46 protein-coding genes, 1 tRNA gene and 1 pseudogene (1 of these 48 running past the window's edge) are annotated in these 57,671 nt (G+C 66.3%); 15 read left to right on the forward strand and 33 right to left on the reverse strand.

Features of this window, described 5'->3' with window-relative positions:
* The 4 genes from ACM0PK_RS03900 to ACM0PK_RS03915 form a co-directional block, all read right to left on the reverse strand.
* The coding region (locus tag ACM0PK_RS03900; protein WP_495498511.1) for an SPM autocatalytic domain-containing protein at positions 1-3,477 on the reverse strand (3,477 nt) is incomplete at its 3' end.
* A 484-nt stretch (positions 3,478-3,961) separates the two neighbouring features.
* On the reverse strand, positions 3,962-4,180 hold the full coding sequence (locus ACM0PK_RS03905) for a hypothetical protein (protein ID WP_049405652.1): 219 nt from the start codon (positions 4,178-4,180) through the stop codon (positions 3,962-3,964).
* 124 nt (positions 4,181-4,304) lie between these two features.
* A tRNA-Gly gene (locus ACM0PK_RS03910) sits at positions 4,305-4,378 on the reverse strand.
* A 116-nt stretch (positions 4,379-4,494) separates the two neighbouring features.
* Complete coding sequence (locus ACM0PK_RS03915; RefSeq protein WP_053501089.1) at positions 4,495-6,348, reverse strand: autotransporter domain-containing esterase; 1,854 nt, start codon at positions 6,346-6,348, stop codon at positions 4,495-4,497.
* Positions 6,349-6,555: 207 nt separating this feature from the next.
* On the opposite strand from ACM0PK_RS03915, the gene thiS reads away from it, so the two are divergent.
* The 4 genes from thiS to ACM0PK_RS03935 all read left to right on the forward strand — a co-directional run bounded on the left by thiS (position 6,556) and on the right by ACM0PK_RS03935 (position 10,277).
* Positions 6,556-6,756: a sulfur carrier protein ThiS gene (gene thiS / locus ACM0PK_RS03920; protein WP_005418796.1), complete on the forward strand. Its 201-nt coding sequence runs from the start codon at positions 6,556-6,558 to the stop codon at positions 6,754-6,756.
* Positions 6,757-6,873: 117 nt separating this feature from the next.
* On the forward strand, positions 6,874-7,668 hold the full coding sequence (locus tag ACM0PK_RS03925) for a thiazole synthase (RefSeq protein ID WP_414608059.1): 795 nt from the start codon (positions 6,874-6,876) through the stop codon (positions 7,666-7,668).
* Positions 7,668-8,402, forward strand: coding sequence for a tRNA (guanosine(46)-N7)-methyltransferase TrmB (gene trmB / locus ACM0PK_RS03930; RefSeq protein WP_053501092.1), 735 nt, complete (start codon positions 7,668-7,670; stop codon positions 8,400-8,402). The genes ACM0PK_RS03925 and trmB overlap by 1 nt, the downstream gene beginning before the upstream one ends.
* 27 nt (positions 8,403-8,429) lie before the next feature.
* Positions 8,430-10,277 carry an SLC13 family permease gene (locus ACM0PK_RS03935; protein ID WP_414608058.1) on the forward strand — a complete coding sequence of 616 codons (1,848 nt, stop codon included), beginning with the start codon at positions 8,430-8,432 and terminating at the stop codon, positions 10,275-10,277.
* Between the two features lie 377 nt (positions 10,278-10,654).
* Here ACM0PK_RS03935 and ACM0PK_RS03940 read toward each other — a convergent pair whose 3' ends face one another.
* Positions 10,655-10,990 carry a Rieske (2Fe-2S) protein gene (locus ACM0PK_RS03940; RefSeq protein WP_414608057.1) on the reverse strand — a complete coding sequence of 112 codons (336 nt, stop codon included), beginning with the start codon at positions 10,988-10,990 and terminating at the stop codon, positions 10,655-10,657.
* Positions 10,991-11,168: 178 nt separating this feature from the next.
* Here ACM0PK_RS03940 and ACM0PK_RS03945 point away from each other — a divergent pair, with 178 nt between their 5' ends.
* From ACM0PK_RS03945 to ACM0PK_RS03960, 4 genes are all read left to right on the forward strand, one after another.
* The gene (locus ACM0PK_RS03945) at positions 11,169-11,450 is read left to right on the forward strand and encodes a hypothetical protein (RefSeq protein ID WP_005410817.1); all 282 of its coding nucleotides are present in this window, start codon (positions 11,169-11,171) and stop codon (positions 11,448-11,450) included.
* 75 nt (positions 11,451-11,525) lie between these two features.
* A complete protein-coding gene (locus ACM0PK_RS03950) occupies positions 11,526-12,242 on the forward strand; it encodes a fumarylacetoacetate hydrolase family protein (protein WP_005418807.1) in 717 nt (238 codons plus the stop codon).
* 54 nt (positions 12,243-12,296) lie between these two features.
* The gene (gene mscL, locus ACM0PK_RS03955) at positions 12,297-12,701 is read left to right on the forward strand and encodes a large-conductance mechanosensitive channel protein MscL (protein WP_072167632.1); all 405 of its coding nucleotides are present in this window, start codon (positions 12,297-12,299) and stop codon (positions 12,699-12,701) included.
* A 244-nt stretch (positions 12,702-12,945) separates the two neighbouring features.
* Positions 12,946-14,367: a M28 family peptidase gene (locus ACM0PK_RS03960; RefSeq protein ID WP_065179503.1), complete on the forward strand. Its 1,422-nt coding sequence runs from the start codon at positions 12,946-12,948 to the stop codon at positions 14,365-14,367.
* An 85-nt stretch (positions 14,368-14,452) separates the two neighbouring features.
* Here ACM0PK_RS03960 and ACM0PK_RS03965 read toward each other — a convergent pair whose 3' ends face one another.
* The 10 genes from ACM0PK_RS03965 to ACM0PK_RS04010 form a co-directional block, all read right to left on the reverse strand.
* The gene (locus tag ACM0PK_RS03965) at positions 14,453-15,946 is read right to left on the reverse strand and encodes an alanine/glycine:cation symporter family protein (RefSeq protein WP_414607384.1); all 1,494 of its coding nucleotides are present in this window, start codon (positions 15,944-15,946) and stop codon (positions 14,453-14,455) included.
* Positions 15,947-15,956: 10 nt separating this feature from the next.
* On the reverse strand, positions 15,957-16,943 hold the full coding sequence (locus tag ACM0PK_RS03970) for a hypothetical protein (RefSeq protein WP_414607385.1): 987 nt from the start codon (positions 16,941-16,943) through the stop codon (positions 15,957-15,959).
* Positions 16,944-17,125: 182 nt separating this feature from the next.
* Entirely contained in the window at positions 17,126-17,959 is an 834-nt protein-coding gene (locus ACM0PK_RS03975) for a TrmH family RNA methyltransferase (protein ID WP_334271961.1), read from the reverse strand.
* Positions 17,960-19,468, reverse strand: a complete 1,509-nt coding sequence (locus ACM0PK_RS03980; RefSeq protein WP_005418815.1) for an alanine/glycine:cation symporter family protein — start codon at positions 19,466-19,468, stop codon at positions 17,960-17,962.
* Between the two features lie 180 nt (positions 19,469-19,648).
* Positions 19,649-20,233 (reverse strand): GNAT family N-acetyltransferase, encoded by a 585-nt coding sequence (locus ACM0PK_RS03985; RefSeq protein ID WP_414607386.1) that lies wholly within the window; start codon positions 20,231-20,233, stop codon positions 19,649-19,651.
* The gene (locus ACM0PK_RS03990) at positions 20,226-23,351 is read right to left on the reverse strand and encodes an efflux RND transporter permease subunit (protein ID WP_005418827.1); all 3,126 of its coding nucleotides are present in this window, start codon (positions 23,349-23,351) and stop codon (positions 20,226-20,228) included. The genes ACM0PK_RS03985 and ACM0PK_RS03990 overlap by 8 nt, the downstream gene beginning before the upstream one ends.
* Positions 23,348-24,454 (reverse strand): efflux RND transporter periplasmic adaptor subunit, encoded by a 1,107-nt coding sequence (locus ACM0PK_RS03995; protein ID WP_414607387.1) that lies wholly within the window; start codon positions 24,452-24,454, stop codon positions 23,348-23,350. The genes ACM0PK_RS03990 and ACM0PK_RS03995 overlap by 4 nt, the downstream gene beginning before the upstream one ends.
* Positions 24,455-24,728: 274 nt before the next feature.
* Positions 24,729-26,792 (reverse strand): TonB-dependent copper receptor, encoded by a 2,064-nt coding sequence (locus tag ACM0PK_RS04000; protein ID WP_414607388.1) that lies wholly within the window; start codon positions 26,790-26,792, stop codon positions 24,729-24,731.
* A 72-nt stretch (positions 26,793-26,864) separates the two neighbouring features.
* Positions 26,865-27,284 carry a DUF2946 family protein gene (locus ACM0PK_RS04005; RefSeq protein ID WP_005418850.1) on the reverse strand — a complete coding sequence of 140 codons (420 nt, stop codon included), beginning with the start codon at positions 27,282-27,284 and terminating at the stop codon, positions 26,865-26,867.
* Between the two features lie 622 nt (positions 27,285-27,906).
* Entirely contained in the window at positions 27,907-28,890 is a 984-nt protein-coding gene (locus ACM0PK_RS04010) for a LysR family transcriptional regulator (protein WP_061479313.1), read from the reverse strand.
* Positions 28,891-29,099: 209 nt separating this feature from the next.
* Between ACM0PK_RS04010 and cysK the strand changes: the two genes are divergently transcribed.
* Both cysK and ACM0PK_RS04020 read left to right on the forward strand, forming a co-directional pair.
* A complete protein-coding gene (gene cysK / locus ACM0PK_RS04015; RefSeq protein ID WP_061479314.1) occupies positions 29,100-30,059 on the forward strand; it encodes a cysteine synthase A in 960 nt (319 codons plus the stop codon).
* A 210-nt stretch (positions 30,060-30,269) separates the two neighbouring features.
* A complete protein-coding gene (locus tag ACM0PK_RS04020) occupies positions 30,270-30,869 on the forward strand; it encodes an O-acetyl-ADP-ribose deacetylase (protein ID WP_414607389.1) in 600 nt (199 codons plus the stop codon).
* Between the two features lie 91 nt (positions 30,870-30,960).
* Here ACM0PK_RS04020 and ACM0PK_RS04025 read toward each other — a convergent pair whose 3' ends face one another.
* From ACM0PK_RS04025 to gap, 8 genes are all read right to left on the reverse strand, one after another.
* On the reverse strand, positions 30,961-32,106 hold the full coding sequence (locus tag ACM0PK_RS04025) for a ribosomal L7Ae/L30e/S12e/Gadd45 family protein (RefSeq protein WP_072168482.1): 1,146 nt from the start codon (positions 32,104-32,106) through the stop codon (positions 30,961-30,963).
* 129 nt (positions 32,107-32,235) lie between these two features.
* Positions 32,236-33,240 carry a class I fructose-bisphosphate aldolase gene (locus ACM0PK_RS04030; RefSeq protein ID WP_019660018.1) on the reverse strand — a complete coding sequence of 335 codons (1,005 nt, stop codon included), beginning with the start codon at positions 33,238-33,240 and terminating at the stop codon, positions 32,236-32,238.
* Positions 33,241-33,437: 197 nt separating this feature from the next.
* On the reverse strand, positions 33,438-34,904 hold the full coding sequence (pyk, locus tag ACM0PK_RS04035; RefSeq protein WP_005418863.1) for a pyruvate kinase: 1,467 nt from the start codon (positions 34,902-34,904) through the stop codon (positions 33,438-33,440).
* Between the two features lie 178 nt (positions 34,905-35,082).
* The gene (locus ACM0PK_RS04040; protein ID WP_414607390.1) at positions 35,083-35,736 is read right to left on the reverse strand and encodes an HAD hydrolase-like protein; all 654 of its coding nucleotides are present in this window, start codon (positions 35,734-35,736) and stop codon (positions 35,083-35,085) included.
* Positions 35,733-36,908 carry a phosphoglycerate kinase gene (locus tag ACM0PK_RS04045; protein WP_072168480.1) on the reverse strand — a complete coding sequence of 392 codons (1,176 nt, stop codon included), beginning with the start codon at positions 36,906-36,908 and terminating at the stop codon, positions 35,733-35,735. Before ACM0PK_RS04045 ends, ACM0PK_RS04040 begins: the two co-directional genes overlap by 4 nt.
* A 651-nt stretch (positions 36,909-37,559) precedes the next feature.
* Complete coding sequence (locus ACM0PK_RS04050) at positions 37,560-38,936, reverse strand: DUF3999 domain-containing protein (RefSeq protein ID WP_180884824.1); 1,377 nt, start codon at positions 38,934-38,936, stop codon at positions 37,560-37,562.
* Positions 38,933-41,611, reverse strand: a complete 2,679-nt coding sequence (locus ACM0PK_RS04055; protein WP_414607391.1) for a DUF2339 domain-containing protein — start codon at positions 41,609-41,611, stop codon at positions 38,933-38,935. The genes ACM0PK_RS04050 and ACM0PK_RS04055 overlap by 4 nt, the downstream gene beginning before the upstream one ends.
* Positions 41,612-41,736: 125 nt before the next feature.
* Positions 41,737-42,741 carry a type I glyceraldehyde-3-phosphate dehydrogenase gene (gene gap, locus ACM0PK_RS04060; RefSeq protein WP_005418885.1) on the reverse strand — a complete coding sequence of 335 codons (1,005 nt, stop codon included), beginning with the start codon at positions 42,739-42,741 and terminating at the stop codon, positions 41,737-41,739.
* Between the two features lie 192 nt (positions 42,742-42,933).
* On the opposite strand from gap, the gene ACM0PK_RS04065 reads away from it, so the two are divergent.
* From ACM0PK_RS04065 to ACM0PK_RS04075, 3 genes are all read left to right on the forward strand, one after another.
* A complete protein-coding gene (locus tag ACM0PK_RS04065; protein WP_049410595.1) occupies positions 42,934-43,563 on the forward strand; it encodes an OmpW/AlkL family protein in 630 nt (209 codons plus the stop codon).
* A gap of 562 nt (positions 43,564-44,125) precedes the next feature.
* Positions 44,126-44,944, forward strand: a complete 819-nt coding sequence (locus tag ACM0PK_RS04070) for a S1/P1 nuclease (RefSeq protein WP_262221985.1) — start codon at positions 44,126-44,128, stop codon at positions 44,942-44,944.
* Between the two features lie 11 nt (positions 44,945-44,955).
* Positions 44,956-45,756 carry an MBL fold metallo-hydrolase gene (locus ACM0PK_RS04075; protein ID WP_065179072.1) on the forward strand — a complete coding sequence of 267 codons (801 nt, stop codon included), beginning with the start codon at positions 44,956-44,958 and terminating at the stop codon, positions 45,754-45,756.
* A gap of 53 nt (positions 45,757-45,809) precedes the next feature.
* Here ACM0PK_RS04075 and ACM0PK_RS04080 read toward each other — a convergent pair whose 3' ends face one another.
* Genes ACM0PK_RS04080 through ACM0PK_RS04090 form a run of 3 tightly spaced genes read right to left on the reverse strand, consistent with a single transcriptional unit; the run spans position 45,810 to position 47,930 of the window.
* Positions 45,810-46,373, reverse strand: coding sequence for a hypothetical protein (locus ACM0PK_RS04080; protein ID WP_072168476.1), 564 nt, complete (start codon positions 46,371-46,373; stop codon positions 45,810-45,812).
* The gene (locus tag ACM0PK_RS04085) at positions 46,370-47,572 is read right to left on the reverse strand and encodes a M56 family metallopeptidase (protein WP_069139290.1); all 1,203 of its coding nucleotides are present in this window, start codon (positions 47,570-47,572) and stop codon (positions 46,370-46,372) included. Before ACM0PK_RS04085 ends, ACM0PK_RS04080 begins: the two co-directional genes overlap by 4 nt.
* A complete protein-coding gene (locus ACM0PK_RS04090) occupies positions 47,565-47,930 on the reverse strand; it encodes a BlaI/MecI/CopY family transcriptional regulator (RefSeq protein WP_414607392.1) in 366 nt (121 codons plus the stop codon). The genes ACM0PK_RS04085 and ACM0PK_RS04090 overlap by 8 nt, the downstream gene beginning before the upstream one ends.
* Positions 47,931-48,048: 118 nt before the next feature.
* Here ACM0PK_RS04090 and ACM0PK_RS04095 point away from each other — a divergent pair, with 118 nt between their 5' ends.
* Positions 48,049-48,606, forward strand: coding sequence for a flavin reductase family protein (locus tag ACM0PK_RS04095; RefSeq protein WP_065179076.1), 558 nt, complete (start codon positions 48,049-48,051; stop codon positions 48,604-48,606).
* A gap of 34 nt (positions 48,607-48,640) precedes the next feature.
* A complete protein-coding gene (locus tag ACM0PK_RS04100) occupies positions 48,641-50,593 on the forward strand; it encodes an acetyl-CoA hydrolase/transferase C-terminal domain-containing protein (protein ID WP_414607393.1) in 1,953 nt (650 codons plus the stop codon).
* A gap of 87 nt (positions 50,594-50,680) precedes the next feature.
* Here ACM0PK_RS04100 and ACM0PK_RS04105 read toward each other — a convergent pair whose 3' ends face one another.
* The 7 genes and pseudogenes from ACM0PK_RS04105 to ACM0PK_RS04135 all read right to left on the reverse strand — a co-directional run.
* Positions 50,681-50,986 (reverse strand): HigA family addiction module antitoxin, encoded by a 306-nt coding sequence (locus ACM0PK_RS04105; RefSeq protein WP_414607394.1) that lies wholly within the window; start codon positions 50,984-50,986, stop codon positions 50,681-50,683.
* Positions 50,987-51,012: 26 nt separating this feature from the next.
* Positions 51,013-51,276 (reverse strand): annotated as a pseudogene (locus ACM0PK_RS04110) (type II toxin-antitoxin system RelE/ParE family toxin); the annotation flags it as partial.
* 309 nt (positions 51,277-51,585) lie between these two features.
* Positions 51,586-53,583 (reverse strand): transketolase, encoded by a 1,998-nt coding sequence (tkt, locus tag ACM0PK_RS04115; protein WP_414607395.1) that lies wholly within the window; start codon positions 53,581-53,583, stop codon positions 51,586-51,588.
* Between the two features lie 126 nt (positions 53,584-53,709).
* Positions 53,710-54,132: a hypothetical protein gene (locus ACM0PK_RS04120; RefSeq protein ID WP_227837915.1), complete on the reverse strand. Its 423-nt coding sequence runs from the start codon at positions 54,130-54,132 to the stop codon at positions 53,710-53,712.
* A 77-nt stretch (positions 54,133-54,209) separates the two neighbouring features.
* On the reverse strand, positions 54,210-55,529 hold the full coding sequence (locus ACM0PK_RS04125; RefSeq protein ID WP_065185312.1) for a dicarboxylate/amino acid:cation symporter: 1,320 nt from the start codon (positions 55,527-55,529) through the stop codon (positions 54,210-54,212).
* Between the two features lie 57 nt (positions 55,530-55,586).
* Positions 55,587-57,302, reverse strand: a complete 1,716-nt coding sequence (locus tag ACM0PK_RS04130; protein WP_414607396.1) for a BatD family protein — start codon at positions 57,300-57,302, stop codon at positions 55,587-55,589.
* Positions 57,299-57,671: the final stretch of a tetratricopeptide repeat protein gene (locus tag ACM0PK_RS04135; protein ID WP_414607397.1), read on the reverse strand. Its footprint extends 1,466 nt past the window's final position; only the last 373 of its 1,839 coding nucleotides appear in the window; the start codon falls outside the window, past its right edge; its stop codon occupies positions 57,299-57,301. Before ACM0PK_RS04135 ends, ACM0PK_RS04130 begins: the two co-directional genes overlap by 4 nt.

The following is a 57,671-nucleotide window of genomic DNA, read 5'->3' on the forward strand; positions in this document are numbered from 1 at the left end:
AATAGCCGATGGCGTGAGTGCTGCGGCGGACCCACTCTGTGCCATTGCCGCAATCAGACTATTCAACTCGACGTTACCCACAGTCCGGCCATCTGCAAAACTCAGGACCTCGATCTGTGCACCGATGGAGCCAAACCAACCGCTGAAAGTAACCGAGTCGGCCTCTTCAGCGAAGCTCAGCTGAAGATCATTGCCCTGCCTGAGGAAGCGTGCATCACCTGATCGCAGCCCCTCTCCAAGCACCAGCGTATCAACCGAGTCGCTGGCGTACTGGCCGGTCTCCACGATCGTGTCATGACCATCGCCCTTGTTGAACAGGTAGGTATCGCTCCTGATGCTACCGATCAACGTGTCGTTACCGATACCACCGGCCAGGATGTTGCGGTCGGAGGTTGCCACCACGCTCAGCGTGTCATTGCCGGCGCCACCGTGCAGCTCGTTGCTGCCCAGTCCACCGTCAATGACATCGTCGCCTTCTCCGCCCAGGATCAGGTCGTCACCCTGCCATCCTGTAAACGCACCACCAGTGTCACCGACATAGCTCGTCAACCGAGCTCGGATGTTGGCTGCCGTCCACTGGGTACCATCGGCAAATACCAGCTTCTCGATGCTGGCCGACGTGTTCTCGCCCAGTGAACTGGTCAGCCAGTCCTTCAGCCGCACCGTGTCACTGCCGCCGCCAAAGCTCAGCACCACATCACGTCCTTCGCGCAGAACCCGCACATCGGTGGCGGACAGGCCTTCGCCCAGCACCAGCGTATCAACCGAGTCGCTGGCGTACTGGCTGGTTTCCACGATCGTGTCGTGACCATCGCCCTTGTTGAACAGGTAGGTATCGCTCTTGCTGCTGCCGATCAACGTATCGTTGCCGACGCCACCGGCCAGAATGTTCTTGTCGGCAAGGAAGTGAACCTTCAGCGTGTCATTACCCGCTTCACCGTAAAGCTCATTGGTACCGCCGCCACCATCGATCAGGTCATTGCCAGCGCCACCGCGAATCAAATCGTTGCCCAACCAACCATCAATGACGTCATCACCATCCGACCCCAGCGTAGTCACCTGCGCCCTGATGAGTTCGGGGGACCATTCAGTTCCGTCTGCAAAGAGGAATCGCTCAATTCCAGCATAGCGCGCCTCCTGCAGGCTTTCGGTCAACCAATCCTTCAACCGAACTGAGTCCTCTCCTTCTCCGAACAAGAGAAGGATATCGCGCCCCTCACGCAGAACCTTGAGATCCTGAACCCTCAGACCAACGCCAAAAACGAGTGTGTCAATCGAAACGACACTGTATTGGGCTGTTTCCACGATCGTGTCGTGGCCATCCCCCTTATTGAACAGGTAGGTATCACTCTTCGCGCTGCCAATCAGAACATCATCGCCAGCACCGCCGGCCAGGAAATTCTTGTCAGCTCCAAAGTGGACACTCAACGTGTCATTTCCACCCCCCCCATACAGGGTGTTGCTACCTTTCCCGCCTTCGATCAAGTCATTCCCTGCTCCGCCCCGAATTTCGTCATTACCATCGCCGCCATCAAGCACATCGTCTCCCGACGTGCCTAGAATGACGTCGTCGGCGGCACCTCCCACAGCAGCAATACCATTCAGCACACCGAGGAGCCGGTTTGCAACCGCGGTGAATTCATCCGCATCGGGCGCGCGCGCGCCCATCTCCTCGAGTACATCCACCCAGTTCCAATCCAGTGGCATGTATGCGGCAAGGCTGCGGAGATCAAGCAAATCCTCCACCGCCGCCGCGGAACCTTCCACCCGCAGCTTATCCATCAGGCGCTTAACCGCCGCGCCCGTGTCGACGACCACTTCAAGATCTTCATTGAGTCCAAACCTGAGATCCTGGGCATAGTCGCGCAAGCGCGTGTCGAGCATGATGGCCGTATACAAGCCCATCTTCAGTGCCTCATAGCTTTTCAGCAGATGAGTAGTCTGAGGCTGCGAGAGATCGACATCAAAACGCCATTCCCCATCAATCTTAACCGGCTGCCACGACCTGTTCTTTGTGAACAGCCCTTCGTCACGCACCTCAAAGAACAGTTCACCATTGAACTTCTCAAGAATAGAGAGAATCTGTGAGATGTCTGCGGTCCCCCAATCCAAAAGAAGGCCCTTGACGGTCAACCTTGGACGATCGACACCGGCCTGCTGATATTCGAGGCTTGACTTCATGCTTGACGTGCTGGACCAAGCCAGCAGCACCTCGTCCAACGCATGCAGAGCCTGGCTGCGAGAATAGGTGGAATCGATCTTGTTGATGAGATCAAAGATGCCCGGGTTGAGACTGACGGCCTCCCGCAGATCGCGCACCATGCCAGACCCTTGAAGATTGGCTACCCGCTGTGAAAGATCGCTCAGTGGTACCTTTTCCAAAAAGTCGCGATGAAAATTATTGGACGCCAGCAACAGATCCGCGGTAATCCCCGAGGTACCATCGATACGCTCGAAACTGCCATAGCTGTCAACTGTGTTGCCGTTTCCAAGACTCTGGTTCTGCGTTGAAGTAGCGTCAACCGAAATACTGCGGATGCCGAGATCCCGCAATGAGAACAGCTCATTCACCTGACTTACACCATCCTGGTTTAAGTCCCGCCAAACCTGAAGCAATGCGAAGGCCTCGTCGGATTCATCCACTCGGCCATCACCATTCTGATCCAGCGTCGCCAGCGCACGCAGCCCTGCAGATCGCGATGAACTCTGTCCCGGTGCGAGCCCAGCTCCCGGCGTGTGATCACCGAAAAGCTCAGAACCATCGTCAATCGTGCCATTTCCATTGCGATCAAGCACCAGCATGCCGTCGTCTGCACTGATCCAACCCGTACCCTCACGCACCGCGTTGCCTTCGTGGTCAAACAGCACACGACCATTCGCCGCAACGGTCTCGATACCATCGCCATCGAGATCCAGGACCAGTGGATCAACCGGGCGGGTCCAGCCCTTGGCATCCTGGAAATTCTCACCCGTCGCATCCCGATATTGGTCATTGATCTCGCGATCGCGATGACGCAGGAAGCCGTACGCGTCGCCAAGCAACCCGTGCGACCCGAGGCCCCCAAGCTCCGGATCGAAAAGATCATCCATCGTGAAATCTTCGTAAAGCGGGATGTCGTAACTGCCGAGCATCTTCCCGTCCAAAGTCAGATCGACCTGGGCGGAAGGAATCGGCGGAGCAAACGGATCCGTCGGGTGAGGCCTGAACTCGCCATTGGGAGTCAACTTCAAGCCGATCTCAGCGCCACTTGGCGTCCGTAGCCCCAGCGTTACAGCCTGCCCAGAGACGACAAATCCGCTATCGGTCGAGTAGGCATAGTCAGAGGATGCCCCTACTGACCCTCGGCCGTGGCTCACGGAGGCAGATGCCCCTTCCACATCGAATGTGGCCTTCCCCCCTAGCTCCCCGTGCTTGTAGGTCAAGGTAATCGAGCTACCGTCGTACTCGAAATTGAAGCCATTGATCTTTGACGCCATTGCCTATCTTCCTTTAGCGGTTGTTACGTCCTGATTGACTCGTCGTGGATTTCCAACACCAGCATCCACTTTGCTTGATAGCGTGCAGAGGTCGGCACCGTTCGGATCGCACGATCCAACCTTCCGACTTCAGTCTAAGAGGCTGCAGTTGCAGCCGCGCCCCCCCGTCCATGCTCGCGGTTAACCAACGATCGGCGAGCGTGGCAGAGCCGAAAATTGGTGTCAACGACGGCAGCATGTCGGCGAGCCGCGCACATGTATACCCGGAGAAATTCTTCCGGGATGACCCGGCAATCAAGCAATCAGAGCATCAATCAAGAAGCCCCAGCACGATCGGGACTCATATGCGGGGGGGCGAGCGATTGGGACAAAATTCCAACAGCCGACCAGTTCCTGCTTCAGAGTACTCGCAGGACATGGCGATTCAGATTGATATTCGGATGGAGACCCATTCAGCGCTGTCCACGTACCGCGCGATGCCAGCTCAGAACCCGCGCGCGGATTCACCCAGCGCTGCGATGCAGGCCATCTGCGTGACCGATCCGGCCGAGGTCCCCTCATAGATCTGCCACAGAAGCTGCGCGGCCTTCGGCCCACCGGCGCGACCCAGTGCGCGCACTGCCTCCAGCTGGCGGGAGGTGCCGGCGCCAGAGTTCCTGTAGATCTCATGAAGGCTGCCGACGACGTCGTCCTTCGTTTCCATGCGCTGCGTTCCGTGTAGGAAATGCGGCAACGCTAACCGGGCGCGTATGGCCGTGGATATGAAACTAATCAGAAATGAAGAAGGCCGCTGATGAGCGGCCTTCTGTCTACACGCGTGGCGTGATTGGAGCGGGCGATGGGAATCGAACCCACGTCAGTAGCTTGGGAAGCTACAGCTCTACCATTGAGCTACGCCCGCAGTGCGCGGTGAAAGTCTATGCGGTTGGGCCGGTGTTGCGCAATGGCGGCCACCGCATCCGCGAGGGGTCAGAGCCCTTTCCTTGCGGAAAGGGATCCGACCCCGGCGGTTGCTGCTTAGAACGTGCCGCTGAAGTTGGCGAACAGGGTGGCGTCCTGCGCGCGCTTCTGGCCGGTCGACGCGCTCAGGCCGAAGTTGCTCTGCAGCCCGAACAGTTCGGTGCGGGCACCCAGCACGACGGTGGCGTAGTTCTTGTCGAACTTCAGGCCTGGCACGCGGTAGCTGCCCAGTTCAGGCAGGGTCTGCAGCCAGGCGCTGGCCTGCTTGGTGTCCTCGAACTCGTGGTCGTAGGTCACCTGCGCGTACGGCTTGAGGGTGCCGCCATCGAAGCGGGCCTGCCAGCCGATGCGGCCGACGGTCGAATCGACATTCTGGCGGTCGTAGCCCAGTGCGGTTGCCAGCGTGCCGGCCGCGGCGCTTTCGGTGTAACCGTCGATCTTCACCTTCTGCCAGATCACCGAAGCGATCGGGCCGTGACGGAAGCCGCCTTCGGTGCCGAACTCGTAACCGGCGTTCAGGGCGGCGGTCAGGTTGCTGCCGTCCGGCGAACCACCATGCTCACGGGTGGCCGGGCCCAGCTGGACCTTGCGGTTCACGTCATAGGACAGCCAGGTGTAGCTGACCTGACCGTTCACCCAGATGCGGTCGCCGTACCAGCCAGCGAACAGACCGGCCGAGGTGTCCTTCTGGGTGAAGTCGCCGCGGTTGTTGCCGAAGTCGGCGTTGAGGCGACCGAAACCAGCGAAGCCGCCGAACACCATGCCGTCGCGTGCCCAGTCGATACCGAACAGGCCGGCCGGGGCCAGCCCGTCGTACAGGTCGGCGTGGTCGTAGCGCTGCAGGTCACCCCGCACGCCCCCCCACCAGGACAGGCCGTCAGCCGGACGGCCGCCCAGGTGCATGCTGACCTGGTCGGCGCGCGAGCGGCCGATGGTCTGCGCCGAGTGACTCAGCACCTGCTGCAGGCGCGGCGCTTCCAGCACCGACACGGCGTACTGGCCCAGCAGCTGATGGCCGGCGGTGGTCGGGTGCACGCCATCGGCGAACAGGTAGGTGTTGGCCGCATCCGGGCTGACGTAGCTGGTCGGGTTGCAGGTCAGGATGCTCTGCGTCGAGTTGGCCGGATCGATCTTGCAGGCGGTGCTGGTGACGTTGGTGAAGCCGTACATGCCCGGGTTGGCGGTCACTTCACGCAGGATGCTGAAGGTATCGAGCGGAATGAACTCGATGCCCGCCTGCTTCAGGCCACCGTACAGGGCCTTGTTGTAGCCGGCCGACAGTGCGGTGGCGGCGGCGGCATTGGGGCCGCGGAACTGTGGGGTGATGCCCACATCCGGCAGGTTCGGTACCAGCACGTACTGGGCGCCGGCCTGCTTCAGCGCACCCACCAGCGCGATCTGGTCGGTGACCGCTGCGCCGATGATGCCCTGCACCTGGGCCTGCGACGCGCCACCTGCCGCCGCGCGGGTGGCCGCGAACAGATCATTGGCGCCTCCCCATACGGTGTACAGGGCGTTGCCGTCAGCCTTGCCACCGTTCGCGGCAAGGTAGCGGGTTGCTTGCGACTTCAGCGACGGAATCACGCCCAGGCCACCGGCCTCGTCCACCGACACGCGGGCACCGCCGACTGCGTAGTTGTCACCGCTCTGGCCGTTGCCGTTGGCGGCGCCATTGAGGCCATAGTAGTTGGCGACCTGCTGCGACCACACCCAACCCGGGTTGGTGGTGAACTGGCCGGTGACCGGACGCACATCGGCCGGCAGCAGCGGGCGGAAATAGCCGGCATCGGTCAGGCTGTCGCCGAAGAACACGGCCTTGGAATACGGGGATTCGCCTGCCATGGCCGGAACCGCGGCCAGCGCGATCGCGGCCGCCATCAGGGAGCGGATCGGGCGTTTGCTGAGCAGCATGTAAGAAACTCCTGTGGGGATATCGTTGAGGACCCGGCGGACGTACGCCGGCGCACGGTGAATGGTTTCACTGCGCCGCGTTTTGCTCACGCTGCGCCGCCGCATGGATTGTCGCCCGGCAGCATCGGACAACGCTGTGCCGGGGCTGGCGGCCGAGGCAATTTGCAAGTGTTCCGATCCGCGAAGGCCATAGGCGACAATGCGGCGATGAACATCCAGCTCAACGGCGAACCCCGTACCCTGCCCGCCTCGGCGACCCTCCACGATCTGCTGCAGGCCGAGCAGTTGCTGCAACGCCGGGTCGCGGTCGAGGTCAACGGCGAGATCGTCAGCCGCAGCCGCCATGGCGAGCACGTCCTGGCCGAGGGCGACGTGGTGGAGATCGTGCACGCGCTGGGTGGGGGTTGAGGCTGCGCGGGTCTTCAGGGGTCAGATCCCTTTGCCGGTGGCAAAGGGATCTGACCCCACGCTCGACCCCGCCCTCTACGTGACCCCATCTTCAGGCGGATAAGCGATAATCGCGCCATGAACGTTCATGTCTACCCCGATTCGCTGGTGATCGCCGGCAAGACCTATGGCTCGCGGCTGCTGACCGGCACCGGCAAGTTCAAGGACCTGGAAGAAACCCGCCTGGCGACCGAGGCCGCTGGTGCCCAGATCGTGACCGTGGCCATCCGCCGCACCAACATCGGGCAGAACCCGGGCGAGCCGAACCTGCTGGACGTGCTGCCGCCGGAGCGCTTCACCATCCTGCCCAACACCGCCGGCTGCTACACCGCCGAGGACGCGGTGCGTACGTGCCGCCTGGCCCGTGAGCTGCTGGACGGCCACAACCTGACCAAGCTGGAAGTGCTGGGCGACCAGAAGACCCTGTACCCGGACGTGATGCAGACTCTCAAGGCCGCCGAGCAGCTGATCAAGGACGGTTTCGAGGTGATGGTCTATACCTCCGACGACCCGATCCTGGCCAAGCGCCTGGAAGAGATCGGCTGCGCTGCGGTGATGCCGCTGGCCGCGCCGATCGGTTCGGGCCTGGGCATCCAGAACAAGTACAACCTGCTGCAGATCATCGAAGACGCCAAGGTGCCGATCATCGTTGATGCCGGCGTGGGTACCGCGTCGGACGCGGCGATCGCGATGGAGCTGGGCTGCGACGGCGTGCTGATGAACACGGCCATTGCCGGTGCGCGCAGCCCGGTGCTGATGGCCAGCGCGATGCGCAAGGCGGTCGAGGCCGGCCGCGAGGCCTTCCTGGCCGGGCGCATCCCGCGCAAGCGCTACGCCAGCGCCTCCTCGCCGGTGGACGGGCTGATCGGCTGATGACCAATCCTTTTGACAGCGCCGGTTCCAAGGCCCCGCCCAAGCCCTTCACCGTGAGCGAGGGCCGCCGCGAGGTGCGCAGCTTCGTGTTGCGCCAGGGCCGTTTCACTCCCGCCCAGCAGCGCGCATTCGACGAACGCTGGCCGCGCTTCGGCATCGATTACAACGGCCAGCCGCGTGACCTGGACGCCACCTTCGGCCGCCCGGCACACAAGGTGCTGGAGATCGGCTTCGGCAATGGTGCCGCGCTGCGCTTCGCGGCCCAGCACGACCCATCGCGCGACTACATCGGCATCGAGGTGCACGCCCCGGGCGTGGGCCGGCTGCTGAACGCGCTGGCCGAGGACAATGCCGACCACGTGCGCCTGTACCACCACGACGCGGTGGAAGTGCTGCAGAACGAGATCGCCGACGGCGCGCTCGATGAAGTGCGCATCTACTTCCCGGACCCATGGCACAAGAAGCGCCACAACAAGCGCCGCCTGCTGCAGCCGGCATTCGCCGAACTGCTGGTGCGCAAGCTGCGCCCGGGGGGCCGCCTGCACTGCGCGACCGACTGGGAAGACTACGCCGAGCAGATGTGGGACGTGCTCGACGCCACCGCCGGCCTGGTCAACCGCGCCGGCCCGCGGGGCAGCGTGCCGCGCCCGGACTGGCGCCCGCAGACGCACTTCGAGACCCGCGGCCAGAAGCTCGGCCACGGCGTCTGGGACCTGTTGTACGACCGCACCTGACGATCGCCTGAGGACGCCGCGCCCCACATGGATACCGCGCTGACGCTGACCAACGACATGAAGGTCGTGCTCGGGCTGGTCGGCTTCACGATGGCGATGTTCCTGTTCGAGCGCATCCGCGCCGACGTGGTCGCGCTGGTGGTGCTGGTGGTGCTTGGTGTCACCGGCCTGATCGCGCCGGAGGAGATCTTCGGCGGTTTCTCCGGTAACGCGGTGATGAGCATCATCGCCACCACCATCCTCGGTGCGGGCCTGGACCGCACCGGGGCGCTGAACCGGCTGGCGGCCTGGCTGCTGCGGCGCGGCCACGGCGTCGAGCAACGGCTGCTGATGATGACCACCGCCATCGCCGGCCTGAACTCGTCCTTCATGCAGAACCCGTCGGTGATGGCGTTGTATCTGCCGGTCGCCTCGCGACTGGCGGCGCGCACCGGGCTGACGATGCAGCGCCTGCTGCTGCCGATCTCGGCGGCGATCGTGATGGGCGGCGCGCTGACCATGGTCGGCAATTCGCCGCTGATCCTGCTGAACGATCTGCTGGCCTCGGCCAACAACAACCTACCTTCCGGCCTGGCCACCATCGAGCCGCTGCGCATGTTCGCGCCGCTGCCCATCGGTGTGGCGTTGCTGATCGCTTCGTTGCTGTACTTCCGCTACTACGGCGACCGCAAGCTGATCGAAGAGGAAAGCCTGGTCAATGACGGGGTCACCCCGGCGCGCACCGAGAGCTACTTCGCCAAGACCTATGGCATCGAAGGCGATGTGTTCGAGCTGGTGGTGACCGCCGAGAGCCCGCTGGTGGGCATGACCCTGGGCGAGGCCGAGACCCTGCACGATGCGCCGCTGCTGCTGGCCCTGAAGACCGGCAACGACACCCGCCTGGCACCGCCGGCGGAGATGCGCATCTGGGTCGGCAGCGTGCTTGGTGCGATGGGCCCACGCCAGCAGATCAGCGACTTCGCGCAGAACCAGTTCCTGCGCATGTCCTCTCGCCTGAAGCACCTGGGTGACCTGTTCAACCCCAGCCGTGCCGGCATTTCCGAGGCAGTGGTGCCACCGACCTCGAACGTGATCGGCAAGAGTGCGGCCGATCTGCGCCTGCGCAAGGAGCGCGGCATCAGCCTGCTGGCGATCAACCGCGACAAGCAGGTGATCCGCGAGGACGTGCGCGACGTGCAGCTGCGCGCCGGCGACATGCTGGTGTTCCACAGCATCTGGACCGACCTGGCGCAGGCCGCGCGCAGCCGTGACTTCGTGGTAGTGACCGATTACCCGACCGGCGAGCAGCGCCCGCACAAGTTCAAGATTGCGATGGCGATCTTCGCGCTGACCATCCTGATCGCGCTGACCAGCAAGCTGCCGGTGGCGCTGACGCTGATGACCGGCGTGGCCGGCATGCTGCTGACCGGCGTGCTGCGCATGGACGAGGCGTATGCCTCGATCAACTGGAAGACGGTTTTCATGATGGCCGGGCTGATTCCGCTCGGCTGGGCGATGGATTCCAGCGGCGCGGCCGCGTGGGTGGCCGGCCATACCATCGACAAGCTGCCGACCGGCATTCCGGTGTGGGTGCTGGAGGTGGCGCTGGCGCTGCTGACCACGGCGTTCTCGCTGGTGATCAGCCATGTGGGTGCGACCATCGTGATGGTGCCGATCGCGGTGAACCTGGCACTGGCAGCGGGGGGCAACCCGACCGCGTTCGCGCTGATCGTGGCGCTGTCGGCGTCCAACAACCTGATGACAGCCTCCAACCCGGTGATCTCGATGATCACTGGCCCGGCCAACTACACCCCGCGCGAGATGTGGCGGGTCGGCGGCCCACTGTCGCTGATCTACACCTGTGTGGTGGTGCTGATGATCAACCTGATGTTCTGAGGGTTGGGGTTTGTTGGCAGGGCTGCGCCCTGCACCCGCGGAAGCCGAAGCAACAGCAACAGCAACAGCAACAACGTGCATTCCGTGGGATGGCGGGGTAGGTCCGGTTGCGGGGGACGCTGCAAGTACGTCCCTGTAAGCTCGGTCGCCGCATCCATGCGGCTCACGCCCCCGCAACCGGACCCACCCCGCCTTCGACAGTTTCACGCGGCTGGTGCTGGGTACCGACCGTTGGTCGGCACCGATCTCGCTCTGGTAGCTGTCGACCTTGGTCGAGACCGTAGATCCACGCCATGCGTGGATGAATCTCTGGATACCCATTGATGCGGATACCCATTGATCCTGTGGGTGCGAACCTTGGTTCGCACACCGTTGCCTCAAGCCAGGTAAACCTGCCCGTCGCGCACGTCCACCGGCACCGCGCGCAGGCGGTCACCCTTGCACGGGCCGGCGATGCAGTCGCCGCTGTCCAGCGTGAACGAGGCGCCATGCGCGGCGCATACCAGGTGGCCCTCACGGCTCTTCAGGAACTGGCCTGGGGCCCAGTCCAGGCGGCGGCCAGCGTGCGGGCAGATGTTCAGGAACGCGCGCACCTGCGCGCCGTCGCGGTACAGCACCAGCGATTCGGCATCGCCATCGACCACCGCTTCGACCTCGGCAAACGCGCCATCGGCAATGGCATCAAGGGAGATCAGGGCAGCAGCGATAGTCATGGCGAAGGCTCGGACGGTAAACCGGAATTGTCGCATGCCTGCTCAGGTGACTGGCTGCGACATGAACACAAGTCATTGATCCGTAATAAGCACAGGCTATATTTAACGAGTTTTTCACTCAATGACAGTGGCGCGTCCCGATACTCTGTTTTCGCTGATCCCAGCCTATCGAGCCGCCATGTTCAATCGCGCATCCGCCTTCAACCAGTTCCGCACCCTGTTCGCGCCGCGTAAGCCGCGTCATCCGCTGGTGCGCGTCGCCGTGGGCCTGCTTGGCCTGGCGATCCTGGCGGCGATGGTGTTCATCGGTGTGTTCGTTGGCGCGGCGATGATCCTGGTCGGCCTGGCGTGGAAGCTGCTGGCTTCGCGCAAGCCGGGCGTTGCGCGTCCGGTTGACCCGACCGTGGTTGAAGGCGAGTATCGCGTGGTGCGCAAGCCGGTGTTGCCGGCCTCGCGCTGATCCAGGCCTTCCGCGCCCGCTGACGGCGGGCGCCATGCGTTCTAGACTGTGGGCACGCCCTTCCTGGATGCCCGCATGTCCGATGTCTCCGATGTGATCCCTGCCGTAGCCCTGCCGCGTGTACCGGTAGCCGGTGGCGGCAGCTTCCCCGTGCACCGCATCTACTGCGTCGGCCGCAATTTCGCCGACCACGCCCGCGAAATGGGCGCGGCGGTGCCGGCCGCCGATGACCGCGGCCGCCCGATGTTCTTCAGCAAGCCGGCCGATGCGATCGTGGTCGGCCACGACGATGCCATCCCCTACCCGCCGGCAACCGCCAACCTGCACCACGAAGTGGAACTGGTGGTGGCGATCGGGCGCGATGCGCCCACCGGCGAGCTGGCCGTGGCCGACGCCGATGCGCTGGTCTATGGTTACGCCGTCGGCCTGGACCTGACCCGCCGCGACCTGCAGGCCGCGGCCAAGGACAAGGGCCACCCGTGGGACGCGGCCAAGGGCTTCGACGCCTCCGCGCCGATCAGCGAAATCGTCCACGCCGAGGAAGTCGGCGACCTGGCCGCGCTGAACCTGTCGCTGGAGGTCAACGGCGAAGTGCGCCAGCAGGCACTGCTCGACCAGATGATCTGGAACGTGCCGGAGATCCTGCATGAGCTGTCCAAGCTGTGGCAGCTGCGTGCCGGCGACCTGGTGTTCATGGGCACCCCGTCCGGGGTGGCTGCGTTGAAGCCCGGCGACCGCTTCAGTGCCCGCCTTGAAAACGTGGCCGAGCGCCACGGCGTGATCGCCGGCTGACATCACCTGCGCTACCCTGCGCGCTGTCCACTTCCCCACCGGAGAAAAACAACAATGGGAATGCTCACCGAGTTCAAGGAATTCGCTATGCGCGGCAACGTCATCGACCTCGCCGTCGGCGTGGTGATCGGCGCGGCCTTCGGCAAGATCGTGACGGCGCTGGTCGAGAAGATCATCATGCCGCCGCTGGGCTACCTGATCGGGCGCGTGGATTTCTCCAGCCTGGCCTGGACGTTGTCGCCAGCCCGGATCGGACCGGATGGCAAGGAGATCCCGGCGGTGGTGGTTGGCTACGGCGACTTCATCAACACCGTCATCCAGTTCGTGATCGTGGCTTTCGCGATCTTCATCGTGGTCAAGGCGATCAACCGGCTGTCTCGCAAGAAGGAAGCTGCCCCGGCGGCGCCGGCCGAAGAAGTGGTGCTGCTGCGCGAGATCCGCGACAGCCTGAAGAAATGAGGTATCGGGCGCCTATGGGCGCCCCTCCCATCTGTAGAGCCGAGCCCACGCTCGGCTGATCTGCAAAAGGCAGCCGAGCATTGGCTCGGCTCTGCAGAAGCAGGCGAAAGCCCCGCCCCGGCGGGGCTTTCGCTTTGCCGGTCATGGCGGAAAACAGCGTTCGCGCCAGCCATGACCTCCCGCCCATGCGCCGGGCTGAACGACTGTTAAGCTCCAAGGCTTAGGTCCCTTCCCGGAGTTGTCCATGCGTCGCCGCGTCCTTGCCATCGCATCCTCCCTCGCCCTGCTGGCCGCCCCGGCCTTCGCGGCGCCGCACACCACTACCCTGCCCCCGGCGTCGCTGGCCACCGCCGCACAGCTGCGCGACCAGGCGCTGGCCGATGACACCGGCTGGAAGGTTGTCGAGTCGCTCACCACCGAGATCGGTCCGCGCATCGCCGGCAGCGAAGCCGACGCCCGCGCCGTGGCCTGGGCCGAAGCCAAGTTCAAGGCCCTCGGTTTCGACAAGGTGTGGAAGGAGCCGGTGACATTCCCGAAGTGGGAGCGGCGCAGTGAACACGCCGCCGTGACCGGCAGGAACCCGCAGCCGCTGCAGATCACTGCGCTGGGCGGCAGCCCAGGCGGCACCGTGGAAGCCGAGGTGGTGCGCTTCGCCGACCTGGCCGCGCTGCAGGCCGCACCGGCGGGTTCGCTGAAGGGCAAGATCGCCTTCGTCGATTACCAGATGCTGCCGTTCCGCGATGGCCGCGATTACGGCCGCGGCGGTGCGATCCGCAGCAAGGGGCCGTCCGAAGCGATCCGCAAGGGCGCGGTCGGTTTCCTCATGCGCTCGGCCGGTACCGACTCGCACCGCGTGCCGCACACCGGCATCACCCGTTTCGATGAGGGCCTGACCCCAGTGCCGTCGGCCGCGCTGTCGGTGCCCGATGCCGACCAGCTGGCCCGCCTGCTGGCGCGTGGCAGCACCACGGTGAAGATGGCATTGGATTGCGGTTGGGATGGCACCGCCACCTCCTACAACGTGATCGGCGAGATCACCGGCCGCAGCCTGCCGAAGGAAGTGGTGGTGATCGGCGGTCACCTGGATTCGTGGGACCTGGGCACTGGCGCGGTGGATGACGGCGCGGGCGTGGGCATCACCATGGCCGCCGGCCACCTGATCGGCCAGCTCAAGCAGGCACCGAAGCGCACCATCCGCGTGATCGCCTTCGCCAATGAGGAACAGGGGCTGTATGGCGGCAAGGCCTATGCCGAAGCGCACGCGAAGGACGTGGCCCTGCACCAGCTGGCCGCCGAGAGCGATTTCGGCGCAGGCCGCATCTACGCCTTCAATACCGGTTCGCCGAATCCGGACGGCTCGCGTGAAGCGACGAAGCAGATTGCCGAAGTGATGAAGCCGCTGGGCATCGAGTACCAGGCCGACAAGGGTGGCCCGGGCCCGGACGTCGGCCCACTGGCCGCCAAGGGCGGTGCGTGGGCGTGGCTGGCGCAGGATGGCTCGGACTACTTCCACCTGCACCACACCGCCGACGACACGCTGGACAAGATCGACCCGAAGGCACTGGCGCAGAACGTAGCCGCGTACACCGTGTTCGCCTACCTGGCGGCGGAAGCGGATGGCAGCTTCGGCAGCGAGGCCAAGGCGACCACGCCGCCGAACGAATGATGCTGTAGCGTCGGGCCATGCCCGGCGAGCGCAGCGGGAAAAGTGGTGCGAACCACGGTTCGCACCCACCGGGCAATGGCGTGGATCAGAGCCCTCGCCCTTGGCGAGGGCTCTGACCCAGATCCTGCCAGCCTTCCCACACGCTGGTGTTGCGCACGCCCAGCAGTTTCGGGTTGAACAGCGGATCCTTGCCGGCCTGGCGATGCTGCTCGTAGTCACGCAGCGCCGCCAAGGCCGGTTTCTGCAGCAGCAGGATGGCGATGATGTTCAACCAGCTCATCAGGCCGACGCCGATGTCACCCAGCGACCAGGCCACCGTTGCACTGTTCACCGCCGAGTACCCGGTCGCTGCCAGGAACAGCAGCTGGAAGCTGCCCATCACCCACGGCGTCGGCCGATCGCGGCACAGATAACTGACGTTGGTCTCGGCCATGTAGTACAGCGCGAGGATGGTGGTGAACGCGAACGGCAGGATCGCCAGCGCTACGAACGAACGGCCGAAGCCCGGGGGCGCGGATTCCACCGCATGCTGCACGAAGCGTGGCCCGGCCTCGACACCCGGCAGATTGCCCAGTAACAGGCGCGCCTCATCCGGAATGCCGTTCACCGCCGGGTCGTAGACGTTGTACAGGCCGGTGGACAGGATCAGGAAGGCGGTCGCACTGCACACCACCATCGTGTCGATGTAGACCGAGAACGACTGCACCAGGCCCTGCTTGACCGGATGCGAGACTTCCGCGGCGGCGGCCGGATGCGCACCACTGCCCATGCCGGCCTCGTTGGACAGCACGCCGCGACGCACGCCCCACTGGATAGCGGTACCGATCATCACGCCGAACGCTGCGTCCACGCCGAATGCACTGCGCAGCACCAGCATGATCACCTCCGGCACCTTGTCCGCGTTGAGCACCATCACCAGCGCCGCAACCAGCAGGTAGGCCACGGCCATCAGCGGCACCACCCATTCGGCCACGCGCGCAATGCGCCGCACACCGCCGATGAGGATGGCACCCAGCACCACCAGCAGAACCGCGGTGGTGGTCATCACCGGGACGTCCCAGGCTTCGTTCACCGCGCTGGTGATCGCATTGGACTGGGTGCCAGCCAGCATCGCGCCCGCCAGCACCGTCACCAGTGCGAACAGCACTGCATACCAGCGTTGGCCGAGGCCTTTTTCGATGTAATACGCCGGGCCGCCCCGGTACTGCCCCTTGCCGTCGCGATCCTTGTAGATCTGCGCGAGCGTGGATTCGATGAAGGCACTGGATGCGCCAAGGAAGGCGACGATCCACATCCAGAAGATCGCGCCGGGGCCGCCGAAGGCGATGGCCATGGCGACGCCGGCGATGTTGCCGACGCCCACGCGGCTTGACAGCGAAATGGACAACGCCTGGAACGGCGACACGCCGGCATCGGAGCGCTCATGGCGGAACATCAGGCGCAGCATGTCCGGCAACGCACGCAACTGGATGAAGCGCGTGCGCACGCTGAAGTACAGGCCGGCGAGCAGGCACAGCACCACCAGGTAGGGGCTCCAGACGACGCCGAGGATCGTGTTGACGATGGATTCGATGTTCATCGGCGGCCCCTCAGAAGAACATGCCCAGGGCAACCTGGGGGCTGACGATTCGACTGGTGTTGCGGCCCGCCACGCTGAACTCCACGCCGGCGATCAGGCCCAGCGTCGGGCTGAAGTGGTACTCCACGGCCGGCGCCAGGGTGACGCTGCGGCTGGCCGGGCGATGTTCGTCGATACGCTCGAAGGCACCGCTTGCGTTGCGCGCGAATCCACTCAGGCGCTGTCCGGTCTCACGGCTGGCGGCTACTTCCATCACACCTACCCAGCGCGAGTTGAAGCTGTACTCGGCACCCACCGACAGGCCCAGCACCGAGCCGCGGGAGATGTGGCCCTGGAAGCTGTCATCGGTGCCGTAGACGCTGGCCCCGGAAATCGCCGTGCGCGACGGCGCCGGCCCGGCGCTGAGCTGGGCACGCCAGCGCAGCGGACGCTCGTTGCCCAGCCACACCACCTGCTGCATGCCCAGCGCGGCGGTGGTGCGCTGCACGCCGTCGCCCTGCGCATCGAGCGGATTGCCGGTGATGCGGTCATGGCTGCCGGTGCTGAAGCGCTGCACCAGCGCGACCGAGATGGCCGGGCGCGTGCCATCGGCGTTGGGCGCCTGCAGCAGGTACTGCAGGCGCGCGGTGGTATCGCCAGCGCGGAAACCGCTGCTGCGTGCGCTGCCCTGTTCGGCGCGCGATGCACTGAGATTGACCTGGCCCATCACCCGGTCGCTGAAGCCATAGATGATCGGCACCACCGTGGCCCATGCACCGCTACGTTGCCCACTGCGGCGGCGATGGCCGCCATCGTCGTAATGATCGCGACTGTCGATCCGCACCAGATAGGGTTCGATGTACCAGTTGCCCTGCGGCAGGCCGGCCGGATTGGGGGTGATCAGCGGGCCGGTGAAGTTGACACCGTCAAGGCTGCGTTCGTCAGCCGCTGCGTGGGCACTGGCAAGGACGTTGGCCAGCACCAGCAATGCGACGAGGGTACGGCGAGGATGATGCATGACAGCCACTCCTGGACAGCATGGGATGGAATTCCACCCTGCGTCGCCAGAAGCGGCTGACCAATAAGGAAACTTTCAAAACATCATGCGTGCTTGACGCAATTGCCGGCCCCGGAAGGGGTCAGAGCCCTCGCCTGCGGCAAGGGATCCGACCCCGAACATGGCGAGCCGCTGGGGTCGGATCAGCCGCGACGGCTGGCCCATTGCGCCAGCAGTACCGCCGTGGCCGAGGCTACGTTCAGGCTCTCCACCGCGCCGCTGCCGGGAATCGAGACCTGCAGGTCGCACGCCCCCGCCAGGCTGCGGTCCATGCCCTCGCCTTCGGCGCCCATCACGTACACCAGCCGCTCCGGCAGGGACGCGCGGAACACGTCATCCCCGCCCTCGACCAGGGTCGCGGCCAGGCCGAAACCGGCTGCGCGCAGTTGCGCCATTGCCTGAGCGGTCTCCGGCAGCTGCACCAGCGGCACCGCTTCGGCACCGCCTTCGGCCACGCGCGCGGCGGCGCCGGACAGGGCCAGCGTGCTGCCGGCCGGCAACAGCAGCGCCTTGGCACCGAAGTGCGCGGCCGAGCGCAGGATCGCGCCGAGGTTGTGCGGGTTGCCCACACCATCCAGCCACAGCGCCAGCGCCGGGCCGTCACCGACCTGCTGCAGCCACTGCGCCAGCGGCAGTGCCGGGGCGCGCAGCACGTCGGCCACCACACCTTCGTGGTGGGTGGTGCCGGCCAGCTTGTTCAGATCGCCGTCTTCAACCACGCGGTAGCCCACGCGGTTGGCCACGCACCACTTCAACAGCGGCTGCAGGCGCGGGATGCGTGCTTCCAGCAGGTACAGCTTGCGCAGCGCCTGCGGCCGCGCTTCGAACGCAGCCAGCACGGCATTCAGGCCGTACAGACGCAGCTCATCGCTGCCACCGCGCCCACCACCGCCCGTTGCCGGCACTTCCGGGCGCGGCAACGGCGTTGCGCGCGGCGGACGGGCGGACGGGCGGCGGTTGTTCCAAGGGTTGTTCACTTACACACTCTCCTGCTTGCGCTGGCGCCAGAAATCGGCGTTCTTGATGCCCAGGGCATCAGGGTCGAACACCGGATCCAGGCCCAGCTTCTTCTGTCGTTCGTAGTCACGCAGGGCCAGCATCGCCGGCTTCTGGATGATGAGGATGGCGATGATGTTCAGCCAGGCCATCAGGCCGACGCCGATGTCGCCCAGCGCCCAGGCCAGGGTGGCATTGTGGAACGCGCCGAACACCACCATGCCGATGATGCCCAGGCGCAGCAGCAGCACGGTCAGCGGCCGCTTCCTGTTGTGGTTCACATAGCTGAGGTTGGTCTCGGCCATGTAGTAGTACGCCATGATGGTGGTGAAGGCGAAGAAGAAGATGGCCACCGATACGAACGCCGAACCCCAGCCCGGCAGCACCGCTTCCACGCCGGCCTGGGCGTAACCGGCGCCTTCGGGAATACCGGCCAGGCCTTGGAAGATCGGCGCGGCACCCTCCACCGGCGAGTACACGTTGTAGGTGCCGCTGGCCAGGATCAGGAACGCGGTGGCGGTGCACACCATCATGGTGTCGAAGTAGATCGCGAAGGCCTGCACGTAGCCCTGCTTGGCCGGGTGCGAGACTTCCGAGGCAGCCGCCGCGTGCGGGCCAGAGCCCTGGCCGGCTTCGTTGGCGTAGATGCCGCGCTTGATGCCCCACTCCACCGCCAGGCCCATCATGGCGCCGAATGCGGCATGCGTGCCGAAGGCGCTCTTGAAGATGATGCCGAACATTTCCGGCACGCGGTCGTAGTTGATGATCATGATGATGATGGCCATCAGGATGAAACCGGCGGCCATGAACGGCACCACCACCTCGGCGAAGTTGGCGATGCGCTTGACGCCACCGAAGATCACCACGCCCAGCAGCAGCGCCACCACGATGCCGATCCCCAGCTTCAGCGCCTGCACCGATTCCATGCCGAAGGCCTGGCCATCGAGCGGACCGCACAGCGCGGTGCCACGGCAGGCGTTGATGATGCTGTCGGCGATGGCGTTGGCCTGCACGCCCGGCATCAGGAAGCCTGCGGCGATGATCGTGGCGATGGCGAAGGCCAGCGCATACCACTTCAGGCCCATGGCCTTTTCGATGTAGTACGCCGGGCCACCGCGGTAGCGGCCTTCGGCGTCCTTGGTCTTGTAGATCTGCGCCAGGGTGCATTCCACGTACGAGGTGGACGCGCCGAGGAAGCCCATCACCCACATCCAGAAGATCGCACCGGGACCGCCGAATGCGATGGCGGTGGCCACACCGGCGATGTTGCCGATACCCATGCGGCCGGCCATCGACATGGCCAGCGCCTGGAACGAGGACACACCGGCGTCGGATTTCTCACCCTTGACGGTGAGGCGGCACATCTCGAGGAACCCCCGGATCTGCATGAAGCGCGTGCGCAGGCTGAAGAACAGGCCGGCGCCCAGGCACACGAAGATCAGTGCCTTGCTCCAGATGATGCTGTTGATGAAGTGTACGGTTGCTTCCACGCGCGCTCTCTCCAGTCGGCGGGTTGTAAGGACGTCCCGTCGGCTGGAGGGGACCGGTCGATTCTCCCTGATCGAAGGCCGCTGCGGTAGCGCTGTTTTGTAGAGCCGAGCCCATGCTCGGCTTGGCCCCCCGAAGGCAGCCGAGCATGGGCTCGGCTCTACAGCGGCCAGCCCGCGTGTTCACGGCAGCTGCGTGCGTACCCGGGCGAAACGGCGCAGGTCGTGCAACACGCCGCGCTTGTAGACCGCGCAACGCTCCACGCCTTCTTCCTGGAAGCCGTTCTTCTCCAGCACCCGGGCCGAGCCGAGGTTGAAGTCGACCACGGTGGCCTGCAACCTGAACAGGCGCAGCTCATCCATCACCCACGGGGCGAACAGGCCGACCACGCGGGTCATCAGGCCGTGCCCCCAATAGGCCCGGCCCAGCCAGTAACCCAGTTCGGCGGTATGCCCACGCTCGGCCAGCCCCTGTTGGGCACCGACGCTGCCACAGGCCTGGCCGTCGATCTCGATGGCCAGGTTCAGGGTGCTGGGGGCCAGTACGCGGCCCGCGAGGAAGGCCTCGCCCTCCTCGCGCGTGTACGGATACGGGAAGCGGTCGCGCAGGCCGCGCGACACCTCGGCGTCGTTGGCGTGGCGCAGCAGGGATTCCAGGTCGCCGGGCTGCCACGGGCGCAGAGTGAAGCCTTCGCCCTGCAGTGGTGGGGTCAGAGCCCTTTCCCCTTGGGAAAGGGATCCGACCCCGTCGACAGGCCGGTCAGGCATGACCACCCACCGACGGCGATTCCGCTTCCTGCTTCTCCAGCTCGCGCTTCACCGCTTCCGGCGAACGGGTGTACGGCGCCAGCCGCGCGTAGAACGCCGGCACCACGAACAGCGACAGGAAGGTCGAGAGGGTCACACCGAAGATGATCACGATGCCGATCGTGCCACGGCTGGCCGAACCAGGACCACCGGCGACCACCAGCGGGATCGCGCCGACCACGGTGGCGATCGAGGTCATCAGGATCGGGCGCAGGCGCACCATCGCCGACTCGATGATCGCCTCGCGCACGCTGCGCCCATCGTCGCGCAGCTGGTTGGCGAATTCGACGATGAGGATGCCGTTCTTCGCGGCAAGGCCGACCAGCATCACGATGCCGATCTGGCTGAACAGGTTCACGGTACCGCCACTCACCCACAACCCGACCAGCGCGCCGAGTACGCCCAGCGGCACGGTCAGCATGATGGTGAGCGGATGGATGAAGCTCTCGAACTGCGCCGCCAGCACCAGGTACACCACCAGCAGCGCCATCGCGAAGGTCAGCAGCACCGCGCCGCCGGCGCTCTGGTACTCGCGCGATTCGCCCTTCCAGTTCACCTGCGCGTACTGCGGCAGCTCTTCCTGGGCGACGTTCTGTGCCCAGGCGATGGCCTCGCCCAGCGGATAGCCCGGCGCCAGGCCGGCACTGATGGTGATCGAGCGCAGTCGGTTGAAGCGGTTCAGGGTGCCGGCCTCGGCCACTTCACTCAACGTGACCAGGTTGGACAGCGGCACCAGCTCGCCGGAGTTGGCGCGGACGCGGATCGCGGCCAGGTCGGCCGGGCTGGCGCGACCATCGCGACCGGCCTGCACCAGCACGTCGTACTCCTCGCCGTTGTCGACGAAGGTGGTGACGCGACGCGAGCCCATCATGGTTTCCAGCGCCGAACCGATCGCGGTGACCGGCACGCCGAGATCGGCCGCACGCTGGCGGTCAATGTTCACCCGCATCTGCGGCCGGGTTTCCTTGTAATCGGAATCGGGGCCGACCAGGCCGGGATTGTCGGCCATGCGCAGCAGGATGCGGTCGCGCCACTGCGCGATCTCGGCATATTCCGGACCGCCCAGCACGATCTGGAACGGTTGGCCGCCGCTGCGCACCAGGCCACCACCCACCTGCGTGCGTACGCGCACGCCGCGGATGGTATCCAGTTCCTTCTGCAGTTCGTTGGCGACTTCGGGCGTACCCTCGCTGCGCTGGCGCCACGGCTGCAGGAAGATGCTGACGCGGCCGGTATGCATTTCCTCGCTGGCGCCCCAGCCGCCCGGCACGCGGGGGTTGGCACGCACGATCGGCTTGTCCGGGCCGACATGCGGTGCCAGCAGCGCTTCCACCTGCTGCACCTGCTGCACGGTGTAGTCGTAGCCGGCGCCTTCCGGGCCGTCGATCATGATCTGGAACGAACCACGGTCTTCGGCTGGCGCCAGTTCCGACGGCAGCAGCTTGAGCAGGCCCCAGCTGGCGGCCAGCGCAGCCACCATCACCAGCAGGTAGATCCAGGTGCGGTCGACGTGGTGATCGAGCACTCGCCCATAGGCACCCGCAAGGCGTTCCAGGTTGCGGTTGATGAAGCCGTGCAGGCCCCGCGGGGCCTGCCCGGTATGCGGCTTGAGCAGCTTGGAAGCCATCATCGGCGTCAGTGTGAGCGCAACGAACGCGGACAACGCCACCGCGGCGGCCAGCGCCACTGCCAATTCGCGGAACAGTCGCCCGGTGTTGCCCTCCAGGAAGCCGACCGGCAGGAACACCGCCACCAGCACGGCGGTGGTGGCGATCACCGCGAAGGCGACCTGCGCAGTGCCGCGCTTGGACGCCACCAGCGGTGGCTCGCCCAGGTCGATGCGGCGCTGCACGTTCTCCACCACCACGATCGCATCGTCCACCACCAGGCCGATGCACAGCACCAGCGCCAGCAGGGTCAGCAGGTTGATCGAGAAGTCGAACGCATACAGCGCGATGAACGCCGCCACCAGGCAGACCGGCACCGTCACCGCCGGAATCAACGCGGCGCGGAAGCTGCCCAGGAACAGCCAGATCACCGCCAGCACCAGGATCATCGCTTCCACCAGGGTGGCGTAGACGCGGTCCACTGCAGCTTCGATGAAGGTGGTGTTGTCGAAGGCGACGAAGATCTGCGTTCCCTTGGGCAGGGTCAGCGCCACCCGCTCGGCCTCAGCGCGCGCCGTGCGTGCCACGTCCAGCGAGTTGGCGGTGGAGGTTTTGACGATGCCCAGGCCGATGCCGGGCTCGCCGTTGCTGCGGTAGTACGCGCGGCGTTCGGCCGAGGCCAGCTCGATCTTCGCCACGTCGCCCATGCGCACCACGTAGCCGTCGCGGCCCTTGCCCAGCGGGATGGTCGCGAAATCCTCGGGCTTGATGTAGTTGCGTTCCACGCGCAGGGTGAAATCGCGGTCGGTCGACTCGATGCGGCCGGCCGGCAGCTCCACGTTCTCGTTGCGCAGTGCGGTTTCCACGTCGCCGGTGGTCAGCCCGCGCGCGGCCAGCTGGTCACGGTCCAGCCAGATCCGCATCGCATAGCGCTGGCGGCCGCCGATGCGGACCTGGGCCACGCCATCGAGGCTGGAAAAGCGATCGACCACGTAACGGTCGGCGTAGTCGCTCAGCTCCAGCGTGTCCATGGTCGAGGACACCATGTTGAACCAGATGATCGGGTCGGCATCGCTCTCGACCTTGGCAATCTCTGGTGGCCGCGCCTCTTCCGGCATGCGGTCGGCGACGCGGCTGACCGCATCGCGCACGTCGTTGGCCGCCGCTTCGATATCACGGTTGGAGGTGAACTCGATGCTGACCTGCGAGCGGCCGTTGGTGCTGCGCGCGTTGATCGTATCGATGCCTTCGATGCCGGCCAGCGCATCTTCCAGCACCTGGGTGATGCGGCTTTCGATGACCGCCGCCGACGCGCCGGTGTAGTCCACCGACACCGAGACGATCGGAGGGTCGATGGCGGGCAGCTCGCGCAGGGTCAGGCGGGTGAAGGACATCACGCCCAGCACCAGCAGCAACAGGCTCATCACCACGGCGAACACCGGCCGCTGGATGGAGATGTCGGACAGCTTCATCCGCCGTGGCCCTCGGCCGCGACCGGCGCCGGCGCGTCAGCCGGCTTGGCGCCGGAGGCCGGTGCGGCGTCCTTCGCAGCAACCTTCAGGCCCGGGCGCAGCTTGCCGGTGCCATCGACCACGATGCGCTGGCCCGCTTCCAGGCCCTGCCGGATCTCGACCACGCCGGCACGGCGCGCGCCGGCGACCACGTCCACCCGCTCGACGCTGTCGTCGGCCTTTATGCGGTACACGAAGGTATCGCGGCCAACCTGTACCACGGCGATTTCCGGGACCACCAGCGCCGGGCGCTCGGGGCGGAACAGGCGCACGTCCAGCAGCATGCCCGGGCGCAATGCATGGTCGCCATTTGCGAAATCGGCGCGCACGGTCACTGCACGGGTGGCCGGATCGATGCGCGCATCGATGGTGCTGACCACGCCCTCGAAGGTGCGGCCCGGCCAGGCCACGCTGGTGGCACTGACCTTGTCACCAACGCCCAGCGCAGCCAGCTCCACTTCCGGCACCTGGAAATCGACATGCATGTGCTCGATGTCGTCGAGCGTGGCGATGACCGTGGTCGGGGTCAGCAGCGATCCCGGGCTGACCTGGCGGATGCCGAGCACACCGGCAAAGGGCGCGCGCACGCGTCGGTCACCAATGTCTGCCTGCATCTGCATCACGCGTGCCTCGGCGGCGTCGCGGATCGACTTCTGCGTATCCAGCGTGGCGCTGGACACCAGCCGCTGGGCGGCCAGTTCGCGCTGGCGCTTGTACAGCTGATCGGCTTCATGGAAGGTGGCCTGCGCCTGCACCAGTGCGGCTTCCTGGGCCTGCCCGCGCAGCGTCACGATCGGCGCACCGGCAGCAATGTGCTGGCCGCTCTCGAAGTGCACTTTCTCGACGATCTCGCTGACTTTGGCAGTGACGCTGATCGACTCGCGCGCCTTGGCCGTGCCCAGTGCCTGCAGGGTGTCGTTCCACTGCGTGGGCTGCACGACCTGCGCGGTGACCGGCACCGCTTCGCCCTGCCGACGTGCGGCGGCCTCCTGTTTGCCTGCGCACCCGGCCAGCACGGCCAGGCTGAGGCCGAGGGCCAGGGACGAAGCGATACGAGCCAACATGAACGGTCCTGATTGATCCACGGCCGCCGAGTGTAGGCAAGTGCCCATAAAAGCGGTATGTGCCAAGCGTTTACCGGCGTGGAACCAAGGCTGCGATAGCGCCTTGAACCCGTTCCGTGCAAGGCTGCCATGGGCGGTGTCGGCGTGTGTCGGGGTGTATCCAGTGGTGCACCACCGCGGCCGTCATCGTAGAGTCGAACCTGCCCGACCGAGGGCGTCGGGCGGGGACGGATCCTGGCGGGGATCCGGCCCCGTTTTTTTTATGCCCGGCGGATCAATACCGGTAGTTCAACTTCATCCACACGCTGCGCCCCGGCTCGTTGATCCGCACCGGGTCGGCCGGGAAGCCGAAGTCGGCGCTGCCGGCCAGGTTCAGGTGCTCGCTGTAGGCGCGGTCGAACAGGTTGTCGACGCCGGCGCTGAGCTGCAGCTGCGAACTGAAACGGTACGCCGCATTGAGCGCGAAGGTGGCAAATCCAGCGCTCGGCCCGAGGTCCTGCGCGACCACGTTGCCCTGTCCATCTGCGACACGATGCTGATGGGTCACCGCACGCAGCAGCGCACCGGCGCTCCAGCGCTGGCCCTCCCAGTTCGCACTCAGGCGCGCTTCCAACGGCGGCATCTGCGGCAGCGGACGCTGCTGGTCGCGGTTCTCTCCCCAGGCATAGGCCAGCGTGCCGCCCAGCCTCCACTGCTCGGTCAGGCTCACTTCCAACCCGGCCTCGGCACCGGCAATGCGCGCCTCGACGTTGCTGGCCTGGCTCATGCCCATCATGCCGCTGCCGTGGTAGGTGAACAGGATGTAGTCCTGGATCTGCCCGGCATAGGCCGAAACCCAGGCCTGCACGCGCGGTCCCTTGTACTGCAGGCCCACATCGAGCTGGGTGGTGCGCTCGGGCTGCACGCCGGTGAACGCGTTCACTGCGCCGGCCGGGCCATGGTTGGGCGAGAACAGTTCCCAGTAGTCGGGCATGCGTTCGCTGTGGCCGAGGCCGGCGTACCAGGTCAGGCCGTCGGCCAGGTCCTGCTCGTAGCGCAGGAAGCCACTGCCGAGCCACGCCTTGCGCTTCTCGCCGGCCGTTGGGTTGGGCCGGCTGCCCATCATTCCACGGATGGACTGCCGCTCATCACGCACGCTGGCGCGATCGATGCGCAGCCCGCTGATCCAGCGCTGGTCGGTGCCGGCGCCGAGGGTCAACTCGGTGAACACGCCATAGCGGCGGAAGTTGGCATCGGTCACCCAGGCGGCCTGGCGGTAGGTGTCGCGGCCCATGCCCATGCGGCCACGATGGCGGCTGTCTTCGCCGTCCACACCCGCCACCAGTTGCACGTCCTGCCAGCCCCACTCGGAACTGACCCGGCCGCCCTGGGTACGGCGGTCCACGTTCGACGCCATCGGCATCGGCATCATGCTGTTGGGATTCGGCGTGCGCAGCGTGTAGTTGTCCATCACGTGGTCGGCCTCGTTGTAGTACACGTTGGCCTGCAGCGTGTCCCACGCACCCGGCAGGTTGCGCTTCTCGAAACGCGCGGCGTAGCTGGTGCGTTCGAACGCGGCACCGTCCATGCCGCGCCCCGCGTAGCGTGCGATCGCATCGCCGGCACCGGCAGAAACTTCCAGCAGCGTATCGGCATCCGGCGTCCAGCCGATCGCCACGTCACCGTTCCACTTGCGCCACTTCGATGGCACCACATCGCCGTGGCCATCCTTGTAGTCATCGGCTTCGGAACGGTTGCCGCTGGCGCGCACGTAGCCGGTCGGATGGCCCAGGGTCAGGTCCAGCACCTGGTCATTGCGGTTGCGCGAACCGACCAGCGTACTGGCATCGGCACGCAGGCCCGGTTCCTCGAAGCGCGGTGTATCGCGTTCGAAGCGCACGGTGCCGGCCGAGGCACCTGCCCCCCAGCGCACGCTCTGCGGGCCCTTGATGATGGTCAGGCGGTCGAAGCTCTCCGGTGCGATGTAGGACAGCGGGTTGTCCATGCGCGAGGGGCAGGCGCCGATCAGGTTGCCGTCATTGCTGAGGATGTTCAGGCGCGAACCCAACATGCCGCGCAGCACCGGGTCACCGTTGGTGCCGCCGTTGCGGATGGCGGAGAAGCCAGGAACGGTCTTCAGGTAATCGGCGCCGTCACTGGCAGGGACCGGCTGCCGCGGCAGGCGTGGATCGGTCACCCAGTGCAGTGGCGACGAAGGCGCGGCGGCGGTGACCACCAGCGTATCGAGAGTGCGCGCCTCTTCGGCGGGCGCGGCATGGGCGAGCGTTGCAGCTGCGGCCAGGCCAAGAGCAACCGGCAGGCGCACGCAGGCGCCCGCGGGGCGGGAAGTCATTTTCATCGGAACAGCTCCAAGGTACGCACGCGCGCACGGCGCCCGGTCAGGCGTCGTGCGGCAGATTCGACAGGAAAATCAGCGGACGATGGAGGCGCGCGGTGGCCCACGCGCGGCGTGTGCCGGCCAGCGCAGTGCCGGCAGTACCTGCTGTGACCACGGGAATACCAGCCGCGGCCGCCACAGCAGTGGCAACAGCAGCACCAGTACAGCCAGCCACGGCAGCAGGCGCATGGCCAGCACGCAGTATTCGCAGGCTTCGCCATGCATGGCGTGGGGATCGGCCGGTGGGGTCGGACTCCGTTGCCCGTGCAGAGGGCTCTGACCCACTGCGGCAGCGTCGTGGTGCATGTGCGCGTGGTCCATGCCTGCCATCGCCGCGTGGTCCATCGGCGGCGCCTGCAGCGCGCGGCTGACCAGTGGCGCAAGCACCATCAGCAGCGTCGCCAGGACGGCGAGCTGCAGCAGGAGGCGCTGCGGGCGGGACAGGCGGGTCACCCCGCTAGTGTAGAGGCGGGTCCAGGGTTGCCCGTGCGACGAACCGTCGCAGGCGTTTGCGACACCCCGTCGCGGGGGTGTTCGGCAGGGCTGCGCCCTGCACCTGCAGAGACCACGTCCACGGCAAGAGCCCAAGCAACAGCAAAAGCAAAAGCGGTTTCCTGTGGGTAGGCGGGGTGGGTCCGGTTGCGGGGGACGCCGTAAATACGTCCATGCAGGCTCGGCTCACGCCCCCGCAACCGGACCCACCCCGCCTTCGACAGTCTTCTGCGGTCTGTTGAAACGGCTCTTGGGGTCAGATCCGTTTTCCGCAGGAAAACGGATCTGACCCCAGATGCATTTCCATATCTGACAGATTTCATCCACGCATGGCGTGGATCTACCGTGTCGACCAAGGTCGACACCTACCAACAGCCATCGGAATCTGTCAGAGGCGGGGAGGTGTGGGCAGGCAGGACCGTTGGCGCCATGGATGGCGCCATCGAGCCCCCAGGGATGGGTTTACGGCGTGTCCTGCCTGCCCACACCGCCCCGCCGCCCCACGGAAGCCAGCAGTTGCTGTTGCTTCGGCTTTTGCCTTTGATTCGGCAGGTGCAGGGCTGCACGCCCTGCTCGACCCACCTCACACCGTGATGGTCTGGGTCAGCGACTCCCAGGTCGGTGGCACCGGCCACGCTGCGGCCTGGTTGCCATCCAGCACCCTGCGCAGGTCGCGCGGATCAATCTGTGGGGCCAGCACGTGCACCAGCTCCAGCGCGTAATCACGCAGCACGCGGTCGCGTGGCAACACCGCCCAGGCGATGCACTCGCTGATCGGATCCGGCGCCGGCCACGACCTCAGGTCTTCGTCATTGGAACTGACCGCCATCTCGGCCAGCAGGCCTACGCCCAGCCCCGTGCGCACGTAGGTCTTGATCAGGTCGGCATCGAGCGCGGTCAGCGCCAGGTCGGGCACCAGCCCATTGGTGGCGAAGGCACGTTGCAGGGATGAGTTCGGTCGGGTTGAGGATTCGTAGCTGATCAGCGGCTGGCGGGCCAGCGCGGCCAGGTCCGGTGCGCGGCCGGCGCGGTCCAACGGGTGGCCCTTGGGTACCACCACCAGGCGTCGCCAGCGGAACAGCGGCACTGCGATGCCATCGGTTGGCTCACCGCCTGCGGTGCTGATGATGGCGATATCGGCGTCACCCTGGTTCAAGCGGTCCAGCGCGTCGGTTTCACCGGCCTGCTGCAGGTGCACGCTGACCTGCGGATAGGCCTGCTTGATCGCCGCCACCGCCGGCGGCAGCACGAAGCGCGCCTGGGTGTGCGTGGTGGTCAGGATCAGCTGGCCCTGGCTTTCGCGCCGCTGGTTTGCCGCGTACGTACGGATGTTGTTGGCTTCGGCCAGCACCGCGCGGGCACGCGCGATGACTTCGGTTCCGGCCGGGGTAACCGACTCCAGGCTGCGCCCCTTGCGCACGAACAACAGGAAGCCGAGCTCGTCCTCCAGCTGCTTGAGCTGCTTGGAGAGGCCGGGCTGTGTGGCGTGCACGCGCGAGGCGGCCAGCGTGATGTTCAGCTCGGCGTCGGCAATGGCTACCAGGTAGCGCAGCTGGGTCAGCGTCATGGGCAGGCAGGCGGCATGGGGCGGACGTCCACTCTAGGGTCAATTGCCGTCACCAGCTTATAACCAAAGGTTGTTTAAGAAAGGTATCTGGTCATTTCCGGGCGTCATATGCCGGCGCTACGGTCAGCCGGCAGCCGCTGGCCTGAACGGCCAGCCCTCCCCCCTTCGCCCGCCGTAACCCGGCGCGGCCCCGTTTCCGGAGCGCTCCCATGGCCCTGTACGACTCCATCCTCGATACCGTCGGCAACACCCCCATCGTCAGGCTGCAGCGCCTGGCGCCGCCACAGGTTAGCGTCTACGCCAAGGTCGAGTCGTTCAACCCGGGCGGCTCGGTGAAGGACCGCCTGGCACTGGCGATCATCCTCGATGCCGAAGCACGTGGCCTGCTCAAGCCGGGTGACACGATCGTGGAGGCCACCTCGGGCAACACCGGCGTAGCACTGGCGATGGTCGCCGCCGCGCGCGGCTACAAGTTCGTGGCCACCATGGTCGAAACCTTCTCGGTCGAGCGCCGCAAGCTGATGCGTGCCTACGGCGCCAAGGTGATCCTGACCCCGGCCGCCGAGCGCGGCAGCGGCATGGTGCGCAGGGCGGCCGAGCTGGCCGAGCAGCACGGCTGGTTCCTGGCCAGCCAGTTCGCCAACCCGGCCAACCCGGCGTATCACCGCAACACCACCGCTGCCGAGATCCTGCGCGACTTCGCCGGCAAGCGGCTGGACTACTTCGTCAGCGGCTGGGGCACCGGCGGCACGCTCACTGGCGTAGGCGAAGTGCTGAAGGTGGCACGCCCGCAGACCCGCATCATCGCCACCGAACCGGCCGGCGCCGCCCTGCTGAAGGGGGATGACTGGAAGCCGCACAAGATCCAGGGCTGGACCCCGGACTTCGTGCCGGACGTGCTCAACCGCGACGTAGTGGATGAACTGGTCTCGGTCGAAGATGATCGCGCGATCGCCACCGCGCGTCGCCTGGCCGCCGAGGAAGGCATCTTCGTCGGCATCTCCGCCGGCGCCACCGTGGCCAGCGCGCTGGACATCGCTGCCCGCGCTGAACCGGGCTCGGTGATCCTTGCGATGCTGCCGGATACTGGTGAACGTTACTTCTCCACACCGCTGTTCGCCGATGTGAACGAAGGATCCGACGACGACTGGCTGGCCGGCCTGCCGTAACAGCTGGGGTCAGAGCCTTTTCCGTTCGGAAAAGGATCCGGCTCCTTCCCGCTTCAGCCTGCGTGAAGGCGTCGCCCGCCATCGTGCGCGAAGGCCGTTGGATCGCAGCGCGTGAGACGGTCATGACGCAGCATCGATGCCCTGTCCCCTACCGTGGGAACAGCCGGCGCAGATGCTGCGCGGATCACCTCACAGGCAGGAGACGGACGCATGAAGATCGAGGTTTGGCAGGGCGACATCACGACCCTGGCGGTGGATGCGATCGTCAACGCGGCCAATGAAACGCTGCTCGGTGGGGGCGGTGTCGACGGCGCGATCCATCGTGCGGCCGGGCCCGCCTTGCGGGCCGAATGCGAGCAGTTGCCGGAGCTGCGCCCGGGCGTGCGTTGCCCGACGGGTGAAGTGCGCGCCACCGGTGCCCATGCGTTGCCGGCGCGCCATGTACTGCACACGGTGGGCCCGGTCTGGCACGACGGGCAGCGCGATGAACCGGCGTTGCTGGCCAACTGCTACTGGAAGTCACTGCAGCTGGCTGAATCACTGGGCGTGCACTCCATCGCCTTCCCGGCGATCAGCTGCGGCGTGTATGGCTACCCGTTGTACCAGGCCGCGCAGATCGCTGTCACCGAAACACTGGCCTGGCAGCGCAGCCATGCGCAACCGATGCGCATCGTGCTGGTGGCGTTCAATACCGCAACGGCCAAGGCCTACCAGCAGGCGTTGAGCGCCGCCGGGCAAAGTGCTGACAGCAAACCGCGTGGGACGCTGCTGCCGCCGCTGGGTCATGCGGGCCTTGCCGCCGCGCACTGAATCCGGCGGTCAGCGTCAAGGAAAAGGCCGGGCATTGCCCGGCCTTTCCTGTAGCACCGTTGTCCACACTCCCACCGAGTGTGGAACACGTTCAACGGCTGGCAGCTTCCACCGCGGCGGCATCATCGGCCACAGCAGCGGCGGCGTCGGCAGCAGCACTTGCCGCCGAGGCCGCAGCCTCGTCGGCGCTGGCGCCGTCCACCTGCACGCGTACTTCCACCATGCCCGCGCCATTGCTCAGGCTGGACACCTCGACGGTGTAATGACCAGCCGGCAACGCTTCTTCCAGGCGTGCGTTGGTATCGTTGCCACCGTCATCGTCGGTCAGTTCGACATCGCCGCCAACCACGCGCAGCACGGTATCGAGCTGGCCGGAGATCGCATCCAACCGCACATTGGTCGGACGGTCCAACGTCAGCAGGAAGCGGCGGACGCCATCGTTGTCGAGCATCGTGTACACGCTGCCGGACTTCGGCAATGCGGTGCCATCGCGATCGACCAGGTTGCCCGGCAGCTCGATGCGATTGGCCGACAAGGTGAACATGCCACTGACGCCGTCGCCGAGGCCGCGCGCGGTCAGCGTGTACTTGCCCGGCTTCAGTGACAGGGTCAGGCGCGAGTTGATGCTGTCGCCGCCGTCGTCATTCTCGGCATCCACGCCCTGCCCGGAAAGCTTCAGCACCGGGTCGAAGGCATCCGAGACCAGCCGGATCTCGTACAGGCCCGCCTTGTCCACCTGCAAGGTGTAGTCCTGCGAATTGCTGGCCAGCATATCGACGATCTCGCCACTGCCCACCAGCGGCTTGCCGTCATATGGCTTCAGCTTCTCGGCGCGAAGGCGATAAGGGCCGAACGCGGTCGGGCCATCGGCGTTGACTGCCACCTGGTAGGTACCACTGCCGTTGGCGCGGAAAGCCAGCGAGACGTCCCCCTCGCGCTCATAGCCGGTGTTGCTGGTGGATACCAGGCTGCCATTGTTGAACACCGCAATCGAGCCGCTGAGGGCACCAGTAAGCTTCAGGCCGACCAGCTCCCTGTCTTCCAGCTTGATCTGGTAGAGCTGGTGATGGCTGCCGTCGTTGAAGTTGATGCCGCTGCGCGAGGTGATCTCGCCGGAGACCGGCTTGTCGAAATCGAGCGACGCGGCCTTGCCCGCATCCGCGCCGCCGCCGATGCGGTTGCACCCGCCGGCGACCAGGACCGTGGCTACGGCCAGTGTGATTGCTGCCAAACGCATGTTGTTTCTCCTTGGCCTTCCATGTGGTTCCCACGCACCGGCCAGGCGCATGGGGGCGGAAAAGATACCCGCAAAAGCAAACGCCGGCGTGATGCCGGCGCTGCCTTGTTCATCCAGCGATGGGACGGATCAACCGTTCCACTTGCCCAGCGCCGCCAGGCCGTTGTCCCTGGCGCGCTCGTACACGGTCTTCTGGGCAGCAGCGTAGTTGCCCTTCATGTCCTTGGCCCACAGCTTCAGCGCGGCCTGCTGCATGGCGCGGCCGTAGGAGAAGCTCAGCGGCCACGGCAGGTTGCCCAGCTGGTTCATCGCGTTCAGGTGCTCGGTGGACTGCTCGTCGCTCTGGCCACCGGACAGGAACACCACGCCCGGCAGGATCGCCGGCACGGTGCTCTTCAGGCACATCACGGTCGACTCGGCCACTTCCTCGACATCGGCCTGCTCTTCACAGTCCTTGCCGGAGATGACCATCGACGCCTTCAGGATGGTGCCTTCCAGCAGCACGTTCTGCTGGTACAGGGCGTCGAACAGCGAACGCAGGGTGGCTTCGGTGACTTCGTAGCAGGTCTCGATGTCATGATCGCCGTCCATGATCACTTCCGGCTCGACCATCGGCACCAGGCCGCATTCCTGGCACAGCGCTGCATAGCGGGCCAGCGCATGGGCGTTGGATTCGATGCAGGTACCCGACGGGATGCTCTCGCCGATGTTGATGACTGCACGCCACTTGGCGAAGCGCGCGCCCAGCTTGTAGTACTCCTGCAGGCGCTCACGCAGGCCATCGAGGCCTTCGGTCACCAGCTCGCCCGGGCAGCCGGCCAGCGGGTGCGCACCCTTGTCCACCTTGATGCCCGGAATCATGCCGTGGTCGGCCATGTACTTGGCGAACGGCACGCCGTCCTTGGTCGACTGGCGGATGGTTTCGTCAAACAGGATGGCTCCGGAAATGTGCTCGTTGAGCTTCGGCGTGGTCAGCAGCAGCTCGCGGTAGGCGCGACGGTTCTCCTCGGTGTTCTCGATACCGACGCCGGCGAAACGCTTGGCGATGGTAGCGGTGGATTCGTCGATCGCGATGATGCCCTTGCCCGGGGCGACCATGGCCTGGGCGGTTTCAGCCAGCTGTTCGATGCTCATGTATTTCCTGTGGCGGGTGCGGGAAAAACACAAGTATAGCCCCGCGGCCCGTTGCCTCGCCGTGGAGGACAGGATGGAAACGCTTCCAATGTTCGCACCGGACACGCGGTGTCCTGCCGTCGGGGGTCAGGGCCCCTGCGGGGATCCGACCCCGGGGTCGGATCCGCAACGCGGCGCCGGCCCCAGGGCAGCACTACTTACAGGTCGCCCAGGCCGATGGCGCGGCCGTCCTCACCCACTTCCAGCAGGCGCAGGGTATTGGTGGCACCGTGGGTTTCCATGTGCTCGCCACTGGTGAACACGACGCGATCACCGGCTTGCAGCAGTTCCGATTCCACCAGCAGGCGGATGCTGCCGCGCGCGGCTTCGCGCGGGGTCAGGCCGCGGCTGTCGAAGTTGATCGGGAACACATCGCGCATCAGCGCCATCTGGCGGCGCGCGCCGTCATGGCGGGTCACCGCGAACACCGGCGCCTTGGCGCGGAAACGCGACAGGTAACGTGCGGTGCCACCGGATTCGGTCATCGCCACGATCGCGCGCACGCCCACGTGCTGCGACAGGAACATGGTGGCCATGGCAATCGCCTGGTCGGCACGTTCCAGGTTGCGCGGCGACGCGTTGAAGTCGGTCTCGGTCTGGAACTGGCGCTCGGCCCCCAGGCAGATGCGTGCCATCGCCTCCACGGCCTTGACCGGGTAGGCGCCAGCGGCAGTTTCCGCCGACAGCATCACTGCGTCGGTGCCGTCGATGACCGAGTTGGCCACGTCCAGTACTTCGGCGCGGGTCGGGATCGGGCTTTCCACCATCGACTGCAGCATCTGCGTGGCGGTGATCACCACCTTGTTCTGCGCCAGCGAGGCCTTGATGATCTTCTTCTGCAGGCCCGGCAGCTCGGCATCGCCGATTTCCACGCCCAGGTCGCCACGGGCGACCATCACCACGTCGCTGGCCTCGACGATTTCTTCCAGGTTCTCGATTGCCTCGGTGCGCTCGATCTTCGACACCAGCGCGGCATCACAGCCGTGCGAACGGGCGATGTCGCGCGCATCGTTCATGTCCTGCGCATTGCGGCAGAACGACACGGCGATGAAGTCCACGCCGATCTTGGCAACGATGCCGATCAGCTCCTTGTCGCGCTCGGTCAGCGCACCCAGCGAGAGGCCGCCGCCCTGCTTGTTCAGGCCCTTGCGGTCGGACAACACACCATCGTTGAGCACGGTGTTGACGATACGGTCGCCCTGCACTTCCACCACCTGCAACTGCATCAGGCCGTCGTCGAGCAGCAGCACATCACCCGGGCCGACGTCCTGCGGCAGGCCAAGGTAGCTCACGCCCACCTCGCTGGCAGTGCCCGGGCCGGCGTTCTCGCTGGCGATCAGGTCGAAGCGGTCGCCCGCCTTCAGCTGCACCTTGCCTTCAGCGAAGCGCTCGATGCGGATCTTCGGGCCCGGCAGGTCGGCCAGGATGCCCACTTCCACGCCCACGCGGGCCGCAGCGGCACGCACTTCGGCGGCACGCTTGGCCTGGCCGGACGGATCGCCATGGCTGAAGTTCAGGCGCACCACGTTGACGCCGGCGCGGAACAGATCCTCCAGCACGCCCGGCGGGTCAGTGGCCGGACCGAGGGTGGCAAGGATCTTGGTGCGACGCTGACGCTCGAACATGGTGGATGGGCCTCTCCCGGTAAAGAACGGAAATTAGCACATCCTTCACGCCGCATGTATACGGTTACAGCCTTGTGCCGCCTGACTTCGCGGGTCATGGAGCGGGCATCGTCCGGACATACGCTGGCGCAGGGGGGCGGTTCTGTGGGGCCGAGCATGGGCTCGGCTCTACAGGAAGCTAGGCCAGCAGCGTTTCCAGCTGCGCCGGCTCACGTGCCAGCTGACTGGCACCGGCTTCCGTCAATTCCGCCTCTCCGCCAAAGCCCCACAGCACGCCGACACTGCGCAGGCCATGGTGGCGCGCGCCTTCGATGTCCATGCGCCGGTCGCCGATCATCCAGCACCGTGCCGGCTGCACCTGCAGCCGGCGCAGTGCCTCGCCGACCAGTTCCGGCTTGTGGCTGCGCGAGCCATCCAGGGTTGAACCGACGATCTCCTCGAACAGCCCACCGAACGGCAGGTGGGCGAGGATGCGGCGCGCGTGCGGCTCGTTCTTGGCGGTGACCACCGCCAGCAGGTGTCCACGGCCATGCAGCGTGCGCAGCGTGCCTTCCACCTGCGGGTACACCGTGTGCTCGCGCCAGCCTTCGACGTCGAAGCGCTCCCGGTAGTAGCCCACGGCCTGTTCCACCCGCGCCGGTTCGACGAACAACGGCGCGAAGGTGGTGCGCAGCGACGGACCGATCCAGCCCAGCAGGGTTTCCCGCGGCGGCACCGGATGGTCCATCTTCTGCAGCGCATAGGCGATGCAGGCGGTGATGCCCACCTGCGAATCGATCAGCGTGCCGTCGAGATCGAAGAACAGCACATCCTTGCCGCGCTCGGCACTCATGCGCCGCGCGCGTCGAGTGCGGCGACAGCCGGCAGGGTCTTGCCTTCCAGGAATTCCAGGAACGCGCCGCCACCGGTGGAGATGTAGCTGACGTCCTTGGCGATATCGAACTTGTCGACCGCCGCCAGGGTGTCGCCACCGCCGGCGATGGAGAACGCCTTCGAGCTGGCGATCGCGCGGGCCAGCGCTTCGGTGCCCTTGCTGAAGGCTTCGAACTCGAACACGCCGACCGGGCCGTTCCAGACCACGGTGCCGGCCTTCTCGATCAGCTGCGCGTACTGCGCGGCGGTCTGCGGGCCGATGTCCAGGATCAGGTCGTCTTCGGCAACGGCATCGACCGCCTTCACTTCCGCGGCAGCGTCGGGCAGGAACTGCTTGGCGGTGACCACGTCCACCGGCAGCGGAATGTCGGCGCCGCGCGCCTTGGCATCGGCCACGATCTTCTTCGCGGTATCCAGCAGGTCCGGCTCGTACAGGGACTTGCCGACGTTGTAGCCAGCTGCGGCGATGAAGGTGTTGGCGATGCCGCCACCGACGATCAGCTGGTCGACCTTGCCAACCAGATTGGCCAGCAACTCCAGCTTGGTGCTGACCTTGCTGCCGGCGACGATGGCCAGCAGCGGCTTGGCCGGTGCATCCAGTGCCTGCGCCAGCGCGTCCAGCTCGGCCATCAGCAGCGGGCCACCGGCCGCGACCGGTGCGAAGCGGATGACACCATGGGTGGAGGCCTGCGCACGGTGCGCGGTACCGAAGGCATCCATCACGAACACGTCGCACAGGGCGGCGTACTTCTTCGACAGGGCCTCGTCGTCCTTGCCCTCGCCGACGTTCATGCGGCAGTTTTCCAGCAGCACCAGCTGGCCCGGCTGCACGTCGACGCCGTCGACCCAGTCGCGCACCAGTGGAACTTCGCGGCCCAGCAGCTCGGACAGGCGCTGGGCGACCGGTGCCAGCGAATCGGCCTCGCTCCACACGCCTTCCTTCGGGCGCCCCAGGTGCGAGGTGACCATCACCGCCGCGCCCTGCTCCAGCGCGCGCTTGAGCGTCGGCAGCGAAGCGGTGATGCGCTGTTCGGAGGTGATGCGGCCATTCTCGATCGGCACGTTCAGATCCTGGCGGATCAGCACGCGCTTGCCGGAGAGGTCGAGGTCGGTCATGCGGACAATGGACATGGGCAACTCTTTGGCTCGGGGACGGGATGCCGGTCTGCGGCAGACGGCCATTGTATCGGGTGCGGCTGGTGGGAGGGCCGATGCCTGCGGCAGGCAGAGGCGCAGGGCAAATGCAACAGCAACGGCAACGGCCAAAGCGCTGGCGCTTCGTGGTGCTGTGAGTGGGCCGGGGTGGTGTGGGCTGGCAGGGGACGCCGTGAATCCATCCCTGGAGGCTTGGCAGCCGCATCCATGCGGCTGACACCCCTGCCAGCCCACACCGCCCCGGCCTCGACAGGCACCTGAGGTGATGCAGATGGCAAAGGCAAAAGCGGTTTCTGGTGTCGGAGAAAAATGTAGAGCCGAGCCCATGCTCGGCTGGGTCTATCGCGAACAGCAGCCGAGCATGGGCTCGGCTCTACAAAGAGCGCCCTGCCAAGCAGCTTTTGCTCTTCTTTTTTTCTTTCCGTGGGTGGACGCAGACGGAAATTGTCAGAGGCCGGGCGGGGTGGGTTCGCGGGGGTGTCAGCTGCATGGATGCGGCTGCCAAGCCGACAAGGACGTACTTGCGGCGTCCCCCGCGAACCCGCCCCGCCCGGCCAAGCGCTGCTTTTGCTTTTGCTTTACGCGACCAACCGCCCACCCACGAGGGGCTGCGCCGTTCGCTGGAACCTATTCCGAAGGCGCAGGCTTCTGCCGAAGCAGGCTGAGCGCCAGGCCACCCACCACCAGTACGCCCAGGCCCAGCAACGCCCACAGCAACCACGATTTCCAATCGCGCTGCGGCTTCAGCGCCGCATCGCCGGCCAGCGGCTCCGGGCTGCCTTCCAGGCGCGCCAGTGTTGGCTGCCACGAAGGATCGTTGCGCTGCCGCAGTTCCTCGATCAGCACCCCGATCGGCGCGTCCGTGCGGCGCGCGGTCGCGCTGCCCACCGCCAGTGCGTAGGGCGCCGCACCCTGGCTCAGGAACACCAGCACTTCCGGCTGGTAGCCCAGGCGCAGTGTCGGCGCGGTGGCGGTTTCCGCCGGATTCGCCACCAGTTTCCAGTAGCGGTCGCGGTGCACCCCGCCCAGCGGCTGTGCCGCCGACTGCTGGCGCTGGCCCTGCGTGCCCTGCTGCACCTGATAGGCGATCCACGGCGCGCTGCGACGTTGCCATTCCGCACTCTCGTCATCGCGGCTGAACAGCGTCCATTGCACGAGGCTGTTATCGGTGCTGGCCACATCGGCACGCGCCACCGGGAACCGGCCATCCATCTCGAAGGTGTACTCGCCCTTGCCAGACGACGTCGGCTCCAGCGACAGCCATTCCCAGGGCAGCGTGGCCGGTGCTGGCGGCAGTTCCGCCAGTACGCCGCGCAGGGTCGGCAGGCGCGAGTCGCCCTGCGCCAGGATGCGCAGGTAGCGTGCAGCGCCGTCCACCTGCAGGCGGCGCTGCAGCAGGCGCTTGCCGGCGCGCTGCAGATCCACCAGCGGCACGTCGCGGCCAATCGATCGCCAGTGCTGCAGGTCGTCACTGGCATCCAGCTGCACCTGCGCCTGCAGCGGCTGGCCGCTGTCGGTCCAGTCCAGCACCAGTGCCGCCAGCGGCTGCTGGTCGAGCATGCTGGCGTCGATCAGCCAGCCGCCCTGCCCGCTCGCCGCTGCCCCGCCACCCACCCGCGCTTCGACCCGGCGCACGCGCCCATCGGTATCGCGCTCGGTCAGCAGCTGCAGGTCGTTGCGCTGGGCATCGGCCAGCGGCGGCAGCACGAACCACGGCAGTTCACGCTGCACCGGCGACTGCGCCAGCGGCTGGTCCGGCGCCAGCAGTGCCGACGGCAACAACTGGCTGGCCGCGTTGAACACCTGCAGATCGCTGAGATCGGCGGTTACGGCACGGCGGTAGATCGCCGGCTCCAGCACGATACGGTAGGCACCGGACTGCGCACTGGACAATGTAAGCGGCCATTGCTCGGCATACTGCGTGCGGTAATCAGCCGCCTGTACCACGACGGCGGCCAGCATGCCGAACATCGCCGGCAGCAGCGCCCTGCTCCACTTCCTCATTGCGTTTCCTCCACGGTCGGCGCCGCGCTTGGCGGTGCCGGTGCCAGATAACCCACGACCGTGCACAGCAGGCCGTAGGCGATGAACGATGCGATGCCCAGCAGGTTGCCCAGGTGCTGGCGATCGACAATAACCAGCTTGGCCAGCACCACGCCCATCAGCACGGCACCGACCATCCACAACACACGCTGGCTGCGACGCGAACCCCACACCCAGGCAATCACACCCAGCACGCTCCACAACACGGTCAGGCTGGTCTGCGCCAGGCTGAAGCGCATCATCGACGCATTCCACGCCAGTCCACCCCATTGGTGTACGCCATGCAGCACCAGGCTGGTCAACGCGAGGAAGGCCGCCAGTGCCAGCAGCGGCATGCGGATGTTCAGCAATGCCTGCGGTGCCTCACTGCCGTACAGCCAGCGCGCCAGCAGCAGCAGGCTCAGCCACTGGCCGATCTCCGCCGGATTCAGCACCGGCAGCCACAGCAGCGGCGCGGCGTCGCCCGGCAGCAGCTGGCCCAACAGCCAGCCGATCGCCAGCAGGCCGAACAGCACGCACTGCAGCGGGACGCGCACGCTGTCGAAGGCCGCGCCCAGCGGCCAGCGCAATGCGTTCCAGCGCCACAGCGACAGCGCCGCCATCAGCAGCCACGGCAAAGTCACCAGCAGGGTCGTCCAACCCTGCGCCAGGCCGGCCTCGCCACCACCCCACAAGGCCAGCAGCGAAAGCAGCGACGGCCACAGCAGCCACCACAGGAACTGCGCGATGCGGGCCACGGTATCGCCGCCCTGGCGCAGGCACAGCAGGGTCCGCACGCCCAGCACCGCGAACACCGCCCAGGCCAGCGCGCCATGACCAGCGAACGGCTGGTGGTGTGCATCGCTCTGCATCAGGGCCAGTGGGAAGCCCAGCGCGAGCATGGCCAGCGCAGTAACGCCCAGCGCACGCGCCGGCTGGCGACGCTGCGCTTCGGCCGCCAGCCAGGCAGTGACCGCGGCCAGCACCAGCAACGCGTCCACTTCGGTGCGATACGGGAAGAAGCGGGTGATCTCATGGACCAGGCCGCCCAGCCACCACAGCAGGCCCCACAGGTAATACACCAGTGCGACCTCATGACGCGGCCTGCGCTGGTAGCTCCACGCCGACGCGAAGCCGGCCAGGGCCAGCAGCAGCGCGCCAATGGCGGTGGGGTTGATCAGGAAGCGCAGGTCTTCGTGCCAGTGATCGCCACCGGCAACGAAGGCGAATGCGGCGCCGATCTGCAGCAACGCGCCGGAGACCTGCGGCAGCCAGCGCTTCTGGCGCAGCCCCAACCACGCCAGGCCAGCACCTTCCAGTGCAAACACGGCGCCGGTGGCGCGCGCCGACAATGCCAGCGGCACCGCCAGCGTGGCAAACCCCACCGCGAGCACCGCATGCGACTGCGCCAGCATGGTGTACGACGCACGTGCGATCAGCGCCCGGGCCAATACCGCGTAGATCGCCGCCAGGCCCAGCGCGCACAGTGCCAGCGTCATCGGTTGCGCGTGCAGCATGCCTGCCTGCAGCGAGAACGCGACCAGCGGCGTGCCGAACACCAGGCTGCCATCGATCAGGTCACGGCGGCCGGCCGGCTGGCGACGCGCGTACAGCAGCGGTATCAGCAGGTAGAACACGAAGAACAGCGCCAGGAAGGGCTCGGTGCTGCTGAACTTGTCCGGCGCGTACTGCAGCACGCCCCAGAAGGTGCCAATGCCGAAGGTGAAGGCGAAGCCCAGCAGGTTCAGCGCGCGCCACGGGCGGAACCACGCGATGGCGAAGATGCCCGCGTTGAGCACGGCGTAATAGCTGAACAGCCCCACGTGGTTGCCACTGCCGGTGGACAGCCACAGCGGTGCCATGAAGCCGGCCAGGATGCCCAGTACGGCCAGCGTGCGCGAGTTCTGCACCACCGCCAGCACGCACAGCCCGGCCACCAGTGCGATCGAACTGGCAAAGGCAAAGGCCGGCGGAATCAGGTCGAAGCGCTTGAACGCCGCGAAGATGGTCAGCAGCAGTACGCCGATGGCACCGCCCTGCAGCGCCAGCGCAAACAGCCGCCGGCGTTCACGCTGGTGCCAACCGAAGGCCAGCAGGCCCAGCGCAGCCACGGTGATGCCGGCAAGGCGCAGTTCGATCGGCAGCACCAGCCAGCCCTGGTCGCTGACGTACTTCAGCAGCGCTGCGACACCGGCCAGCAGCACCAGCATGCCGATCTTGACCGGCACGTTGCCTTCGGTGAACCAGCGTTTGACCGCACCGATGCCACGCTCGATGACGTTGGGCAGTGCCGGTTCGGAAGGCAGCGGCGGCTGCACCGGCACCGGCGGCACCGGCGGCACCGGCGGTGGCGCAGCAGGACGGGGGACAGGCATCCCGGTGGGCGTTGCTTCGCGCACCGGTGGCTGCGGGGGCTGAGGCGCAGCAGCGGCGGCCGGCCGCAGGAACGGTGGATCGGCGCTGGCAGCAGGTGCGGCCACAGGCCGTTCAGGCGCGGGTGCGGTGGCGGCCGGCCTGACGGCGGCCGGCGCGGCGGCCATCGCGCTTTCCAGCGCAGCGACGCGGCGGCGCAGGCCGGCAATCATCACCAGCGCGACCACCAGCAACAGCGGGATGGCCAGAAGAACCAGTACGACCAGGGCTATCAGTGCTTCCATTGCGTGCTTCCAATGCGATCCCGCGCCCCAGCGGCGGCGGTCGACCGCCCCATGCTACGACAGGGTGGGTCCCATAAACGACGAACCCCGGCCAGGCCGGGGTCCGTCTGCGATCTACACCGGCCTTACTTGGCGGCGATGACCTTGGCCATTTCCAGGCACTTGTTGGAGTAGCCCCACTCGTTGTCGTACCAGGTCACCAGCTTGACGAAGGTGCCGTCCAGGGCGATGCCGGCGTCGGCATCGAACACCGAGGTGCAGGTCTCGCCGCGGAAATCGGTGGCCACCACCTTGTCTTCGGTGTAGCCCAGGATGCCCTTCAGCGCGCCTTCGCTCTGTGCCTTCACTTCAGCGCAGATCTCGGCGTAGGTGGCTTCCTTCTCCAGCTCGACGGTCAGGTCGACCACCGACACGTCCGAGGTCGGGACGCGGAAGCTCATGCCGGTCAGCTTCTTGTTCAGTTCCGGGATGACCACGCCGACGGCCTTGGCCGCACCGGTGGACGAGGGAATGATGTTTTCCAGGATGCCACGGCCGCCGCGCCAGTCCTTGTTGGACGGGCCATCGACGGTCTTCTGGGTGGCGGTGGCCGCATGCACGGTGGTCATCAGGCCGCGCTTGATGCCCCACTTGTCATTGATGACCTTGGCCAGCGGAGCCAGGCAGTTGGTGGTGCACGACGCGTTGGAGATGATTGCCTGGCCAGCATAGGTCTTGTCGTTCACGCCGAACACGAACATCGGCGTGTCGTCCTTCGACGGGGCCGACATGATGACCTTCCTGGCGCCGGCATCGATGTGCTTCTGCGCGGTTTCCTTGGTCAGGAACAGGCCGGTGGCTTCCAGCACCACGTCGGCGCCGACTTCGTCCCACTTCAGGTTGGCCGGGTCGCGTTCCTGGGTCAGGCGGATCTTCTTGCCGTTGACCAGCAGGTCGTTGCCCTGCACCGCTACGTCGGCCTTGAAGCGGCCGTGCACGGAGTCGTACTTGAGCATGTAGGCCAGGTAATCCGGCTCCAGCAGATCGTTGATGGCCACGATTTCGATGTCGTCGCCGAAGTTCAGCACCGCCGAGCGCAGGACGTTACGCCCGATGCGACCGAAACCGTTGATACCAACCTTGATTGCCATTTCTCAAGCTCCTGCAGCCGCGACGGGTGCGGCGGGATGGATAGGGCCCACAAGTCTAGCAGGCCGTGGCTGGCCACCGTGGGCCAGGCCGGGCCGCCAGCAGGTCGGCGGACAGGATTTGATCCGGATCAAAGCGTTAGCGCGGCGTGAGGCCGAGACTGTCGCCATCCACCCAGCAACGAGAACACCCCCATGCGCAAGACCTCCCCCCTGATCGTGGCCAGCCTGGCCGCCGCCCTGTCGCTCGCCGCCGCCCCGGCCATGGCCCAGTCCAAGGGCGACTGGACCGTTTCGGCCGGCGTGCATCAGGTGGCGCCGAAGTCGAACAACGGCTGGCTGGCCGGCGGCACCCTGAAGGTCGACGTCGACAACGACGTCAAGCCGACCATCACCGGCGAGTACTTCATCGCCGACAACCTGGGCATCGAAGTGCTGGCCGCACTGCCGTTCAAGCACGACATCAACATCAACGGCCTGGGCCGCGTCGGCAGCACCAAGCAGCTGCCGCCGGTGGTGACCCTGCAGTACCACTTCAACAGCAAGGGCAAGGTGTCGCCGTTCGTCGGTGCAGGTGTGAACTACACCACCTTCTTCAGCGAAGACACCACCGGTGCATTGGCCGGCAGCAAGCTGAAGCTGCAGGATTCGTGGGGCCTGGCCGCGCATGCGGGCATCGACTTCGCGATCGGCGAGAAGGGTGCCCTGCGCGTGGACATGCGCTGGATCGACATCGACAGCAAGGTGAAGTTGAACGGCGAGAAGATCGGCACGGTCAATATCGATCCGCTGGTCTACGGCGCTTCGTACGTCTTCAAGTTCTAAAGCGGTGTGTTGAGTGCGGGGGGCTTCGCCCCCCCGCTCCCCCGCTACATGCAAAAACCCTCGCAGCATGTTGCCCCGGTGATTGCCGGGGCTTTTTTGTTTGTGCGAGAAGCACCGGCTTCTGGAATTGGGCGGAGAGGGTGAGGTGATCGGGACACGCCGCAAATACGTCCCTGTAGGCTCGATCGCCGCATCCATGCGGCGAACGGTCCCGCTCACCTCACCCTCTCCACCCTTCCCATCTGCGCGCGCGTACCAGCTCAAGCAAAAGCAGCAACAACGCCCGGTCATTCGAAGCGTAATGGTTGCCTGCAACTGCAGGAGGCCGATTCTGATCCCGCATTTGTTTTTGATCCTGCCCTTGACGTTTCCATCTGCCTCCGCGGCCATGTTTGGAGGGGAGCGCAGCGGGAGGGGCGGCGGGACCGTTGGTGCCATGGATGGCGCCATCGAGCCTCCAGGGACGGATTCACGGCGTGTCCCGCCGCCCCTCCCGCTGCGCTCCCACTTCGGAACAGGAACGCGCCGCTCTTCAATCCACCTACCCCGCTAGAATATGTGCATGAAAGCCCTGCACTCCCTGTTCCTCGCCGCCGCCCTGGCGCCGGCCCTGCTGTCCGTCTCCGCCCCCGCCCATGCCTGGGGCGCGCAAGGCCACCGCCTGGTTGCCGAAGTCGCCGACGCCCGCCTCAACCCCACCGCCCGCGCCGAAGTGGACCGCCTGCTGGCCACCGAAGCGGACGCCACCCTGGCCAGCATCGCGCCGTGGGCCGACCAGCTGCGCGCCAAGGACCCCAGCCTGGGCCGTCGTTCGGCCGGCTGGCACTACGTCAACATCGCCGAAGACGACTGCCACTACGAAGCACCGAAGCACTGCAAAAACGGCAACTGCATCGTCGAGGCCCTGAAAGCACAGAGCGCCATCCTGGGCGACCGCAGCCTGACCGATGGCGAGCGCCTGCAGGCACTGAAGTTCGTCGTGCACCTGGTCGGCGACATCCACCAGCCGATGCATGCCGGTTACGCCCATGACAAGGGCGGCAACGATTTCCAGCTGCAGTTCGGCAACCGCGGCACCAACCTGCACTCGCTGTGGGACAGCGGCATGCTCAACACCCGCAAGCTCGACGACACCGGCTATCTGCCCGTGCTGCAGGGCCTGCGCGCGCCGAAGCTGGCGCGCCAGTCCAACCCGCAGCGTGATCCGCAGGCCTGGGCCGAGGCCAGCTGCCGCATCTCCATGCAAGCTGGCGTTTATCCGGCGTCGCATAAAATCGGTGACGAATACACCGAGCGCTACCGGCCGCTGGCCGAAGCGCAGCTGCGACTGGCCGGTGAAAACCTGGCGCAGTTGCTGAATCGCGTGCTAGGCACGCGCTGAGGAGAATTCCGATGCCGGTCCAGGTGCAGTCGTTCTTCCACCGTGACAGCAATACCTTCAGCTACCTGGTCAGCGATCCGGCCAGCAGTGAGGCGGCGCTGATCGACCCGGTCCTGGACTACGACCCGGACACCGACGCCAGCAGCGAATCACCGCTGCGCGGGGCATTGCAGGCCATCGAACAGCAGGACCTTCAGCTGCGCTGGCTGCTGGAAACCCATGCCCATGCGGACCATGTGTCGGCCGGGCGCCGGCTCAAGCAGCGCTTCCCGCACGCCACGCTGGCCATCGGTGAAGGCATCCGCGCGGTGCAGGCCACGTTCGCGCCGCGCTATGGCCTGCAGCTTCCGGCCGCCGATGAGATCTTCGATCACCTGTTCAGCGACGGCGAAACCTTTGCCATTGGCGAGCTGCAAGGACAGGTGATCGCCGTGCCCGGCCACACCAGCGACAGCATCGCCTACCTGATCGGCGATGCGCTGTTCACCGGTGACTCGCTGTTCATGCCCGACGGCGGCACCGCACGCTGCGATTTCCCGGGTGGCGATGCCGCGCAGCTGTATCGCTCGATCCAGCGCCTGCTGGCGCTGCCCGATACCACCCGGGTTTTCGTCTGCCACGACTACGGCCCGGGCGGGCGTGATTTCGCCAACGAAACCACCATCGGCGAACAGCGCGCGCACAACATCCACGTGCATGACGGCGTGGCCGAGGCGGAGTTCGTCAGCGTACGCCAGGCCCGCGATGCTACGCTGGAAGAACCGAAGCTGATGCAACCGGCGGTGAAGGCCAACATCCAGGGCGGGGCCTGACGTACGCCGGGCAGAGCCCGGCGCCATCGGTTTCCATCACGGACCGCGAGCGTTCATTTTCCCTGCGTGCGCACCACATGCTGGCCCTTCACGATCTCGAAGGTGAAGGCGTACTGCAGGGTGACCGCCACCGGCTCGACCCGTTCGGCGCCCCGGCAGTCACCGCGGTCGGCAGGCACCTTGCCAGCCGCGAAGTGGCAGACCGCTGCGGACGAGTACTTCCACATCGCCACGGCCTCCTGCGCAGCCTGCAGCAGGGGCGCATTCTCGCCCGCAGCACCTGCCGCGCACTCCGGGCGATCGGTCAATGGCAGGCTGCGCTCGACGACGCCGTTGGCATCAACCACCACCTGCAGGCAGATCGTGGTCGGCGCCAGTTCCGCACGCGGGTCACGATCGCCGACCTCCGGGGCCGGTGCCGCGTACAACTGCGGCATCCGGTAGCCCTCGGTCGCACCCAGCGAATATGCCTGCAACTGCCCACTGCCACCGCCCGCCTGCGGCTGCAGTCGCTGGTGGCCGACATTCTCGCTGCGGGTGTGCACGGTGGCCAGCCGTTCCTGGCTCGCACACCCCATCATCAGCGCCGCCACCACGAGCAGCGGCGCGGACTTCACTGGGCGTCCTCGCTGTTGTCCATCGCAAAGGTGATGGGAATCTTCACTGCGCCTGCCACCGGCTTGCCGTTCTTCATCGCCGGCCGATAGGTCCAGCTGCGCGCTGCGGTGATCGACACCGCGTCGAACACGCCCGGATTGGTGGCACTGAGCACCCTGACATCGGTGGGTTGGCCGCTGGCGTCCACTTCCACGCGCAGGTTCACCACGCCCACCTGGCGCTCCTCGACCGCGGATTTCGGATAGGAAGGCGGTGGCATCTTGACGACCTGGATCTCCCGATCCATGACCGCCGCTGCCGGGCGGCCAGCCATCGCATCGCCCTGGCTGGCCCACGCTACTGCGCCCATTCCCAGGCACAACCCGACGACCAGCACCTGCCCCGATACCCACGGCAATGCCTTCCGCTTGGACTGCTTCAACATGGCGATACGCTCCTTCAACACGGGTTGGCTGCGCCAATGGCAGACCGCTGGCGCAACCGGGTGGACCAGCTGCGCCTTCAGCAGCGTGCTGGCGTAAAGCCCGCGCAGCGCAGGCTGCGGGGCGATGGTGCGGGCATCGCAGGCCAGTTCCTGGTCGCGCAGGAAGCAGCGTGCAGCCCAGAGCACCAGCGGGTGGAACCAGAACACCGCACGCATAAGCAGCAACGCACCATTGGCCCAGTGATCGCCATTGCGGCGGTGGCTGCGCTCGTGCTGCAGGATCAGCCCCTGTTCCTGTGCGCTGAACTGTTGATCGAAGTCCGGGCCAACCACGATTCGCGGCCGCCACAGGCCAACCAGTGCTGGCAGGCCTGGGTCACCACTGGCCTGCCAGCTGCCATCGGCGCGCGGCTTCAGCGGGCCCATGCGCCGTTCGAAACGACGCTGTGCGCGCAGGTCGCGCAGCAGGCAGATGCCCATGCCCAGCGCCCATGCCAGCAGCAACAGCGGTGCCCATGGCAGCGACGGCCCTGCCAGTTCGTCCACGGCCCCTGGCTCGACTTTCAGCAGCACTGTCGGCACGTGCTGCAACAGCGCAGCCTGCGGCAACGGCAGCAGCAAGGTCACCAGCAGCATCGGCAACAACCACCAGCTGCGATAAGCCAGTCCAGCGCCCCCCATCCACACCAGCAGCGGTCGCAGCACGGCCAGCAGGATCACCCCCATGGCCAGCCACACGCTGGCCTGCCACAGTCCACCGAGCAGCTCAGTCATGGTCCAGCTCCTGGATCAGCTTCTTCAGTTCGGCGATGTCCTGTGCGCTCAACTGGCCGCGTTCGCTGAAGTGCGCGACCAGCGGCGCCACGCGCCCTTCGAAGACACGGCCGATGAAGTCCTGGCTCTGCGCCTCCACCCACACCTGGCGCTGCAACAGCGGGCGATACAGATAGCGCCGGCCATCGCGCTCGGCGGCGATCGCGCCCTTGGTCAGCAGGCGGTTGAGCAGGGTCTTGATGGTCGGCTCGGCCCAGTCGCGGTGAGCCAGCGCAGCCACCACATCATCGGCGCTGCGCGGTGCCTGCTGCCACAGCACCTCCATCACAACGGCTTCGGCTTCGCTGATCGGGATCATTGTTTACATCCGTAATCGATAATCTGATTACGCGCGTAATCGAACCTCCTGTCAAGCCCCTCGACTCCGGATTCATCGGCTTTGCGCCAGCATCGAGCACTCCCGGCCGAGGCTTCGGATGAAAGCGCTTCCCAAGAAGGAATTCCCGGTCGAGCAGGCCCGACGCTTCCTCGAACCCGGCCCGATCGTGCTGGTCAGCACCGCCTGGCGCGGCCAGCGCAACCTGATGACGATGGGCTGGCACATGGTGATGGGCTTCTCGCCGTCGCTGGTCGCCACCTACCTGTGGAATGAAAACCACAGCCATGCACTGGCCGTCGGCAGTGGCGAGTGCGTGATCAACGTACCCGGCGTGGAACTGCTCGATACCGTGGTGGACATCGGCAACTGCAGCGGCCGCGAGGTCGACAAGTTCGCCCGTTTCGGGCTCGATGCGCTGCCCGCGCGCGAGGTCGGTGCGCCGCTGGTCGGGCAATGCCACTCGAACTTCGAATGCCGGTTGTACGACGACAGCCAGGTGGCGTCGAGCAACCTGTTCATCTGGGAGATCGTGCGCGCCCATGTTGCGTCCCGGCCGAAACTGCCGCGCACGGTGCATTACCGCGGCGACGGGCAGTTCATGGTGTCCGGCGTGGAAGTCTCGCGTCGACGGCGGTTCAAGCCCGACATGCTGTAATGCCCGCACTCCCCCGCACGCAGGACCGCCACGCATGACCGAACACCTCACCGACCTGGACGCCGCCGTCGACTGGTTGTTAGCGCGCGTGGACGGGCCGCTGCGGATCGGGGCACCGCTGGCGCTGGGCAAGCCACATCGGCTGCTCAACGCCCTGTATGCGCGCGTCGAGCACGATCCCTCACGGCCGCTGCAGCTGTATACCGCGCTGTCGTTGAATCCGCCGAAGGCGCGTGGCAACGGCCTGGAGGCACGCTTCCTGGCGCCGTTTGCGCAGCGCCACTTCGGCGACGATTTCCCGCGCCTGGCCTATGCCGATGCGATCGCGCGCGACGCGTTGCCAGCGCACGTGCAGGTGGAAGAGTTCTACATGCAGTCCGGCGCCCTACTCGGGTCGCGGCAGGCGCAATCCAGCTATACCAGCCTGAACTACACCCACGCCGCCGATGCGGTCGCTCAGCGCGCACCGCAGGTGATCGTGCAGAAGGTGGCGATGCGGCCGAATGACCGCCGGCTTTCGCTGTCGTGCAACAACGACATCACCCAGGACACGCTCGATGCGATGACCGCGCGCGGCCTGCCGCGCCCGTTGCTGATCGCCGAGATCGATCCGCAGCTGCCCTACTTGGCCGGCTCGGCGACGGTCGATGTGTCGTTCTTCGATCTGGTGATCACCCCACCGCCACCGTACCCGGCGCTGTTCGGGCTGCCGCGGCAGCCGGTCGGCGATGCCGACTACGCCATCGGCCTGTATGCCAGCACCCTGGTGCGCGACGGCGGCACCCTGCAGATCGGCATCGGCACGCTGGCCGACGCGCTCAGCCATGCGCTGGTGCTGCGCCACACCGACAACGCGCGCTACCGCCGCGTGCTGCATGCACTTGATCCGCAGCTGGCCAGCCACCCGCTGGTGCAGGAGATCGGCGGCGTGGACCCGTTCGAAGTGGGACTGTACGGCTGCAGCGAGATGCTCAACGAGGGCTTCCGCAGGCTGGTGCAGACCGGGGTGATCAAGCGCAAGGTGCACGACGACCTGGCGCTGATGCAACGCATCGAAAATGGCAGCACGCTGTCCATCGACCATGCCACCCTGGCCGCCGAAGGCGAGTACCTGCACGGTGCGTTCTACCTGGGCTCACCGGAGTTCTACGAGTGGCTGCGCACGCTGCCGGAAGACGAATGCCGTGCGATCGGCATGCGCCGCATCAGCGAGATCAACCAGCTGTATGGCGGTAACGAGGCACTGGAGCGCCTGCAGCGCCGCCATGCGCGCTTCTTCAATTCCTGCATGATGGCTACCGCGCTCGGCGCGGCGGTATCGGACGCGCTGGACGATGGACGCGTGGTGTCCGGCGTGGGCGGCCAGTACAACTTCGTGGCGATGGCACATGCCCTGCCGGAAGCGCGCAGCGTGCTGATGTTCCGTGCCGCACGCGATGACAAGGGCCACCGGGAATCGAACGTGCGCTGGAACTACGGCCACACCACCATCCCGCGCCACCTGCGCGACATTTACCTCAACGAATACGGCATCGCCGATCTGCGCGGCCTGACCGACGAAGACTGCGTGCGTGCGATGACCGCGATCACCGAAGCGCCCTTCCAGGGCGATCTGCTGCAGCAGGCACAGGCCTCGCGCAAGCTGCTGGCGGCGTCCCAGCCCGACCCGCAGCGCCAGCAGCGCAACACGCCGCAGGCACTGGCCGCGGCACTGGCCCCATTCCGTGCCGATGGCAGCCTGCCGGACTACCCGCTGGGCAGCGATTTCAACGAGATCGAGCAGGTGCTGGTCAAAGCGCTGGCGTGGCTGAAGGCCAACACGCAGACCCGCAGCGACAAGCTGCGCACCGTCTGGGCAGCGCTGCGGCAACCGGCCGGCGACGGCGATGCGGTGTACCTGCAGCGCATGGGCCTGCAGGCACCGAAAGATTTCGCCGAACGCCTGGACGCGCGGCTGCTGCGCCTGGCACTGGCACGCACCGCCTGAAAAAAGGGTACGGCGGGAATCAAGTCGTTTGTGCACATACGACTTGATTCCCTCCGTCCCCTTTTCTCATCCACGCCGGGCGTGGATCTACCGTCCGCACCTCACTGAATGCTCAAGATACAGCCGGGCAATCGGTGGATGCGCTCGATGATCGACCTGCCACAGGTCGTATGCCGCCTGCATCGCCAGCCACATGCGGGCATTGCCCAGACCTGCAAGCTCAAGGCGGAATGCGAGTTCTGCGGAGATGCCAGCGTGCCCGTTGATGATCGTCGACAGCTGGCCGCGCGAATAGCCAAGATGCTGCGCCAACGCACTGATCGACATACTGATCGCCGGCAGGACATCTTCGCGCAGCGAGTCCCCGGGATGGGGCGGTTCATGCAACGGCATCGAGCAGACTCCTGGTGGTAATCAAGGTAATCGACCAGTTCAACGTCGAGCCCACGGAAGCGAAACACCAATCGCCAACTGGCCGAGACACTTACAGCCCAGTAACCGCTATAGCTCCCGCGCAGGGGGTGCAGGCGATTTCCGGGCAACGCCATGTCCCCAGGCAGGCGGGCCTGATCCAACTGCAGAAGCAAACGCCGCAACCGAGCCACATGGTCGGCACGCACTCCGGAAATGTCGCCCCGCTCATAGAGCGCCTTCAGGCCTTTATGCCTGATGCTGACGATCATGCGGCGCCAGTGTAAGGCATCACCTTACACCCCCGCAATCCACGATGGGTTTCTGCGCCGCGCTTCTTGTCCATGACTACTTCTGAGGGTGCCTCAGTAGGCCCTCCTTCTCGCAGAGAACGCAGGTCAGATGAAGAGGCCAACGCGACAGCAGCACCGCCGGGCGGAACAGGCCGGGCAAAGGAAAAGGGACGGCGGGAATCAAGTCGTTTGTGCACATACGACTTGATTCCCTCCGTCCCCTTTTTCTTCCGGCAACGAGAAAGGCCGGCTTGCGCCGGCCTTTCCTTCATCACTCCATGTCGCCGCTTACAGCGCCTTGGCAGCTTCCACCACGTGCGCCGTGGTGATGCCGAAGTGCTTGTACAGCTGGTCGGCCGGGGCCGAAGCACCGAAGGTGTCGATACCGATCACGGCACCGTCCAGGCCTACGAACTGGCGCCAGAAACCGGTGACGCCAGCTTCCACGGCCACGCGCTTGCGCACCGCGTTCGGCAGCACCGATTCACGGTAGGCCGCATCCTGGCGCAGGAACACGTCGGTGGACGGCATCGAGACCACGCGGGTCTTGATACCGGCCGCATCCAGCTGGGCCTTGGCTTCGGTAGCCAGCGAGACTTCCGAACCGGTGGCGATCAGGATCACGTCCGGGGTACCGGCGGCATCGGCCAGCACGTAACCGCCGCGCTCGATCTGCTTGATCTGCTCGGCGCTGCGCGGCTGGTGCGGCAGGTTCTGGCGGCTGAACACCAGGCAGCTCGGGCCGTCCTGGCGGGTGATCGCGGCCTTCCAGCTCACGGCCGACTCGACCGCATCGCACGGGCGCCACACGTCGTTGTTCGGGATGTAGCGCAGCGAGGCCAGGTGCTCCACCGGCTGGTGGGTCGGGCCGTCTTCGCCCAGGCCGATCGAATCGTGGGTGTAGACGTGGATGGCGTGGGCCGGAATCAGCGCGCTCATGCGCACGCCGTTGCGGGCGTAGTCGCTGAACACCAGGAAGGTGGCGTCGAACGGAATGAAGCCACCGTGCAGGGCCAGGCCATTGGCGATGGCGGTCATGCCGAACTCGCGCACGCCGTAGTACACGTAGTTGGCGTTGGCGTCGTCGCTGGCAACCGACGTGCTGCCCTTCCACAGGGTCAGGTTGGAGTGCGCCAGGTCGGCCGAGCCGCCGACGATTTCCGGCAGCAGCGGCGCATAGGCTTCGATGGCCAGCTGCGAGGCCTTGCGCGATGCAATCGTCGGGCCTTCAGCGGCCACCTGGGCGATGTAGGCATCGGCCTTGGCAACGAAGTCGGCTGGCAGCTCGCCGTGCGAGCGGCGGGTCAGCTCAGCCGCCTCCGCCGGATACTGGCTGGCGTACTTGTCGAACAGCTGTTCCCACTCGGCCTGGCGCAGGGTGCCGGCGCCATTGGCGCGCCAGCCGTCGTAGATCGCCTGCGGGATCTCGAACGGGCCGTATTCCCAGCCCAGCTGCTTGCGGGTGGCTTCCAGCTCGTCCTTGCCCAGCGGAGCACCGTGGCTGGATTCCTTGCCCGCCTTGTTCGGCGAACCGAAGCCGATGGTGGTGCGGCAGCAGATCAGGGTCGGCTTGTCGCTCTGCGACAGCGCGGCCTCGATGCCGGCCTTGATGCTGTCCGGGTCGTGGCCGTCAACATCGCGGATCACGTTCCAGCCATAGGCCTCGAAACGTTCCGGGGTGTTGTCGGTGAACCAGCCCTCGACGTTGCCGTCGATGGAGATGTGGTTGTTGTCCCAGAAGCAGACCAGCTTGTGCAGGCCCCAGGTGCCGGCCAGCGAGGCGGCTTCGTGCGACACGCCTTCCATCAGGCAGCCATCACCCATGAACACCCAGGTGCGGTGGTCGACCACTTCCAGCTCCGGGCGGTTGAAGCGCTGTGCCAGCAGCTTCTCGGCCAGGGCGAAGCCCACGGCATTGGCGAAACCCTGTCCCAGCGGACCGGTGGTGGTTTCCACGCCCGGGGTCTCGTGGCGCTCCGGATGGCCGGCGGTGTGGCTGCCCAGCTGGCGGAACAGCTTGAGCTGCTCGATCGGCAGGTCGTAACCGCTCAGGTGCAGCAGCGCGTACTGCAGCATCGAACCGTGGCCGTTGGACAGCACGAAACGGTCGCGGTTGAACCAGTGCGGGTTGCTCGGGTTATGGCGGAGGTAGTCGTTCCAGAGGACTTCGGCGATGTCGGCCATGCCCATGGGCATGCCGGGGTGGCCGGACTTTGCGGTTTCAACCGCATCGGCGGCGAGGAAGCGGATGGCGTTGGCCAACTGGCGACGGGTAGGCTGCGTCATGGTTCTGTCGGAATCGGGAGGCGGCCGCGGACGTGCGGGCGGCCTATTGTCCCACAGACGCGGGGCCGGGTTCAGGCGTAGGACCAGATCCCTTGCCAGTGAAAGGGATCTGGTCCCGCCAACCCCTTACTTGGGCGCGGCAGCCTCGATCACGCCACACATCGACTTCTTCTGGAAGTCCTCGCCAGTGGCGTAGGTGGCCGGGGTGGTCTTGGTCACGGTGATCTTGGAACCCTTGCCCTCGGCTTCAACCAGCACGTTCCACGGCAGGGTGGTCTGGCCACCATTGAACTGGACGTTCTGTTCCAGGGTCAGCATGCCCAGGTCCTTGTCCACGCTGGCGACCTTCAGGCCCGACTTCACGCCCTCGATCTGGATACGCTTGAGAGCGTCGGCCGGGGTAACGTTGGGCACCACGTCCCAGGTGGTGAAGGTGCGCCCGGCGAAGAAGCTGCCGGTCTTGGTGTAGTTGGTTTCACAGGCCTTCTGGGCACTGGCGTCGAAAGCCAGCAGGCCCAGGGCGGCGACCATCACGTACGAAATCCTCATTTCTGCTCCCTTTCGCACGGCGCCAATCCCGACGCCTTCCATGCGTCGGGATAGTATCCATGGCATTCAGGGCGCGTTCAATCGAGGGGCGTGCCCAGCGCCGGTCCGTCATGGGACTCGCCCTTGGCCACCAACGTGGTCAGAGCCAGGTCGCCGGTCACGTTCAGGGCGGTACGGCACATGTCCAGGAAGTGGTTCACGCCCAGGATCAGGCCGATGCCCAGCGGGTTCACACCGACCATCGCGCAGATCATCGCCACCACCGGCAGCGAGCCCGACGGCACGCCTGCCGTGCCGATGCCGCCGAGGATGCAGACCGCCATCACCATGATCTGCTGGCCAATGCTCAGGTCCACGCCGAAGAACTGGGCCAGGAAGATCACCGTCACGCCCTCGAACAGGGCAGTGCCGTTCTGGTTGGCGGTGGCACCCACGGTCAGCACGAAGCGCGACACGCGCTGCGGCAGGCCCATCTGGTCCGCCACGCGCAGTGCGGTCGGCAGGGTCGCGTTGCTGGAGGCGGTGGAGAACGCCATCACCGTCGCTTCCTGGGTATCGCGGAAGAACGACAGCGGCGAGCGGCCGGACAGCCATACGGCAGTACCGTAGGTCACGACCATGTGCAGGCCGAGCGCCAGCACCACCACGCCCACGTACGCGCCCAGGCGGATGATCAGCTCGAAGCCGAACAGCGCGGCCAGATTGAACATGAAGCAGGCCACTGCATACGGGGCCAGGCGGATGACCAGGTTGATCAGGGTCATCGAGATTTCGAACACGCCTTCGATGGCGCGGCGCAACGGGGCGACCTTCTCATTGTCGGTCAGCACCATGCCGATACCGAACATCAGCGCGAAGAACATCAGTGACAGGATCGCGCCATTGTCCGACGCGGCCTGCAGCACATTGCTCGGCACGATCGACAGCAGCATGTCCATGCCCTTCGGCGTGCCATGGATGCCAGCGACGATTTCCTTGCTGCGCTCGGCGTTCTCCGACAGCATCATCGCGGCGACCTGCGGATCCACGCCGGCGCCCGGCTTGAGCAGGTTGACCAGCACCAGGCCGATGCCCACGGCAATGCCGGACAGCAGCACGGTATAGGCCAGGGTCTTCCAGCCGATGCGGCCCAGGGCGCGGATGTCGCCCATCTCCGACACGCCCATGATCAGCGCCGAGAAGATCAGCGGCACGATCAGCATGAAGATCAGGTTGAGGAACAGGCCCGACGCCGGGGTGGTGACGTAGTCCATGACCCACTTGGCACCGGCCTGCAGACCATCGACGCTGCCGCCCAGGGCGTGCACGATCAGTCCCAGGATCAGGCCGATCGCAAAGCCGATGCCCATCTTCCAATGCAGGGGCAACTTCTTCTTGTCGGCAGCAGCTGCTGTCATGCGCGGGTTTCCTCGAAAAATGAATGCACTCTAACAAAGCGCGCAAGCGGCGCCGGTTCAGGTTCGCCGCGGTGGATACAGCGGCGCCAGGCCAGTGTCGGCGGCGCCGGTAGCCGCCGACCAGTGCGGTCCGTCACGGAAGACCTCACGCAGGCGCGCGCGCAACGGGGCCAGTTCGCCCTGCCCGCCCCAGCGCGCCTGCTGCAGGTCCAGCAACACCTGGCGCTGGGCCGGGTCATCCAGCCGGGCGATGACCTGCTCGATGCGTTTCACGCCGGCCATCGCACACAGCCGTGCCTCCACCTGGTCGAAGCCTTCACCATCCAGCGCACGGCGCAGTTCGGCCAAGCCGGCACGCCCGCTCACCACGGTCGGCACAGAGGGCGTGCCGGCTGCAGGCGCCGCCACACGCGGGCGTCGGCCTCGCTGCCAGCCCCACAACAGGGTCAGCAGCCACAGCAGCGCCAGGCCAATGGCCGCCGCCATCCATGGCCACGGTCGCTCGGACAGGCCGCTGGCGCGTGGATCGGTCGCGGCGATACGCGCATCCTGTCCATCGCTGCCGGGCAGCGCGGCAGCGGTGTCGATCGGTGGCAGCGCTGCCGGCGAGGCAGTGGCGGCGCCGGTACCGGCCGCAACGGCCAGCGTCAGGTCCGGCAGCTTCGCTTCCTGTGCCTTGCCGTTGCGCACATCCCACCAGGGCAGGCGTGGTCCCGGCACCACCAGCGAACCCGGCTGGCGCGGCACGATCGAATAGCGGCGGGTGATCTTCAGGCGCGGCGTGCTGCCGTTGAAGGTCTCTTCGTACTGTGCCGGTTCGGCGAACACCTGCGCGTTGGCGCCGACATCCGGCACCGGCAGGTCGGTGAACTGTGCTCGGGTCGCGCCTTCGGCAACCGCTTCGACCACCACGTTGGCTGCCTCGCCGGTACGGGCACTGGTGGGCGCGCTGGTGTAGCGCAGCTGCAGGCTCTGCAGGGGCAACCACGGCTGCGGCGCCTGTGCCGGCTGTGCCTGCACCTGCAACGTGCGGTCTGCGCCGGTGGCATTCATGCGGCCATCGCCGCCCCCGAAGAAGTCATCGAAGAAACCTCCGGCACTGCGCCCGCTGAAACGCGCACCGGACAGCCGCAACGCGCCGCTGCGCTCGGGGATCAGCAGGAAACGTCGTTCGACCACGTTGTAGCGGCGCCCGTTGACCTGGCGTACGTCGGTGCGGTCATCGCCCACCCGCTGCAACGACGCGCCCGCCGGGGTGTCCAGCACCAGCTCGCCGGAGGCCAGCTGCGAGGCGAAATACAAGCGCACCACCACGCCCACGCTCTGCTGCACGTACGGCGTATCGTCATCGACAACGGTCTCGATGAAGGCCATCGCATTGCTGTCAGGTCCGGCCACGGCGGCCGCATCGACCTGCAGCGTCAGCGGCGCGGTTCGCGCACTGCCCACCTGCAGGCCCGGTACCACCAGCGCACCGCTGCGCCGGGGGGTCAGCGCCACGCCATACAGGTTGCGCTGCTGCATGCTGCCATTGCTCCATTCCACCTGGCGGCTGCTGGTCTGGCCGCTCAGGTCGAAGTCGGTGCGCAATGGCGTGAAGTCGGGAGCGCCCTGATCGCTCTCGACATTGAGGGTGACCGTATCACCCATCGCGATGCGGTCGCGATCCAGCCAGGCGCGTGGCTGCCCCCAGGCCAGCAGCGGCAGCCACAGCAACAGCGCCGCCAGTACCGGCCGTGACCAGTGCCCGTGCATGTTGATCGCGCGCGTCATCGCCCTTCCCTCTTCCTGCGTTCGTTTTCCAGCTGGAACTTGGCCCGCAGCAACGCGCCCGGATCATCCGGCACACGCCGCATCCACGCTTCCACCGCCTGTTGCTCCTCGCGCTCGCGCGGCGTGAGGCCCTCAGCCCCCGGTACGGGTTTGCCGTCCTTGCCAGCCTCGCCTTCGCGTGCCTGCTGCATCGCCTGCTGCATGCGCTGGCGCTGCTGCTCATCGGCCTGGGCCTGTGCCTTGGCATCCTCCACCTGTGGTGGCGCCTGCTGGCCATCGCGGCCGCGCTCGCCGGGTCGTGGGCTCGACGGGTTCTTGTCGTCACCCGCCTTGGGCTGCCCCTGCTGGCCCGACGGCGGCTGGCCCTGG

The sequence above is a fragment of the Stenotrophomonas sp. FR010 genome (assembly GCF_047520755.2).
Taxonomy (GTDB): domain Bacteria; phylum Pseudomonadota; class Gammaproteobacteria; order Xanthomonadales; family Xanthomonadaceae; genus Stenotrophomonas; species Stenotrophomonas sepilia.

What these genes read in the sequence shown, in the direction of transcription:
- ACM0PK_RS03905 (WP_049405652.1), bottom strand. Translation starts at nt 4,180, where the DNA reads ATGGAAACGAAGGACGACGTCGTCGGCAGCCTTCATGAGATCTACAGG.
- ACM0PK_RS03915 (WP_053501089.1), bottom strand. Translation starts at nt 6,348, where the DNA reads ATGCTGCTCAGCAAACGCCCGATCCGCTCCCTGATGGCGGCCGCGATC.
- thiS (WP_005418796.1), top strand. Translation starts at nt 6,556, where the DNA reads ATGAACATCCAGCTCAACGGCGAACCCCGTACCCTGCCCGCCTCGGCG.
- ACM0PK_RS03925 (WP_414608059.1), top strand. Translation starts at nt 6,874, where the DNA reads ATGAACGTTCATGTCTACCCCGATTCGCTGGTGATCGCCGGCAAGACC.
- trmB (WP_053501092.1), top strand. Translation starts at nt 7,668, where the DNA reads ATGACCAATCCTTTTGACAGCGCCGGTTCCAAGGCCCCGCCCAAGCCC.
- ACM0PK_RS03935 (WP_414608058.1), top strand. Translation starts at nt 8,430, where the DNA reads ATGGATACCGCGCTGACGCTGACCAACGACATGAAGGTCGTGCTCGGG.
- ACM0PK_RS03940 (WP_414608057.1), bottom strand. Translation starts at nt 10,990, where the DNA reads ATGACTATCGCTGCTGCCCTGATCTCCCTTGATGCCATTGCCGATGGC.
- ACM0PK_RS03945 (WP_005410817.1), top strand. Translation starts at nt 11,169, where the DNA reads ATGTTCAATCGCGCATCCGCCTTCAACCAGTTCCGCACCCTGTTCGCG.
- ACM0PK_RS03950 (WP_005418807.1), top strand. Translation starts at nt 11,526, where the DNA reads ATGTCCGATGTCTCCGATGTGATCCCTGCCGTAGCCCTGCCGCGTGTA.
- mscL (WP_072167632.1), top strand. Translation starts at nt 12,297, where the DNA reads ATGGGAATGCTCACCGAGTTCAAGGAATTCGCTATGCGCGGCAACGTC.
- ACM0PK_RS03960 (WP_065179503.1), top strand. Translation starts at nt 12,946, where the DNA reads ATGCGTCGCCGCGTCCTTGCCATCGCATCCTCCCTCGCCCTGCTGGCC.
- ACM0PK_RS03965 (WP_414607384.1), bottom strand. Translation starts at nt 15,946, where the DNA reads ATGAACATCGAATCCATCGTCAACACGATCCTCGGCGTCGTCTGGAGC.
- ACM0PK_RS03970 (WP_414607385.1), bottom strand. Translation starts at nt 16,943, where the DNA reads ATGCATCATCCTCGCCGTACCCTCGTCGCATTGCTGGTGCTGGCCAAC.
- ACM0PK_RS03985 (WP_414607386.1), bottom strand. Translation starts at nt 20,233, where the DNA reads ATGCCTGACCGGCCTGTCGACGGGGTCGGATCCCTTTCCCAAGGGGAA.
- ACM0PK_RS03990 (WP_005418827.1), bottom strand. Translation starts at nt 23,351, where the DNA reads ATGAAGCTGTCCGACATCTCCATCCAGCGGCCGGTGTTCGCCGTGGTG.
- ACM0PK_RS03995 (WP_414607387.1), bottom strand. Translation starts at nt 24,454, where the DNA reads ATGTTGGCTCGTATCGCTTCGTCCCTGGCCCTCGGCCTCAGCCTGGCC.
- ACM0PK_RS04000 (WP_414607388.1), bottom strand. Translation starts at nt 26,792, where the DNA reads ATGAAAATGACTTCCCGCCCCGCGGGCGCCTGCGTGCGCCTGCCGGTT.
- ACM0PK_RS04010 (WP_061479313.1), bottom strand. Translation starts at nt 28,890, where the DNA reads ATGACGCTGACCCAGCTGCGCTACCTGGTAGCCATTGCCGACGCCGAG.
- cysK (WP_061479314.1), top strand. Translation starts at nt 29,100, where the DNA reads ATGGCCCTGTACGACTCCATCCTCGATACCGTCGGCAACACCCCCATC.
- ACM0PK_RS04020 (WP_414607389.1), top strand. Translation starts at nt 30,270, where the DNA reads ATGAAGATCGAGGTTTGGCAGGGCGACATCACGACCCTGGCGGTGGAT.
- ACM0PK_RS04025 (WP_072168482.1), bottom strand. Translation starts at nt 32,106, where the DNA reads ATGCGTTTGGCAGCAATCACACTGGCCGTAGCCACGGTCCTGGTCGCC.
- ACM0PK_RS04030 (WP_019660018.1), bottom strand. Translation starts at nt 33,240, where the DNA reads ATGAGCATCGAACAGCTGGCTGAAACCGCCCAGGCCATGGTCGCCCCG.
- pyk (WP_005418863.1), bottom strand. Translation starts at nt 34,904, where the DNA reads ATGTTCGAGCGTCAGCGTCGCACCAAGATCCTTGCCACCCTCGGTCCG.
- ACM0PK_RS04040 (WP_414607390.1), bottom strand. Translation starts at nt 35,736, where the DNA reads ATGAGTGCCGAGCGCGGCAAGGATGTGCTGTTCTTCGATCTCGACGGC.
- ACM0PK_RS04045 (WP_072168480.1), bottom strand. Translation starts at nt 36,908, where the DNA reads ATGTCCATTGTCCGCATGACCGACCTCGACCTCTCCGGCAAGCGCGTG.
- ACM0PK_RS04050 (WP_180884824.1), bottom strand. Translation starts at nt 38,936, where the DNA reads ATGAGGAAGTGGAGCAGGGCGCTGCTGCCGGCGATGTTCGGCATGCTG.
- ACM0PK_RS04055 (WP_414607391.1), bottom strand. Translation starts at nt 41,611, where the DNA reads ATGGAAGCACTGATAGCCCTGGTCGTACTGGTTCTTCTGGCCATCCCG.
- gap (WP_005418885.1), bottom strand. Translation starts at nt 42,741, where the DNA reads ATGGCAATCAAGGTTGGTATCAACGGTTTCGGTCGCATCGGGCGTAAC.
- ACM0PK_RS04065 (WP_049410595.1), top strand. Translation starts at nt 42,934, where the DNA reads ATGCGCAAGACCTCCCCCCTGATCGTGGCCAGCCTGGCCGCCGCCCTG.
- ACM0PK_RS04070 (WP_262221985.1), top strand. Translation starts at nt 44,126, where the DNA reads ATGAAAGCCCTGCACTCCCTGTTCCTCGCCGCCGCCCTGGCGCCGGCC.
- ACM0PK_RS04075 (WP_065179072.1), top strand. Translation starts at nt 44,956, where the DNA reads ATGCCGGTCCAGGTGCAGTCGTTCTTCCACCGTGACAGCAATACCTTC.
- ACM0PK_RS04085 (WP_069139290.1), bottom strand. Translation starts at nt 47,572, where the DNA reads ATGACTGAGCTGCTCGGTGGACTGTGGCAGGCCAGCGTGTGGCTGGCC.
- ACM0PK_RS04090 (WP_414607392.1), bottom strand. Translation starts at nt 47,930, where the DNA reads ATGATCCCGATCAGCGAAGCCGAAGCCGTTGTGATGGAGGTGCTGTGG.
- ACM0PK_RS04095 (WP_065179076.1), top strand. Translation starts at nt 48,049, where the DNA reads ATGAAAGCGCTTCCCAAGAAGGAATTCCCGGTCGAGCAGGCCCGACGC.
- ACM0PK_RS04100 (WP_414607393.1), top strand. Translation starts at nt 48,641, where the DNA reads ATGACCGAACACCTCACCGACCTGGACGCCGCCGTCGACTGGTTGTTA.
- ACM0PK_RS04105 (WP_414607394.1), bottom strand. Translation starts at nt 50,986, where the DNA reads ATGCCGTTGCATGAACCGCCCCATCCCGGGGACTCGCTGCGCGAAGAT.
- tkt (WP_414607395.1), bottom strand. Translation starts at nt 53,583, where the DNA reads ATGACGCAGCCTACCCGTCGCCAGTTGGCCAACGCCATCCGCTTCCTC.
- ACM0PK_RS04120 (WP_227837915.1), bottom strand. Translation starts at nt 54,132, where the DNA reads ATGAGGATTTCGTACGTGATGGTCGCCGCCCTGGGCCTGCTGGCTTTC.
- ACM0PK_RS04125 (WP_065185312.1), bottom strand. Translation starts at nt 55,529, where the DNA reads ATGACAGCAGCTGCTGCCGACAAGAAGAAGTTGCCCCTGCATTGGAAG.
- ACM0PK_RS04130 (WP_414607396.1), bottom strand. Translation starts at nt 57,302, where the DNA reads ATGACGCGCGCGATCAACATGCACGGGCACTGGTCACGGCCGGTACTG.